This window comes from bacterium (assembly GCA_030685015.1).
Taxonomy (GTDB): Bacteria; CAIWAD01; CAIWAD01; order CAIWAD01; family CAIWAD01; genus CAIWAD01.
On the sequence record JAUXWS010000041.1, the window covers coordinates 1 to 57,124 of the forward strand.

Sequence of the window (57,124 nt, forward strand, 5' to 3'; positions counted from 1 at the left end):
AAGGTGCCCAAAGAAAGCCCTCTCCAAGACATCACCGGCCCTAACTAGCCCGCCTCACGGCGGGCGTCGGACAGAGGGCCGGATGAAATGAGCCGGTTGCCAATGGCAGGTGGTTCAGCCTTCGGCTTCACCATCAAACGGCCCGGGCGAAGCGACATTTCGCAGGGCATATCCCTCTTTTCGGCCTCGTCGCGCGCGCCACGCCGGGACGTCGCGCGCAGCGCGGCGTCGGAGCGTATGCGCGCGCAGAGGCCGAAGAGTCGGCGCCCACAAAGTCATCATACGCGCAACCCCGCGCGTGTCACACACAATGGTGGTTAGGGTCTGCGAGCCTTTTCTTTGCCCCGCTTTCTTTTTGCGAAAAGAAAGCGGGAAGCACCGCGCGTCAGCGCGGAGAAGCCCTGCGCCAGCAGGTTGGCGCGTCAGCGCGGAGAAGCCCTGCGCAGCAGCCTTAGCGCGTCAGCTGCCGGTACTTCAGGCGATGCGGCCCCGTGTCGCCGCCGCGCTCTTTCAGGTTTTTCTCGTAGTCGCTGTAGTTGCCCTCGAAGTAGACGACGCGGCTGTCGCCCTCGAAGGCCAGGATGTGGCTGGCGATGCGGTCCAGGAACCAACGGTCGTGGCTGATGACCACGGCGCAGCCCGGGAAGTTGAGCAGGCCCTCCTCGAGGGCGCGCAGCGTGTTGACGTCCAGGTCGTTGGTGGGCTCGTCGAGCAGGAGGACGTTGGCGCCCTCGCCCAGGGTGCGCGCCAGATGGACGCGTCCGCGCTCGCCGCCCGAGAGGAGACCCACCGGCTTCTGCTGGTCCTGGCCGCTGAAGTTGAAGCGCCCCACCCAGGCGCGGCTGTTGAGTTCGCGTCCACCCACCGTGATCGTGTCCAGGCCGCCGGAGATCACCTTCCAGACGCTGTCCTCCGGGTTCATGGGGCGGCTCTGGTCCACGTAGCCCAGCTTGACGGTCTCCCCCACCTTGATCTCGCCGGCGTCCGGCTTCTCCTGCCCGGTGATGAGGCGGAAAAGGGTGGTCTTGCCCGCCCCGTTGGCGCCGATGACGCCCACGATGCCGCCCGGGGGCAGCGAGAAGGTCAGGCCCTCGAAGAGGACGCGGTCGTCATAACTCTTGCCGATGCCCTTGGCCTCGATCACCGTCCCGCCCAGGCGCTGGGAGACGGGAATGAAGATCTCCAGCTCGTCCTGCACCTTCTCCGTCTGCTGGGCGGCCATCTCCTCATAGCGGGCGATGCGCGCCTTGCTCTTGTCGTGGCGGGCCTTGGGGCTCTGGCGCACCCAATCCAGCTCCCGCTCCAGGGTCTTGCGCCGCTTGGATTCCTGCTTCTCCTCGGCGGCCAAGCGCGCCGACTTCTGCTCCAGCCAACTGCTGTAGTTGCCCTCGAAGGGGATGCCGTGGCCGCGGTCCAGCTCCAGGATCCAGCCCGCCACGTTGTCCAGGAAGTAGCGGTCGTGGGTGACGGCCAGCACCGTGCCCGCATAGCGCGCCAGATACTGCTCCAGCCAGCCCACGGACTCGGCGTCCAGGTGGTTGGTGGGCTCGTCCAGCAGCAGCACGTCGGGGCCGCTGAGGAGCAGGCGGCAGAGCGCCACGCGGCGCCGCTCGCCACCGGAGAGCACGTCCACGGCGGTGTCGCCGTCCGGGCAGCGCAGGGCGTCCATCGCCTGCTCGATGCGGCTGTCCAGATCCCAGGCGCCCAGATGGTCGATCTTCTCCTGCAGCTCCGCCTGGCGGGCGCCCAGCTTCTCGTAGTCCGCCTCCGGGTCGGCGAAGGCCTCGCTGATGGCGTTGTACTCCGCCAGCATCTGCGCGGCCTCGCCCGCCCCTTCGATGACCGCCTCGCGCACCGTCTGGCCGGGCGTCAACTGCGGCTCCTGAGGCAGGTAGCCGAAGCGCAGACCCTTCTGCGCCACGATCTCCCCCACGATGTCCGTGTCCAGGCCGGCGATGATCTTGAGCAGCGTGCTCTTGCCGGCGCCATTCAAGCCCAGCACGCCGATCTTGGCCCCGTAGTAGAAGCCCAGGTAGATGTCGCGCAGGATCTGCCGCTTGGTGTCGCGCAGGACTTTGCCCACGCCGATCATGGAGAAAATGACCTTCTGGTCGCTCATGTGGCCCTCTTGCTTGTCGTGACGCAAGGTACGATCAAGGGAAGAAGAGGCGTCAGGCCCGCTCGCCGGGGCTGCGGGACCTCCGCCACGGCCGCCGCCGATTTTTCGCGGACGCACATTCTGATAGTCTCAACGGAAGAACTTTATCCTCTTGTGCCGTCGCCGGCGAGCGACCCACCCAGCCCAAGGACATACCGGAGTTCATCATGGGACAGAGGCTTTTGATTGCCGCGCAGGCGGCCACCCTGGCCGTGGCGCCGCTGCTGCTGGCGGCGGGCGCGGCCGCGGACCTGACCGCGCCTTTTGAGGTGGACAACGAGGGCTGGACCTCGGTCAGCCATCCCTTTCGCTCCCACTGGCCGAACCCGCCCATGGGCAACCTGCCCTGGGACGGCGCCAACGGCCTGCCGCCCGGCAGCGTGCGCGTGGGGGACTTCTTCGGCGAGACGGGCATCGCGGCGCCGGCGGCCTGGCTGGGGGACCGCTCGTCATCCTATGGCGGCCATCTGGGCTACGACATCCTCCTGCGCAACACGGACGGCGTCGTCTACCCGGCGGCCATCCTCAACGGCGGGACGATGTCCGTCTACTTCGACGCCCCGACACCCCCGCTCAACCAATGGACCGCCATGACGATCCCGCTGACGGAGGCGGGCTGGCGGGTCTCAAGCAACGGCGCCGCCGCCACCGCCGAGCAGTTCCTCTTCGTGCTGGAGCATCTCGCCGGCATCTACCTCTACACGGAGTGGCACACGGGGGCGGACGACACCAACGTGGACAACGTCCTCTTCTCGGCCCCGCCGGCGCTCCCGCCGCCCGTGATCCAGATCGAGCGCATCGAGTCCGGCCTGCTGCGACTCTTCTGGAACCCCGTGACGGATCCGCCGGCGGCCTTCTACGAGGTGCAGCGGGGCGGCCTGGGGCTTGATCCGGGCTGGCAGCCAGTGGCGCAGACCGCGGACACCAGCTGGACGGAAGCGCAGCCGCCGGAGGCGCTCGGCGCCGCCCTTTACCGGGTTCTCAGCCTGGACGCCGAGTAGTTGCCCGCGACGCGGCCGGTGGTCGCGGCCGGGGCACGATCATCAGCCGACGAGCCCGGCCTCATCGCAGGTACGGCGCGCCCTTTGCCATTCGGCCGCGCTTCATCAGCTTGAACCCGACCACGGGCCAGGCCGGGGCGCGACTCCCGGCCTGGGCCGTATTGGATGAGTGCGACCGCCCGCCTCGATCCAAGCGTCCTCCACCAGGGAGAGTCCACCATGGCAAACGAACACGCGTCAAACAGGGCGTCGTCTTTGTGGTGGCGCGCCCGGAGCATCCTGCTGGGCTATGTCCTGCCCGTCCTGCTGCTCGGCGAGGCCCTGCAATGGATCGTGCGCATGGGATTGGCCCTCCGGCTGATGCCTATCCTGCCGCCTGACTGGTGGTTCGCGGGCAGCGCCAAGCTGCTGCGCATTTTCTCGTGGTTGCACGTGAACACCGGACTTGGACTGGTCATCGCGCTGCTGCCCGTGGCCATCGGGCTGGTCGTCTTCGCGCCGCGCCGCGGGCTGAGGCTCGCCCTCATCGTCACGGCCTTGATGATCGTCACCCACCCCATGCTCCAGACCTTTCTGCCCCAGTGGTCGACCCTGGACGCCTTGGGCCGCGCCTCGGTCATGGCCGACCTGGTCAAGCAGGCGTTGACGCTGCCGGCCTTGACCTGGGTCTGCGGGCGTTTGCTGGCGCCCCGGCGTCTGGGCGGGACGGGCAGGGCCCGGTCGCCCATGCCGGTCGAGCGTCGGCCGGAAGGGACCGCCTTGATGGGCTTGGCCGCCCTCCCCGCCGCGGCTGCCCTGCCGCTCTTCATCCTGCTGGGGCTGGAAGGCCAGGACCCGTTGCGCTGGACCCTGTGGGATCTGATGGGGCGGAGTCTCGCCGCCGGCCTGCTGCTGGGGGCGCCGCTGCTGGCGGGCCTGGCCCTGCTCGCCGGAGCGCGCGGACCCGCCCGGCGCCTCGTCCTGGCCACGGCGCCCCTGCTCATCGGATACGGCGTGCTGGTCCTGGCGCTGGAATCCATCAAGCCGATGATTCTGGCGCGGATCAAGGCCCCGCTGCCCGCCCCGCCCCTCTGGAACCCGGAACTCTTCAGCATGGGGAGCTGGGCCCTGCTCGCCGCCTGCGCCGCCCTGCTGCTGGCCTGGGCTCTCGCAATGAAATTGGTGTCAGGCACGGTGCCAGAGCACGGCATCATCGGCTCAGCGACGAGGTCCTGCTCGCCGCCATCCGCGAGATCGACCTGAAGGACGGGAAGCTGGACGGAAGGGTGGCCGTGGGCGCGCAGCTCAAGTGTCCGTCTTGTGCCCGGACGGTGCAGACGTTGGCAGGCACCGGCATCTACTGCGGGCACAAGGTCGACCCCGCACCCATTGAGCTTCGCCGAAGGCCAGAAGTCACAGACACACGTCAGTTCCATCCGACCAGGGGGGCCTTGGATCCATGGCGGGGACCTTCGTCCGAACAAAGGGCAGCGCGGCCTGCCGTGAGCCTAGAACTCTCTTGTTCACGCTGGGCGCCCTGCTGGTGATTGCCGGCCTTGCCCTGCTTCTGTTCACGCCGGTCCGTGATTCAGCCTTGTCTCTGATTGCCTGGTGGAAGGGCAAGCCGCCGGCACCCCATTGGCCATTGAAACTGCACGTCATCGCCGCGGAGTTTATCCTCGGCGGCGCCCTCTGCTTGCTCGTTGCCACCGTGTACAATCGCCTGCGGTCTTGGCTCCCGCCCCGCCCCTTCACCGATGCCCAACTGATCAAGTGCGCCGCGCTGGTCACCCTGTTGCTCTGGCTGCCCGTTGTGTTGTTTGGCCATAGTGCCAGCATCGATGGAGAAAGATTCTGGTGGTTGGGCGATGACGCCATGATCTCCATGAACTATGCCCGCAATCTGGCCCATGGGCATGGCCTGGTTTGGAATACCTTGGGCGAGAGGGTGGAGGGGTACAGCAATTTTTTATGGACCCTTGTCATGGCGGCGGTTCACCTGCTTCATCTGCCGGCCTCGAAGAACGCTCTTGTCATCTCGACGATGAATGTGGTTATAACCATTGCCGCCCTGCATTTATTGGTTAAAGTGGTAGACGCATTGAATGGCGGCATAGCGGCGAAAGTTTTCGTTCTATTGGGGCTAATTCTAAATAGAAACATGATGTGCTGGGCAATAAGCGGTTATGAAACAGCACTTCTGGCTTTCCTGGTCCTGCTATCGTTGAATCGAATTTCTGCAGACGTGGCAAGGGGCCGACCCGCCCTCGCGACCTTCCTGTTCATTTCACTTGTTTCACTGGTCCGTGCCGACGGTGTGATACTCTCTTTTATCCTGTTCCTGATTTTTGCACTTACTTATCGAAGAGATTACGGCAAATTGATTCTATTCATGGCCATTTTTATGCTTTTACCGGCAGCGCACGCCCTGTTTCGCCAAGCCTACTATGGTGACCCATTTCCAAACACCGCCTATCTAAAGGTGATGAATTGGGACGAGCGGGGTGCGGTCGGGGCCTTGTATGTAGTTGGGTTCTTTCGTCAATATGGAATCCTATTTATAGTGTCGGCCGTTGGCTTGGCGTGGTCAAGGAACTTAATGCAGTGGCTTTTAATGCTGGCAATAATCAGTTATTCCTGCTTTGTGGCCTATGTCGGAGGAGATGCCTTTGAGGACTACCGTTTTTTTGTGCCGGTCCTGCCATTGCTGCTCATCCTGGCTGGCTTGGGCATCCAAGAGATCATCAGAGCCGCCGGAAGGAGACGTGCGGCGGCGACATGGTCCGGGCGAGAGCAAGGGGCGTGCGCCATGCGAACCAGAGGGCCGGCCCCCGCCCTGTGCCTGCTTTGCCTGCTGTCCTCACCGCTGATTGTTCCGGGCTACCCCTACTTTCTGAGGCCATTTCCGGGCGACTCCGGCAATGTGCACATCGGCCTGACAATCAAGCAGAACACACCCCCGGGAACCACGGTGGCCGACTTCTGGGCCGGTTCCGTGATCTACTTCTCACAGCGTCAGGGCATCGACCTGCTGGGTAAGTCGGACCGTCACATCGCCCACATGCCAGCGGTCCCCGGCGAGCTGAAGCCCGGGCACAACAAGTTCGACTTCGAATACTCGCTGTGCGGGTTGCGGCCGGACCTTGTCGTGGCCAACTTCAAACTGCCTGACGACGAAGGACGCCTGGGCATGCCGGTGGCTGGCGAACCAGCCTTCACGGCGCGGCTCTACACCAACGACTGTTTCCGGACCCATTGCCTGCCACACCAAGTCAAGGTTGACACGTGGCGAAGCATCTTCCTTTGCGATTGGTCGCCTCAACTGGCGGGCAGGGCCAACTGGCGCGAACCGCCCCGGGCTCCATGAGTCCGACCCTGACGCATTCTCGAATCGAACGAAGTCCCGTTCCATGAACATGCGCCGGAGGCCGATACCCGGAGCACATCGAACATGACGACTTTCACCACTGGCGACGGACCCACCCTGCTGACGGCCTGAGTTCTCGCACAGCGGCAGGCACGGTGCCAGAGCATTGCGCTTGCGCCAACCCCACCTCGACGCGCCGTGCGCCTGCCACTCGATCAGCCCTTGCCCCTGGAGCGGATTGGTCGCTTCGTCGCCTTCCGCGTGACGGAGGATGCCCGGCGGAGGCCGGCCCGACGTCCACCCGCGAGGCCCTGAGCGGCGCGTCGTGCCGGCCTGGTGTGGGGTCTCGCCCTGCGCAACGGGCGGGCCTACGTCGCCAACGGCGAGGCGGGATTGCGCGTGTTCGACGTGGGCGATCCGGCCCATCCCGTGGAACTGGGTGTCTTCAACGCAGGGGACCGGGCCAAGTCCGTCGCCGTGCGGGACAGCCTCGCCTTCGTGGTGGACGATCGGGATGGTCTCCGCGTCCTGGACATCCGGCGCCTGGATCAGATCCAAGAAGCGGGGTACTACAAAACGCCCGGGCGTGCTATCGGCGTCGGCCGGGTCGACGAGGTGGTCCTTGTGGCCGATCTCTGGGCGGGGGTGCTTGCCATCCGCTACAAGGGCAGCACCCCAGTGGCGCCACCGCAGCCGGCGCGGCCCGCGAAACCGGCGTTGAGCGCGGCGCCCAACCCCTTCAACCCCGTCACGACCATTCGCTGCACGATGCCCGCGGCCCAGTGGGCGAGCTTGCGCGTCCACGACCTGGACGGCCGGCTGGTGAAGGCGTTGGCCTCGGGCTGGCACACCCCCGGCGAGCACGGCGACCTGTTTGACGGCGGTGGCCTGGCCAGCGGCGTCTACCGGTTGAACTGAGGACCGCAGAAGAGGCGGTCGCGACGAAACGTCTCCTGCTGAAGTAGGAAGCGACCCGGCGAGAACGGCTTGCCCACATCGGTCCCCGTGAGTTAAACTGCGCCCGGTTGCCGACAGGCCGTGCCCGTGCGCTCCCTGTCGCGGCGACGCCGCAGAACCCCAACCCGCCTCGCGAGGAGGACCTCATGGCCAAGGGCGCCAACCCCCCGAAGAAGGAAACCAAGAAGCCCAAGAAGGACGTCAAGGCGACCAAGGACGCCAAGAAGAAGTAGCGGCGTCCCGGCCGGCCCGCCGGCCCCGCGGCCATCCACCCCCTGACGGCGGAGCCAGTGCCGCCAGCGGCGTGCTGTGCTCTTGGGCGACACCTGGAGTTGTGGTCATGTCGACAAGCGCCCTTCCGGACCCAGGAGGAGGAATGCGTGAGCTGCAATCCCATTGGTTGTCCTGCCCCTGTTGCGGCGAGGAGATCGAGCTGCTGGTGGACGGCAGCGTCCAGCGCCAGCAGTACGTCGAGGATTGCAGCGTCTGCTGCCGTCCGTTGATCGTCTCGGTCACCGTGGCCGACGGGGAGATCCTCCACATCGACGCGCGGCGCGAGGACGAGTGAGTTGGTGGACCACTTCCCGTGATCGGCCGGATGGAGTTGAAATGCACGGCGGGGACCGTCGAGCTGGGGCCGGGTGACGACCTGCTCCTGGCGGACGGCCCGGCGCAGCGGCACCGGGCGCGGCGGCTGTCGGACAAAGTCCTCGTCTTCTACGTGGACGAGGCTTGAGACGAGGCGGCCAGCGCTCAACCTCGTCGCCTGTCGCCGGACATTCCCTCCACTGAACCGGACCACGGAGGATCCATGACCGGCGCGCCCTCCTCGTCACGCCCCGTGCGTGTCCTCATCTTCCTGCTGTCGCCCCTGCTCCTCCTTGGCGCGGAGGCGTCGCCGGCCGCACGGCGGGATGCCCCGACCGCCGCCACGATCACCTTTCAGATCTCCTATCACGGCCAGCCGGCGCCGGAGGAGGGCCTTGTCCTCCTGGAGTGCCGCGGGGACCAGGCCCGCCTGCGGACCGTGCCGCCCGGCGAGCCCCTCGCCGGGGCGCCGCGGGAATGGGGCCACGCCGACTTCAAGGGGCGTCGCACCCTGCAATTGGCCGAAGTGCGGGAGGGCCGCCGGATCGGGGTCGCGGCGGACTTCGCCGGCCTGCCGGACCTGGAGGAGACGGAGGAGCGCGCCGAGATCCTGGGCTTCCCCTGTCGCAAGGCGACCACCGTGCTGCGCTCCAACCGCCTGGAAATCTGGTACACGCGGGACACGCCGCTGCGGGGCGGGCCCTATCTCAGCCTGCTGGTGCCGGACGGCCTGGTGCTGAGGGTGGTGCGCAACGGCGAACACGAGATCACGGCCACCGAGCTGCGGCCCGGGGCGTCCACGGAGGACCTGTGGCCGCGGGACGAGGGCGAGGCCCTCGATCTTGCGACCTATCGCGCCCGGGTGGCCGCCGGCTGGGTGACGACGCTTTCCGTCTTCCAGGGGGAGCGGATCAACTTCGAGCCCGCCGCGCTGGACACGGCGGCCATGGCCGCCGCCCTGCGCGCCGGCCAGGGGGCGGACTCCACCGCCGTGCTGCGCTTCGCCGCCGGCACCCTCATCCTCCGCCGCCTCACCCTGCCGCGTTTGGACGATGCCCTCCTCTTCGCCGAGCTGACCACCCGCAGCCGCGGCGACGCCTACGACCGCACGGGCTCCCTCTTCCTGATTCCCACGGACAGGCCGCGCAGCTTCCTGGATGCCCTGGCCGAGGGCGTGGATGTCCTGCCGGCCTTCACCGGGCGGGACGGCCGCCGCTACCAGGGCATCACGGCCACGGCGGACTACACGCCGCCGCTGGAGCTGGTGCGCTTCATCACGCCCTTCGGGGTGGGGCATTTCAACGATCAAGTGCGGGTGGAGGGCGTCGCCTGGGCGGACTCGGCCGTCTACAAGATGGACCTCGGCGGGCTGGCGCCCCTGCTGCGCGGGCCGGTCTGGATCGGCGCCTTCATCGGCAACTACGACGCCGGCGGGCACGAGCTGAGCCTGCGCCTCAGCTGGCATCCGGGCAGCCGGGTGGCGGAGGCCGACCGCCCCGACCGCAGCTGGATCCTGCCCCTTTTCAACACGGTCAACGTGCTGGAGATGGCCGGCCAGGAGTACGGCCGCCTTTTCGGACAGGACACCCTCAGCGTGGAGTTCGATCTGCCGGAGGGGGTCCGCGACTTGCGCCTGCGCTACCTGGGCACGGGCCACGGCGGCTGGGGCGGCGGCGACGAGTTCAACCCGAAACTCAACACCATCCTGGTGGACGGCCGTCCCGTGGCCGCCCTCATCCCCTGGCGCAGCGATTGCGCCACCTACCGCTCGCTCAACCCCGCCTCGGGCAACTTCTGGAACGGCGTCTCCTCCTCCGACCTCAGCCGCTCGGGCTGGTGTCCCGGCGCGGCGGCAGAGCCAGTGACGATCCCCCTGCCCGGCCTTGCCCCCGGCCGCCATCGCCTGCAGGTGGCCATTCCCCAGGGCGCCCCCGAGGGCGGCGGCTTCAGCGCCTGGAACGTCTCCGGCGTGCTGCTGGCTGAGCGGGAATAGCCCTCCCCACCATCACCCACCAAAGCGGAAGGCCAAAGGCCCGGCACCGCCCTGGCAGCGGGGCGGCGCCCTGCGACCGCAATCCCGGCCATGCCCGCCAAGGTCTTGGCCCGCCTCTGACAGCGGCCCACAGGCTGGGCGGAGCGGTGCTGATCTGAACTCCGAAAACCGAATTCAACTTCAATTTGATTATGGAAACCAATCCATAATAGATGGCAAGAAAATTGTTTTCTATTGAAAAGCGAATTAGCGCAATGCGAAAAACATACTTGCTTATTAGAAAACAATTGGTATCATGTGGTCGCACACCAACGACCCCGCCAATCGAAGACGATGCTTCACAATCGAGCCCGGCGGCTCATAGAAAAACGGCATAAGCATGCCAAAAACATGAGGTCCATCATGATGCCCTACAAGAAAACGTGTTTGGCCGTGGCGCTTTCCGGCGGCTTGGCCGTGGCGGGCCACGCCATCTCGCTGACGGACTACACCTTCCCCAACAGCACCAGCCAGCAGGCCTACGTCAACGGCACCTTCAACGCCAATGGCAACTCCATCGACTCGACCCAGGTCGGCTACATCCTGGGCGGGTCCGGCAACTACTGGCTGGCCCTGCGCTCCCTGCCCTTCAGCTATGACCTGACGACGGGGGCCAGCTTCGCCACAACGCGGGGCACCGCGGACGGGGCGGAGGCGGAGGACGCCTACGACCTCAACCTGGCCACCAATCTGGACAAGTACTTGAGCGACTTCTCGAAAACCTTCATCTACGGTGCGGGCTTCATCGACTACCGCAAGCTGTCCACCCAGGAGGAGGCCGACGATCCCCGCATCGACGTGGAGGCCGGCATCGGCGTGGGGCGCACCATCAACGCCACCGTGCTCAAGCTGGCCGTGCGCATGGATGAGGATTTCATCAAGTACGGCGTGACCACCCGTCCCATGTCGGACGAGGCCCTGCTCCAGCTGGCCGCCATCATCGATCGCGAGGCGGAGTTCCGCAGCGTCCATGGCGCCGTCGAGTACCGCAAGTACTGGTATGAAGCCATGGAGAAGGTGCTCATGTCCGCCGGCGTGTTGGCCCGTGAAGGCCTGTCCGCCATGGGCGTGCTGCGCATCCAGGAAGTGATGGCCGAGCCCACCGCCCAGCGCTGGCACGGCTGGTCGGCCCGCGTCGGCGTGGGGGCCCGCATCTCCGACTATGACGGTGAAAGCGGCGATCCCACCCTGGTGGGGCGGCTGGAGTACCACCGGCCCATCGGCTTCGATCTGCAGGTCAGCAACCGGTCATCGGTCTCGACGATCTTCGCCGACGAGCAGAACTACCACTTCATGAACGCCTTCCGCGTGGACTACGAGATCTCCAACCGCATCGACTGGTACAACGGCCTTACGTTCAACTACGACTTGTTGACCGCCGACGACGCGGAAAACATTCTAGAGGCGCTCTTCAACAGCACCTTCATCTTCTACCTGGAGAACCGTCTCTCCATCAATCCGGAGCTGCAGTTCCGCTATCGGGACAACGGCATCGGTGACGCGGAATGGGACTGGGCCTTCCTGGGCGGCATCACCTACCGGCTGAAGTAGGCGGCCCGCCCGGAGGCAGGGAGTCTGGGGTCCCCGGCCCAAGCGCCGGGATGCGATAGCGACGCGGGAAGCGCAGCACGGGGTCGCCCGATCTTGGGCACGCTCCTCCCGACGTCGCATGGGGTGAACCTGCGCGGCCGCGCCCCCAAGGCGCGGCGAGCGCAGGGCGAAGGCCGGGCGCGCGGGCAGGTGGAGCACCGCGCGCCCTGGCCGACGCCACCGGGCGGAGTTTAGTTGAACAAAGCGGAGGACAAATCGATGAACACCATCAAGACAACCGCCATCGCGCTGATCGTGGTGGGTATTCTGGTCCTGGCCTATGGCGGGTTCAGCTACACCAGGAAGACGCACGAGACCAAACTGGGACCCATCGAGCTGTCCATGAAGGACACGCGCCGGGTCAACATACCCGTCTGGGTGGGCGCCGGGATCATCGTGATCGGCGGCGGGCTGCTGCTGGTGCGCGGCAAGAAGTCCTGACGCACGTCCCGAACAGGGTCCACCCCCGGCCAGGCGTTCGCCGCCGGGGTGGCGCCATATGTGAAACACTTAAAGGAGCTGTGAAATGGAATTCACCACCTACCTCATTTTCATCGTCGTTGGTGCCGCGGCCGGAGCGCTGTTTGCCACGACCATCAAGGACGGGCGATTCGGAATGGCGGGCAACGTCGTTGTCGGCATCATCGGCGGTTTCCTGGGAGGGTTCATCTTTCGCGTGGTGGCCCTGGCGGTCAGCGGCATTATTGGCTCGATCATCACGGCCGCCGCCGGCGCCATCGTCCTGCTCTTCCTGGTGGCGCGCATCAAGAAGTCCGACGACCAGGCGCCCGTGAAGAAGGACACGGCGCCATGAGCATGAAAGAAGCCTATCGACAGAAGATGGAGGCGGAGCTGGAGTGGGCGAAGGCCAAGCTGGCCGAGGCCAAGGACGAGTCGCGCAGCCTCGCCGCCGACGCACGCGTCACCTACGCCACACAAATCGCCGCCGCCGAGCAGAAGTTGGAGCAGATCCGGTCCAAGCTGCTCGACCTGGACGTGGCGGGAGACGACGCGTGGGGGCAGGTGAAGGAAGGGCTGGATCAAGCCTGGACGGGCTTGAGCGCCGCCATCCGCAACGTTGTCGCTTCGTTCAAGAAGTGACGGCGCCACCCCGCTGTCCCGGACCCGTCCACCAGCGGCAAGGGGCGGCAGACAAAGCTCTTGGACGACGGCCACAAGCGAGCAGGAGGCCATCTGGCGAACCCCAAACGAAGTCGTGCGAAGAAGGAAACCACCCCCCCCACGTCCGCCATCGCCGCCGCAGGAGCTGGCGGGGTGGGCGGGGAGGACGGGGTCGGCGATGGGCGGGAAGCGGATTGGGACGAGTCACCCATCTTCCCCGTCGTTGGCATCGGCGCATCCGCCGGGGGTCTGGCCGCCTTCGAGAGCTTTTTCTCCGGCATGCCCGTGGACCGCGAGCCCGGCATGGCCTTCGTCCTGGTTCAGCACTTGGCGCCGGACCATAAGAGCATCCTGACCGACCTCATCCGCCGCTACACGCGCATGCAGGTCTTCGAGGTCGTGGATGGCATGGTGGTCCAGCCCAACTGCGCCTACATCATCCCCCCCAACTGCGACATGGCCTTTCTCAACGGGACCCTTCAACTGATGGAGCCCTCCGCGCCCCGCGGCCAGCGCCTGACCATCGACTACTTCTTCCGCAGCCTGGCGCAGGACCAGCGGGAGCGGGCCATCTGCATCGTGCTGTCGGGAACGGGCAGCGACGGCACGGAAGGCGTGAAGGCCGTCAAGGGCGAGGGCGGCATGGCCATGGCGCAAAGCCCGGCCACCACCGAGTACGACGGCATGCCGCGCAGCGCCATCGCCACCGGCCTGGTGGATTTCGAACTGCCACCGGTCGAGATGCCGGCCCGGCTCATCCTCTATGCCGCCCAGACCTTTGGGCGGCGGCCCGCCGTGGGTGGACACCACACTCCCATCAGCGGGAATGCGGTGCAGAAGATCCTGCAGCTGTTGCGCCAGCGCCGCGGACACGATTTCTCCCAGTACAAGGCCAGCACCATCCACCGCCGCATCGAGCGACGGATGGCCGTCCAGCAAGTCGAGACGATCGATGGATACGTCCACCACCTGAACCAGACGCCGGCGGAGCTGGACGCCCTGCACCGCGATCTGCTCATCGGCGTGACAAGCTTCTTCCGCGATCCGGAGGCCTTCCGCGCCCTGGAGGAGCAGGCCCTGCCCGGCCTCCTCGCCGGCAAGCCCGCCGGAACAACGATCCGGGTCTGGACGCCCGGGTGTTCCACCGGGGAGGAGGCCTATTCATTGGCCATGCTGTTCGCCGAGCACTTGACGGCCGGGAAGCACAATCTCAGGGTGCAAATCTTCGCCACCGACATCGACAGCCAGGCCATCGCCACCGCCCGCAACGGCCTCTACCCGGCCAGCATCGCCGCCGACCTCTCGCCCGAGCGACTGGGACGCTTCTTCTCGCCGGGGGCGGAAGGCGGCGCCTATCGCATCAACAAACACATCCGCGACATGCTGATCTTCTCCGAGCAGAATGTGACCAGGGACCCGCCCTTCTCGCGCCTGGACCTCATCAGCTGCCGGAACTTGCTCATCTACATGGGGGCGGAGCTGCAGAAGAAAGTCGTCGCCCTCTTCCACTACGCCCTGAACCCGGAGGGCGTCCTCTTCCTGGGCACGTCGGAATCCGTGGGGGACAACGCGGCGCTCTTCGCCACGCTGGATCGCAAGGCCAAACTCTTCCGGCGCCTGGGAGATCGGCGCGGCGCGCCCCGCCCCGCCCCGGGCGAGGCCCAGGCGGCGACGGCGACGCGGGGCGGCATGAATCCACTGGAAGGGCACCACAAGGTGGAAGAGCGCAGGACCTCACTGCGGGAACTGACCCAGAAGGCGCTGCTGCAACAGGTGGCGCCCGCCGGGGCCCTGATCAACGAACAGGGGGACATCCTCTACCTGCACGGCCGCACCGGCCAGTTCCTGGAATTGGCCGCGGGCGAATCAGGCCCCAACAACATCCTCAAGATGGCGCGGGACGGCTTGCGCAGCGAACTGTCCGCCACCCTGCAACAAGCCGTGGCGAGCCAGGCGGTCGTGCGCAGTCCGGGCTTGCGGGTGAGGACCAACGGCCATCTGATCACGGTCAATCTCACCGTTCGTCCCGTGACGGCCAGCCGCGCCGCGAGCAGGACTCCGCTCTTCCTGGTCGTGCTGGAGGAGCTTGCCCCCGGCGACAGCGACCGGACGGGCGTGGCGTCGTCCGCCAAACAGGGTGGAGCGACGGATCCCAGCCGGCAGCCCGACGAGGAATCGAGCATCGAAGCGCTTCGGATCGAACTGCAGGCGAAGGAGGAGTACCTCCAGGCGACCACCGTGGAGCTGGAGACCGCCAACGAGGAGCTGCGCTCCGCCAACGAGGAACTGCAGTCGGTGAACGAGGAGCTGCAATCCACCAACGAGGAGCTGGAGACCTCCAAAGAAGAGCTGCAGTCGGTGAACGAGGAGCTGACCACCATCAACTCCGAGCTGCAGACCAAGGTGGCCGACCTCACTCGCGCCAACAATGATCTGAACAACCTGCTGGCCGGCACCGGCATCGCCACCGTCTTCGTCGACCTGGAGCTGCGCATCACGCGCTTCACGCCCACCGCCACCCGCATCATCAAGCTGATCAGTGGCGACGTGGGTCGCCCGCTGGGGGACATCGTCTCCAACCTGACCCGCTATGACCGCATCATGGCCGATGTGCGCCAGGTGCTGGACAGCCTGGTGCCGGTGGAGGTGGAGGTGGAGGCGCAATCCGGCGCGTGGTTCCTGCTGCGCATCCTGCCCTACCGCACGCTTGAGAACGTGATCGAAGGCGCGGTGATCACCTTCGTCGATGTCACCGACATGAAGCGGGCCGAAGAGGCGGCGCAGGAGAGCGAGTCCCACTTCCGCATGTTGGCCGAATCCCTGCCCCACCCGTGCTGGACCTGCCGCCCCGACGGCCGAAGCGATTACCTCAGCCCGCAGTGGGTGGATTACTGCGGCGTGCCCGCGGCCCGCCAGACCGATTACAGCTGGCTGGACCAGATCCACCCGGAGGACCGCCTCGCCCTGCTCGCCTCGTGGAATGCCGCGGCCCAGGCCGGCGGATCCTTCGAGATCGAGTTGCGCATCCGCCAGGCCACGGGCGGTTACCACAGGTTCAGCACCCGCGTGACGGCCCTCCATGACGGATCGGGCCGCCTCGTGAGGTGGTTCGGCCTGCACCTCGACAAGGACACGCATGATCGACGGCACCCGACCCCGGACACATTGGGCGCCGACCCAGAAACAGCGGTCAAGAAAGGACGGGAGACATGACCACCGAAGACCGGTCCGAACTGGCGGCCGATCTGCGCCGGCAAGCCGAGGCGATCATGAAGATGCGGGCGGAACTGCCGGATGTCGCCCCACCCGGATTCCGCCCGAAGGATACGTCCATGGGAGGCGTGGCCATCGACGAGACCCTGCACGAGCTGTGCGCGTGCACCAGATCGAGTTGGAGTTGCAGAACGAGGAGCTGAGGCGCGTGCAGGCGGAACTGGAGGCCTCCCGGGCGAACTACTTCGACCTCTTCGATCAGGCGCCGGTGGGCTACTGCACCCTCTCCGAGCCGGGGCAGATCCTGGGGGCCAACCAGGCGGTGGCCAGCCTCGTGGGCATGGAGAAGGAGGACCTGGCCGGCTGGCCGATCACCCGCTTCATCCTGCCGGAGGATCAGGACATCTACTACTTGATGCGCCGGCGCTTGCTCACGGCTGGTTTGCCTCAATCCTGCGTCCTGCGCATGCTGCGCGCGGACGAGATCCCCTTCTGGGTCTCCCTCGAGGAGTCGGCCGTGGAGGATGTCGACGGCGCCCTGGTCTCGCGCCTCGTGATCAGCGACATCAGCGAGCTGAGGCGCGGCGAGGAGGAGCGGGCGTGCCTGGAGCAGCGCATCGCCGAAGCCCGGAAACTGGAGTCGGTGGGCCGGCTGGCCGGCGGCGTGGCGCACTACATCAACAACATGATGAGCGCGATCATCGGCTACTCGGGCCTGGCGCTCTCCATCCTGTCGTCCGATGATCCGGTCTACAAGGATGTCAGCGAATCGCTGACGGCGGCGCAGAAGTCCGCGGACATGGTGCGCCAGCTGCTGGCCTTCGCCCAGCGGCAGACAGTGGCGCCCAAGGTGTTGGATCTCAACGGGACGGTGGCGGGGATGGTGAAGGATCTTGCCCTGGCGGCCGGCAAGGACATCCAACTCGAGTGGCGGCCGGCAGCGGAGCTGTGGCCGGTCAAGGTGGACCCCGTGCAGTTCGACCAGATCCTGCGCACCCTGTGCGACCATGCCCGGGACACCCTCGGTGGCAGGGGCAGGATTGCGCTCGAGACGGGAACCCTCGTTCTCGACAAGGCCCAGTGCGCCCATCTGGGCGGCCTGGAGCCCGGAGAGTATGTGCGCCTGTGTGTCAGCGACGACGGCCCCGGCCTGGACGCGGAGGCCCTGCACCAGGTCTTCGAGCCCTTCTTCGCGACCAAGGGCGCCGCCCCCGACAGCGGACTGGGCCTGGCCATGGTCTACGGCGCGATCCGGCAAAACAACGGCTTCATCGACGTGAAAAGCAAAGCGGGCGAAGGCACGAGTTTCACCATCTATCTGCCCCGGCATTTGCCAGAGGCCTGACGCGCCATCCGGCACCGGTTCTTGCTGTCAACCCTATCTTCCCGCTTGACAGAAGGAACCCCGTAGCAATGGATGGCACGATGAAACGCAAGGTCTCCACCCCCGCCACGCCTGTCCAGCGCCTGCTGCTGCCCTTTCAGCAGTTCCTCCGGCAGGAGGCCTCCGGCGGATTGCTGCTGCTGGCCTGCACCGTGCTCGCCCTGGCCTGGGCCAACTCGCCCTTCGCCTCCTCCTACACCGCGCTCTGGCAGACGCACGTCACGGTGGGGCTGGGCGGCTTCATCCTGGACAAGCCGCTGCTGCTCTGGATCAACGACGGCCTGATGGCCGTCTTCTTCTTCGTCGTGGGGCTGGAGATCAAGCGCGAGGTGCTGGGCGGGGAGCTGGCCTCGCTCAAGCAGGCCGCCCTGCCCCTGGTGGCGGCGGTGGGCGGCATGGTGGTGCCCGCCCTCTGTTACGTCGCCTTCAACCTGGACGGGCCGGGCGCGGCGGGCTGGGGCATCCCCATGGCCACCGACATCGCCTTCGCCCTGGGCGTGCTGGCCCTGCTGGGGAAGCGGGCGCCCCTCTCCCTCAAGATCTTCCTCACGGCGCTGGCCATCGTGGACGACATCGGCGCCGTGCTGGTCATCGCCCTCTTCTACACGGCGGAGCTCTCCTGGCTCAGCCTGGCCGTGGGCACCGGCTTCCTGGCCGCCCTCATCGCCGTCAACCGCCTGGGCGTGCGTCATCCGCTGGTCTATCTGGCGCTGGGCCTGGGCCTGTGGACGGCCTTCCTCAAGTCCGGCGTCCACGCCACGGTGGCGGGCGTGCTGCTGGCCATGACCATTCCCTCGCGGGCCGGGCTGGGCGGCCGTCAATTCTCCACCGCGGGGCGCGAGCTTATGTCCGAGTTCGACCAGGGGGCCGGTCCTGGTCCAGGCCTGAGCGACCGCCAGCAGGCCGCCGTGCAGGCGCTGGAGGCGGCGTCGCAGCAGGCGGAGTCGCCCCTGCAGAGACTGGAGCACACCCTCCATCCCTGGGTGGCCTTCGCCATCATGCCCGTCTTCGCCCTGGCCAACGCCGGAGTGGGGCTGGGGCGGGAGATGGCCACCGCCGTGGTCCATCCCATCAGCCTGGGCATCCTGGCCGGCCTGGTCCTGGGAAAGCAACTGGGCATCCTGGGCTTTGTCTGGGTGGCGGTGAAAACCCGGCTGGTGGAGCTGCCCGCCGGCATCGGCTGGCGCCAGATCCATGGCGTGGGCTGTCTGGCCGGAATCGGCTTCACCATGTCACTCTTCATCGCGGGCCTGGCCTTCGCCGAGGAGCAGTTCCTGACGGTGGCCAAGATGGGCATCCTGGCCGCCTCGCTGGTGTCGGGCGTGGTGGGCTGGCTCCTTCTGCGCGGCGCCTCCTCCGCCCGGGGGTCGTGACCCGGCGGCGGGGGCGGAGAGGAAAGGCCCGGGTCCGGCCTCCACAACCCGCGGACCGGTGGAAGGAAAAGACGATGAATCCGTCCGCGAGGCGACGCGAGACCGGGGGTGACCGCATCTAATCGCGGGTCGGGACCGGTTTTGTGCTGAGCTGTGGCTTCGGCAGTTCGCGGGACGCTCCGAAGGGTCTTGTGGTACCGCCCGATTACCCACCCCACCTCAGCTTGCTGGCCGAGGACCTTGTGTTCATGGCGCGGGGAGATCCCGGCGTGGACGAGTCCTTCGAGCAGGCGATCGGCGTGCGCACGAATTTCGCCGCCATCGGCGTGGGGGAGGGCACGACCCACGTCGTCGCTCTTTCGCTGAAAGGCGCACAGCGGGAGAAGGAGGTGTTCTTCACGCTCTCCCTCGTCCGCCACATCATCAACCAGAGACTTCAGCAAAGACGCTGGTCCGGCATCATCGACGCGGCCCGGATCCAGCAGGAAGGCATCCTGCCCACCGCGCCACCCGATTTCGGGGACTATGAAATCGCCTCCGCCTTCCGCGCCGCCGCCGTCGTCTCCGGGGACCTCTTCGACTACCTGCCGGTCTCGCCCTGCTGCCTGGGCCTGGCCATCGCCGACGCCTGTGGCCACGGGCTGCCGGCCGCCCTGCTGGCGCGGGACGTCATCACCTCGCTGCGCACGGCAGCGGGTTTGGGCCTGAGCGTGGAAGCCATCGTCGAAGGGGTCAACGCCGTGATCCAGCACACCGCCCTCTCCGGCACCTTCGTGTCGCTTTTCTACGGGCAGTTGTCCCTGGACGGCCGTCTTGACTTTTGCAATGCGGGCCACGAATTCCCGCTCCTTCTGGGACGGGGCGGGTTGCGCAAGCTGGATGCCGGCGGGGCCGTCATTGGCCTCCTGCCTGCGGCGCGCTATGAAAGCGGCAGCGTCGTGCTCGAACCCGGCGACATGCTGCTGCTCTACTCGGACGGCATCTCGGAACGCATGAACGCGGAGGGGGAGGTGCTGGGGTCGGAGCGCATCGAGGACCTGGCGGCGCGCCTCCTGGGGATGCCTGCCCGGGAGGTGGCGGTGCGGGTGATGGCCGAGGCGGATCTCTTCGCCGCCGGCGTGCCCGCCCCGGATGACATGACCGTCGTCGTGGTGCGGCGTCCCGAGGCGCGCGGCGCCTCCTCCGTCCGGGGGTCATGAGCCGGCGCGCAGGACGCCCCGGCTTTCCAGCTCGCGGAAAGTGTCGTGCAGGAAATCCATGTAGATCTCCTCGCGGCGCCGCTCCTCGGGGTGGAAGGGGTAGATGAGGACGAGCAGGGCCTCCACCCACTTGGTCAGGCGGGCCTGGCGCGTGGTGGCGGCCACCAGGCGCCGCTCGCGGTCCAGCACCTCGGCCTTGAGAGTGAAGGTGTGGCTGTCGGCGTGTAGCAGCTGTCCACCGGCCAGCACTCAGCGCCCACCTCGATGAAGAAGAAGGCTCGCGCGGGCGTGCCCGCCAGCGCGGCCAACCAGGCGCCCGCCAGCATGCAGGCCCCCGTTCTCCGGCTCATGGCAACCTCCTGTGGTGATGATGATGGTCCTTGCCGGTGGTCAAGTGGAACGAGGGGGCTGGGGGCGGTGGTGCTCTGCCACCGGTGCGAAGGAAGGAAGGCACTCACGGGGGGGAAAGTCAATGGGAAAGAAGGCCTTGCCCAAGTCGCGGGAGTGATGGCCGATGTGGCGGGCCGCGCGGGGCTGGCCCACCGGAGCGGCTGCCGATGGAGGACCGAGGACGCGGTCTGCATGGATCCATACCCATTAGGCCTGGGCACCATCCATGCCCTGTCCGCCTACTCCCCCTCCACCCGGCGCAGGTACCAGACGTCAGCGCCGAATACCCCCTCGGCGTCCACCAGCACATGGACGAAGTAGAGCAGGCTGCCGTCGCCCACCAGCGAGGCCTCCCCGACGTACCCGGTGATCATCATCTCGGGCAGCCCCCAGGCTGATCCGTTGAAGCGGGACCGATAGATGCTGCTGGGGCCGTCCCGGTCCGACGTGAAGTACATGGTGAGGGGATCGTTGGCCGCAAAGGCCGGCTGCAGGTCCTCGCCCGGCGAATTGATCGGCGCCCCGGGATTGACCGGCTCGCTCCAGGCGCCGCCCTGCCGCGTCGAGATCCAGATGTCGACCCCGCCCAGCCCGCCCGGGCGGGTAGAGCTGAGATAGAGCCGGCCGTCGGGACCCAGCGCATGCTCACCCTCCCGGAACTCCGAGTTGACCGGCCGGCCCAGGTTGGCGGCGGGTCCGGGTTCACCCCCAACCACGGCGGCCACGTAGATGTCCATGGGGTCGTCCACGGGCGGCGACATGAGGTAGCCGAGGTTGGCGGATCGCGTCGAGTGGAAGTAGACGCTGTCGCCCGCCGCCGTGAAACTGGGCTCGCCGTCCACCGAGCCGCCTGGCGCCCCTTTCTGCAAATCGTAGAAGCAAGGCTCGGAAAAGACGCCGGGGTCCGCCCCCGTCCGCTCGGCCCGATAGGTGCCCGTGGTGATGTGCAGCAGATCCGCCGCCGAGCCGTTGACGACCGGGGACCAGAAGAAGTAGAGGGCCGAGCCGTCGGGCGCGATCTCGATGGCGTCCTCCGGGCAGGGGGTGTTGAGCGGCGCGGCCAGCTTGACCGGATCACTCCACCCCGCCACCACCACCACGGGCGCCTCGAACCAGGCGCTGCGGGTGGAGTCGACGGCGACGCGGCAGGGCGGTCGCGGGCTGCCATGGGCGAACTCCGCCGATCCGCTGGAGGCGGGGTCGTCCGCGCAGGCGCTCAGCAGCAGGGCGGCGGCCAGCAGCGACAGAGGCCGGCCGGTCCGGGAAAAGGCTGACACATCCACAGGGCAATCCTCCCGGTGGAGCCGCCGGTCAGGTGGGGGATCGCTCTGGTTCAGCGGCGGCGAGCAGCGCCATCCGCGGCACCGGTTGTTAGGGCGCATTGTAGGGACCCAAGAAACGCGCACCATTGAAGTGAATGAGATGGGACGGCGCGTCAGCTACCCACACCTCGGATTCCCAAGCGATGTCCCCAAGGTAACGGCCCATGAGGGCACGACTCGGAAAAGCTGTGACATAGACCAACCCCGCGGTTGAGTTGGCAAAAAGCTTCGCAAGCTCGGAGTGTCGCTTGCCATCGACTGGCCCATGGCTGGTTACGACTCAATCAACAGCAGCCAGTCCTTCGCCGCGTAGTGCAGAACCACATCTGGCATCTTGCCGTGTGACTCTATGTCGACACCCAGGTCTGCCAGCAGTGGGGCGTCGAAGTATCCCCACTTGTCGCCTGTGTCCCCCGTGTAGACCAACACGCTACCCGGCGCGAAGTCCTCGAGAATGGCCTGGATCAGTTCACTGTGTTCCCCGGGACTGAGGGAAATCTCCTTACCCGGCGCGATCGTCACCGGAATCCGGTTCTGCTCACGAACCCTGGCGTAACGGGCAACCAGCGTCTCGCGCTCGGCGAGGTAGTCCGTGAGTGCGTCATGCCAAGCGGCCGTACCAAAGGTGCGCAGTAAAGCCAGGGCGGCAGGTTCGATCTGATAGACGGCCTTGGGGCTGTTCACCGGGCGATCGGGCTTGTCCGGGTTGTGACGTGCGATGCCTGCGTCACAGAACTGGTGCACGGTCTGGCGGCGGACGGTCACGCGAGTATTCGGGGCATACTCCTTGTCATAGTGTTCACGAGCCCAATCCATGATGGGCGTGATGCCTACGAGAGGATTCTCAGCTTTCGACCACGGCTTCCCGGGCGTGAGGTTAAGCAGTGCCTACAGGCAGAGCGCGGAACGCTCATTCTGTTGTGCACGAGGTAGTCCAAGAGAAACGAGTATCTGATGCGCAGCTTTGATGTGGCGGCTCATCTTGCTCGTCCTCATGCGGCCACGGCTCCAAACATATCGTCGATCATTCCCTGCGTGAGGCTCGCTTGTTGCATGGCCCATTGGCCAAGTTGAGTCAGGACTTCACGGCTGGGGTATTTCATGAGAGTCAAGTCGGTTGCGTTGACCTGCGTATGGCCGTTGAAACGACGAAAAGCCTCGTCAACGGCGGTCGTGTTCAGGAACACGGCCAGCCCATGGGCCAGCGCCTGCGGCAAGCCGGGCCTGTTATCGTGGAAAACGTTCAGGTGGTTTTCGAAGGCCAGCACGGCCACGTCACCGAATGCGCCGGGTTCAACTACGCTCGCCACGATACGGCGTGATTCTTCTTTGGATGAGAAACGTCGCACGACGCAGTAAAAGCCGTTAGGGTAAAGCCACTTTTCAGTGTCGACATTGCGTTTGATGGCGTTCGGCTTCTTGATGCCCTCGATGGGCCATGTGGTGCCTCCGCCGACGAAATGGGCGGGATAGAGCAAGGGCACAGTGCTCGGCCCGGGCATGTCGCGCAGGTGCTCCTTGAGCCTGAAATCGACAACTGGCCCGGTCGATATCTTGATGCCAAGGTCGGCCAGCGCGTACCGGATTGCTGGGATTAACTCTATGGCATTCTTGTCGGGCGATGTGGGCACATGAATAAACCGTTCCAGGTCATTCGGAAACACGATCCGCTCGAAAGGGTGTGTATGATGAACAAGGTCGGAGAAGGTGTCGTCGGCTGAAGTCGAAACTGTCACCGGCCCCTGCTGGCCGTCGCGCTCTAGACGGACAATGATGTTCTCCTGAAGGACGGCATCATCCTTGAAGGCTTTGCTGCGTGACTCGAACAGGTGAATGTGGCGGATGGCGGCACGCTCAAGCATGAAGTCACGGAATGGGCGATAATAGGGACCGTTGCAGAAGCTGCGTGGAATGATCGCCACGAGCTGCCCGCCTGGCGCGGTCTGTGCCAAGGTCAACGCCACAAAGGCCGAATAGAGATTGACCGTCTCGATACCAACGCGACGTAGGGCGAACCGGTGCGCTGAATTGCTGCTTATCTTCTTGTAGGGCGGGTTAAGGATGGCGTGGCTATACCGTGGGAGTTGCTTGGCGAACAGGCCACCGGACAGCGCATCGACCGCGGCGAGGATGAAGTCTTCACCATGCACTCTCGCAGTGAACGCGTCGTTGCGGTACTTCGACAACGTCTGAGCTATCTGGGCGTGCAGAGAGCCGTCGATCTCGAAAGCATCAAGTTCCACGCGCCGGAAGCGAAGACCACCGGAACACCACCGCTCCAGAAAGGCCGCAGCAAGCGAACCAATACCGGCGCCAGCATCAAGTAGGCGGCAGACGCCATCTGCAGGTGGGAAAAGCCCGGCCATGAAGGCCGCAGTCCTTGCTGGCGTCAGGAATTGGCCGAACTGCGATTTTTTCTTCGCGTCCGTATCCTTGGATAGCCGCAACCGGACTTGTTCAACCTCTGACAACAATCGATCGTCTCCTGTTCTGCGCCCTAATGCGCGGAGCGCAACACGACGTGATCCTGCCTGACCCGTTCGCGGAAAGCCGGAGTCAGGCCGAGCCAGTCCGCCACGTCCACCCGGATGGGCAGGTCGGAGCAGGCGAGAGCTTCCCGCAGCTCGCCCAGTGCCACCTCCGGGACCGGCTCGTCCCCGACCAGCACCAGATCCAAATCCGACCAGGGCCGGCTGCGACCCTGGACCCGACTCCCATAAGCCCACACTTCCCAGGTGGCGGCATGGATGGCGAGGATCCGGGCGAGGCTTTCCCGCCAAGCGGGATCCAGGTCCAACTCAACCATGGCGCAGCCTTTCCAACAGGAAGAGTGCTTCCGGGATCATGGCGCGGGCCGCCAACAGGGCCTTGTCCGCATGGACGGGGTTGTAGGTGTGGGCCGAGAGGTGGCGGGCCTCGGCGAAGACGAACCAGTCCGCTGGTTGCCGCAGCAGACCATGTTCGGCGGCAAGACGGAATAGTTCCCGGCGTGTCCATGTGGGAACAGCGGACTCTGGATTGACATTGAGGGCGATCCAGCGCTGCATGAGTTTCCAGGCGAGTTCGTAGACATACTCGAAGCGCTGGATCAGGCCGTCGCGCAGCAGCAAAGCCTCGTCCTCCGGGCCACCGTGCGCATCATAGACCCGGACGGCATCCTGCAAGGTGCCGAGGGCCAATTCCAGGGCGTCCGTGTCCAGCGCGCTCATGATGCCGGCGGCCCCGACCGCGTGATGTCCCAGCGCCCCAGTTTCTCCAGGCGGCCCGGCGTGTCGGCGGCCAGGCTGAAGGGACGGCCGCGCGTGTCGATGACGAGGCCCACCACGCCGCCCTGCACCGTGTGGCGGATCTCCTTGCCGGGGCCGGCGCCCAGATCGAAGCCCCGCTCCGGGTGGAAGAGCAGCTCCGCCTCCTCGCCCGGACCCAGCGGCAGCAGGCGCAGCTCGTCCTGGTTGACGACCAGGTCGAGGGGGCCGGAGGGCAGGGCGCCCTTGATGCGCAGGCCGGGCTTGCCCGGGCTTTTCACCTTGCCCAGGGGCGCCACGCAGGTGCCCAGGTAGATGAGGCAGTCCTTGTCGAAGACCTGGGTGGCGGCCCTCTCGTGGAAACTGGCCAGCACGCCCAACTGCGGCATCATGAAGATGCTGTCCACCGCCAGGCGCGTGAAGCCTTCCGGCAGGAAGCTGTCGATGAGCATCCAGGCGCTCTGGACGCGGGCCGGGGCGTGGGAGAGGACGCCGCCGGAGCCCACCAGGAGGTCCAGCTCCATCATCTTGACCAGGCTGCGGCTGCCCGCGTCCTGGTCGAAGGCGTCGCTGATGGTGCGCTCCTGCTGCACGCCCTTCAGCTCCACGGCGAACTCCTTGTGCTGGACGAAGGAGAGGCGCAGCGCCTCGCGGGCGATGGCCTGCTCGATGATGAGATCCTCCTTCGTCTGCGGAATGGTCGTGGGGCGGATCATCTTGTTGCCGATGCGGTTGCGCAGCTCGCCGGGATCCAGCGGGAAGGGCACCCAGCGCTGGATGTTCTCCAGCCCGGCCTCGGCCAGGACGTTGCTCACGCTGTAGCTCATGCCCAGGTTGGCGCTCACCGTGCGGTTGAAGACGCCGCCGAAGACGGAGAAAACGTCCGTGGTGGCACCGCCGATGTCGACCCCCACCACGTTGATGCCCTGGATGGCCGCCACTCGCTCGATGATCTTCCCCACCGCGCCGGGTGTGGGCATGATCGGCACCTGAACCGGCCCCTCGTCCCAGTAGCGGCAGAAGCTCATCAGCTTGTCGTAGCCGGGCGCCTGCTGCATGACGTGCTCCATGAAGAGGTCATGGATCTTGTCGCGCGCCGGGTTGAGGTTCTCCCGCTCCAGCACGGGGCGCAGGTTGTCCACCTCGGTCAGGGCGCTCACGGGGCTGAGGATCTCGTGGATCTCCGCCTTCAGCGCCTGGTTGCCGGCGTAGATGATGGGCAGATTGAAGCCCTGGCCCAGGCGCGGGCGGGGCTTGGCGGCGGCGATCAGCTCGGCCAGGTCCAGGGGCAGCTTGCTGCCGCCGTCCGTGCCGCCGGCCAGGAGGATCATGTCCGGACGCAGGCGGCGGATGCGGTCGATCTTCTCGTGGGGGAGGCGGCCGTCGTTGCTGGCGATGACGTCCATCACGATCGCTCCGGCGCCCAGGGCGGCGCGCTGGGCGGATTCGCCGGTCATGGCCGCCACCACGCCCGCCACCATCATCTGGAGGCCGCCCCCGGCGCTGGAGGTGGAGATGTAGGCGTCGACCCCCTCGTCACCCTCCTGCGGCACGATGATCTCCCAGCGCGGCGCGCCGTCCTCGCCCGCCACCTGCCGCACGAAACGCCGTTCCGGGGTGGCCTCGCGCACAGTGCCGTCGGACAGGGTGAGGCGCTGGCGGGACAACTCCTCCACCTCGGTGGCGGCGTTGATCACGCCCATCGTCACGTCCTCGAAGGGCGCCTCCACCGTGGTGGGCGCCTCGCCGCGGATGGTTTGACGGTAGGTGTCGCCGATCTTCTCGATGAGAATGCACTTGGTGGTGGTGCTGCCGCAGTCCGTGGCGAGGATGGAGCGGATTTCCTTCATGGGGACTCCTGAAAAGACCGGGGGCACGTCGGCGCCCGCCCCCGCTCGCGTGGCATGTCCGGCGGGATGACCCGCGCCGCCCGCGGCCCCGGCTCAGACCCGGACCTTGCCCTCCAGTCCGGCGCGCAGGACCAGCTTGCGGGCCTCGGCCCGCGCCGTCTTCATGACGTCCTCCGCGTCCAGGCGGCGGGCCTTGCGGTCGCGCACGAGGAACTCGCCCTCGATCATGGTGTGGACCAGATCACGCGAGGAGGCCGACCAGACAAGCTGCTGGGCGGGCGTCCCCGCCACCTGGATGGAGGGGTGGTTGAGGTCGAAGAAGACGAGGTCGGCCTTCTTGCCCACCTCGATGGAGCCGATCTCCTCATCCAGGCCGATGGACTTGGCGGCGTCGATGGTGGCCAGGTCGAGCAGCATCTCGGCGCTGAGCGTGGCGGCGCCGCGGCTCACTTTCTGCAGCAGCCCGGCCAGACGCATCTCCTGGAGGACGCTCAGGTTGTTGTTGCAGGCGGCGCCGTCGGCCCCCAGGCCGACGCGGATGCCCCGCGAGAGCAGGTCGGACAGGGGCATGACGCCGCTGCCCAGCTTCAGGTTGGCGCTGGGGCAGTGGACGAGGACGGCGCCCCGGCGGCCGGCCAGATGGAGTTTTTCCGCCTCCGTCAGGTGGACGGCGTGGACGCCCAGGAATTTGCCTTCCAGGTAGCCCAGGGCCTCGTAAAGCTGGACAGGGTTGCGCCCGAATACCTCCCGCGTCAGCTGCACCTCGTCCCGCGTCTCGGCGATGTGGGTGTGGATCCAGGCGCCGGACTCGCGGGCGAGGGTTCCCACGCCGCGCAGCAGATCGGCGCTGCAGCTGGGGGCGAAGCGCGGGCAGAGGGTGACGCCCAGGCGGCCCTTGCCGTTCCAGTCGGCCAGATGGCGGCGGGCTGTGTCCAGCGAGCGGGCGGTCTCTTCCTTTAGATCGGCGGGCACGCCGCGGCCGGAATCCATCATCGCCTTGCCGCTGAAGGCGCGCAGGCCGCTGGCTGACAGCTCCTGGAAGACCGTCTCCGTGTGCTGCGTGCTCTCCATCGTGAAGACGGTGGTCGTGCCGGAAAGCAGCAGTTCGAGGATGCCCAGGCGGGCCGAGGCGCCCATGGAGGCGGGGTTGTGGGCGGCTTCGAGCGGCCAGATGCGGTTGCGCAGCCAATCGAAGAGGGCCATGTCCTCCGCCATGTGGCGGAACAGGGTCTGACAAAGGTGAACATGTAGCTGGATGAAGCCCGGGAAGATGGTGAGGCCGCGCAGGTCCAGCACCTTCTCGTCCTTGCGGGGCTTGAGCCGCTCCCCCAGGCCGGTGATCCGCCCCTGCTCGATGCGCAGATCCCCGGTCAGCACCTCGCGCACCATGTTCATCGTGACGAAGGTGCCGCCCTGGAGCAGCAGGCTGCCGCCCCCCGGCGCCTGCAACTCCTTGACCTTGGGCGCAACCGCCGGCTTGGCGGCCGGCTTGGGCCGGCTGGCCGAAGTCATGACGGGCTTGGCGGTGATGGCCTTGGGCAGCGAAACCTTCATGGCCGCACCCTTGACCGGCCCCACCCGGGTTGCCGGCTTGCCTTGGACTTTGGCGCTGGTCTTGGACGTGGACTTGGCGGCTGGCTTGGCCATTTGCTTGTTGGACAAGGCCTTCTCCGCCGCCCCCTTGGGGATGGGCCGGGCCGGACCGGGAGTGGCCTTCAGCTTGCCGGCAGCCTTGGTGGTGGCCGCCTTCGTGGCTGGCAGAGCCTTGTCCTTGGCGGGCTTCGCCCCCTTCAGCGGCGCGACGGCGTTGGCCCCGGCGGCCTTCTTGACGCCATTGGCACTCCTGGCTGTCGACTTGGAGCCGGATTTGGCGGGAGCCGGCTTGGGCGCGGCTTTGCTTCTGCGGGTGGAATCAGCCACGGCGCGCCTCCTCAAGCTGTTGGATCGCCTTCAGAATGTATGGGATCGTTGCCCTTTTCTCCAGCATTTCCTGGAATTGGGCAAATTTGGGCTGCTCGCAAACGATTCTGATTACAGGCGAAAAAAATGCCAAGGCCTGACTCAGCACGAAGTTCATGGGGGTGACCCCCTCCAGCAGCAGTCCGGCCGGCACGGCCAAGCCGCGGGCCACCACTTCCCGCGCCAGCGCCTCGGCCAGGGCCCGCTCTTCGGCGGACAGGTCCTGGGCGCCGTCATCGACGGCGCTCATTCCTCCTCCCACCCGCGGGCGCCTTGCCAGTTCTGCCAATCTCTCAACAGGTCAAGCGCTTCGCCATTGGGAGCCGGCACCACGACCAGGCGCCCGCGCCGTGGCTGTGCGATCAGGCGGTCCTCCCGCAGCTGAAGGGTGCCCAGCGCGGACCAGTCGGTGTGACGGGCGCCCGTCAAAGGGTGCGACACCGTGAGTCCCTGTTCATCGATAAGAATGGTGCGGGCAAACAGAAAGTCACGAAGAGAGAAGAAGAAGGCGACGAGGAGCAGGACCGCCTGCCAGGACCAGGCCAGCCAGTAGAAGACAAGGGACGAGACAAGGATCAGAATGGCGATCAAGAGGATCGCCATCAGGGGCCGGCCCTTCAGCGGCCAATGGCTCCAGGTCAGGCTGCGCGGGCGTTCCACCATGCCCAAGTATAGGAAAGGGCGTCAAGGAATTGCCACATTGAATCTACACCACCAACAAATTGCACTGTATGAACGAGCTGACCATTTCCACCAGCCGCAGGGAAGAGTTCATTCGACTGGATGGGCTGCTGGCGCAGACCGCCGCCGAGCAGGGTTGGCGCGCCGGCCTCCTCTTCCTGCATGTGCCCCATACAACGGCCGCGTTGACCATCAATGAGAACGGGGATCCGGACCTGCCGCCGGACCTGATCATGCGCCTGGCCAAACTGGCCCGGGACCCTGATTACCGGCATGCCGAGGGCAATTCCGACGCCCACCTGAAGAGCAGCCTGCTGGGCTGCCAGTTGCACGTGCCGCTGGTCGGCGGCCGCCTGCGGCTCGGCCAGTGGCAGTCCGTATGGTTTTGCGAATTCGACAGACCCCGCCGGCGTCGCCTGTGGGTTGATCTGCTTGGCGGAGAACGCAGTGTATAATTCCAGCAATCCCCTCATCGTCCAGTCCGACCGCACCGTCTTCCTCGAGACGGCCAATCCCCAGTTCGAGGACGCCCGCGACGATCTGGGCCGTTTCGCCGAGCTGGACAAGTCGCCGGAGCATCTGCACACCTACCGGATCACGCCGCTGTCGTTGTGGAATGCCGCCTCCAGCGGCATGGGCGCGGTGGAGATCATCAACATCCTCAACCGCTACTCCAAGTACGAGGTCCCCACCAACGTGGTGGAGGACATCCGCGAGGTGGTGGGGCGCTACGGCCGGGTCCGCCTCATGCGGGAGGACGGCGATCAGCTGGTCCTGGAATCGGATGATGAGCTGCTCATGGTGGAGTTGTCGCGGCACAAGACCGTGGTCCCCTACCTGGGGCACCCGCTGGATACCCGCCGCATCCAGGTCCGACCGGAGAATCGTGGGCACCTGAAGCAGGCCCTCATCAAGATCGGCTTCCCGGTCGAGGATCTGGCGGGCTATACGGCGGGAGCGCCCTTGTCCCTCGACTGGCGGGCGACATCCTTGTCCGGCAAGGAAATCGCCCTTCGGCGCTACCAGCGGGACGCGGTGGCGGTCTTCTGGGCGGGCGGGGACCGGCGGGGCGGCAGCGGGGTCCTGGTCTTGCCTTGCGGCGCAGGCAAGACGGTGATCGGCATCGGGGTCATGGAAAAGGTCCGCATGCAGACCCTCGTGCTGACCACCAACGTGACCGCCCTGCGCCAATGGAAGCACGAGCTGCTGGACAAGACCGATCTGCGGGATGACCAGATCGGCGAGTACAGCGGCGAGCTGAAGGAGATCCGGCCCGTCACCCTGGCCACCTACCAGATCCTGACCTGGCGCAAGAACAAGCAGAGCCCCTTCGCCCACTTCCGCCTCTTCAATGATCAGGATTGGGGGCTCATCATCTATGACGAGGTGCATCTCCTGCCCGCCCCCGTCTTCCGCGCCGTGGCCGAGATCCAAAGCCGGCGCCGCCTGGGACTGACCGCCACCCTGGTGCGGGAGGACGGCAAGGAGGACGATGTCTTCTCCTTGATCGGGCCGAAGAAGATGGACGTGCCCTGGAAGGAGCTGGAGCGGCAGGGATGGATCGCCCAGGCCACTTGCATCGAATACCGCCTCCCCATGGACCAGGATCTGCGCCTGGAGTACGCCCTGGCCGAAACACGGCGCAAGTACACGGTGGCCTCCTGCAATCCGGCCAAGCTGGAGCTGATCGAGGAGTTGCTGGAGCGCCACCACGGCGACCGCGTGCTGATCATCGGCCAGTTCCTGGACCAGTTGCGCACCATCGCCGCCCTCATCCAGGCGCCCCTCATCACGGGCAGCGTGCGCAACACCCTGCGGGAGGAGCTTTACGAGAAGTTCCGCACCGGCGAGGTGAAGGTGCTGGTGGTCTCCAAGGTGGCCAATTTCGCCGTCGACCTGCCGGAGGCCAACGTCGCCATCCAGGTCTCGGGGACCTTCGGCAGCCGGCAGGAGGAGGCCCAGCGCCTGGGACGCGTCCTGCGACCCAAGAGCGGAGAAAACCACGCCTGGTTCTATACTCTGGTGACACGGGACACCATCGACCAGGAGTTCTCCATGAACCGGCAGCTCTTCTTGACGGAGCAGGGTTATCGTTACGAGATCCGCACTTACGCCTGACATGGGGACTGTCTTCCGCCGCGGCACGGCCGGCCTCGCCCTCGTCCTGGCCGGATGGCTGGCGGCGCACCCGCTCGGCGCGGCCGTCACCATCTCCGCCTCGCCGCACCTGGACCAGCAACGGCAGCCGGACGGGGGCGTGTTGCTGCGCCTGACCGCGTCAGCCGACCCCACCGTGACGGCCTGGCCGCTCGTCGTCGACCACGACCGGCCCCTGCTCCGCGCCGACCTGCCCAGCGGAGGACGGAGCGGCCTCTCCTTCATCGAGCTTGAAGCGACGGGGACGCGCCATCGCGGCGGCGCGCTGGCGCCCGCCACCCTCCTGGCCACCGGACTTCTCCTGCGCGACGAGGGCGAGCGCGAGGCGCGGCGCCCCCTGCGGGCCCTGGCACCGGTCGACCCCTGGGCGCCCCACCACTTCGCCCGGCTGGAGGTGCAGGAGCGCGGCGTGGTGCAAGTGACGGCGGAGTGGCTGGCCGCCCGGGTACCGGGGCCCTGGCCCGATCCCCGCACCTGGAGCCTGATCCACAATGGCCGCGTGGAACCCTTGCTGGCCGAGGGCTGCGAGGATGGAAGCTTCGATGAGGGCGACCGCCTGGTCTTCTGGGCGGAACCCACCCTGCCCACGGTGCCCGAGCTGGGCCCCGACACCCGCCGCGACCCTTGGAACGCCCGCGAGGTCTACTTCCTGGCCAGCGACGGATCGCCCGGCGTCCGCCTGGTGCAGGAGACGGGGGAGATCGTGGAGACCGACCCGGATGTCTACCACACGCCCCTCAGTTTCCCGGCGACGGTCTTGATGGAAGAGGACAACCACTTCAGCCGCTTGACCTACGTGCTGGATGAAGCACACCCCGACCACCAGTTCTGGACCACGGGCATCTACGGCGGCGTGTTGCGCAGCGTCAGCTTCCTGGCGCCCGGCCTTGACCGCTTCAACCTGCGGCCGGCGCGGATGAAGGTCTGCCTGCGCGGCCTCACCGCCCCGACGGAGGAGAACGATCCGGACGTTTTTCAGCGCATGCGCCTCTTTGTCAACAACCAGGGCGGCGCCGCCCTCGAGGTGGGGGCTGCCGGCGACTGGCGCAACCAGGACCTGCGCATTGTCGAGTTCGGAACGGAGGCCTTTCCCGACCACAGCGCCTTCCTGCCCGGCCTCAACACCCTCTTCCTGGCCGGCGTGGACGAGCCACCCGCCGGCGCGTACTCGGCCGCCATGCTCAACTGGGTGGAGCTGAGCTATCAACGCCTTTTTCGGGCCGAGGAGGACTGGCTGGAGTTCACGGCCGATCCTGCGCTGGACGGCCGCATCGTCAACTTCGAGATCACTGGCTTCGACGATCCCGACATCCTTGTGATCAAGCCGGGGCAGTCCCACTTGCGCAGCGTGATCGTGCGACCCCAGAGCGGGGGCTGGCGCCTCCGCTTCCAGGACGAGTTCCGCGCCGGCACACGCTATGTGGCGGTCGGCCGGCCGGCCCTGCGCGAACCGCTGGCTGCCGAGCCGGTGACCTGGCACAATCTGGGCGGTCACGGTGCGGGGGCGGGGATCCTGGTCGTCGTGGCGGACAGCCTGATGCGGGCCGGGGCCGCCGCCACGCTGGCGCCCGTGCTGGAACGGGCACGCGACCTGGGCGGCGAGGCCCTGGTGGTCAGCGACCGCTGGGTCTACGACGAGTTCAGCCATGGCCGCACCCTGCCCCACGGCATCCGCGACCTGGTCCTGAGGGCCTGGGCCGCCTGGGACACGCCGCCGCGCTGGCTGCTGCTGGTCGGTGACGGCATTCTGACTCCGCGTAGCGTCGTGCCGGGCCGGGAACCGGTGCTGCCCCTCATGTACGAGCAGGTCTACAAATGGGGCGCCGCCTCCAGCGACGACTGGTACGTGCGCGACAACCAGGGGACGACGCTGCCCGTGCTTGTCTCCCGCTGGCCGGTGGCCACGGCGGCGGAACTGCACAACCTGGCGGAGAAGGAGCTGGCCTACCGCGGATCCGCACCGGGACCCTGGCGCAACAGCCTGCTCTTCACCTCGGGCGCACGCGCCCAGGACGACGGCGTCTTCATGGCGCAAAGCGAGCAGCTGATCCGTTTCCGCATCCCGTCGCACTTCTTCGTCCGCCGCATCAACGCGGGCGAGCAGGGTGGCGCCTACATCGGATCCCGGCCCGAGCTGCTCCGCCTCATAAATCAGGGGCAGCTCCTGGTCAATTACTCCGGCCACGGCGGAGGCGCCGTGTGGGAGGACAACGGCCTCTTCCGCAGCGAGGACGTGCCGCTGCTGGACAACGCGGCGCGCCTGCCCTTCGTCACCAACGCCACCTGTTTCATCGCCAGCCTGGACTACCAGGGCGCGATGGGGCGCGCCCTGCTCAACAGCGGGCCGATGGGCGCCATCGGCGTGCTGGGCTCCACCGGCCTGGGCTTCCGCGACACAGGCATGGAGCTGGTGACGGAGTTCATCAGCCTCCAGTGCGCCAATCCCGATCTGACCGTGGCCGCAGTATTGCGCGAAGCCAAGCAGCGGCTCTGGCTGCGCCACGTGCTGGGGCGCGAGGGCTCGGTCGAGGCGCGGCAGGCGCGGGCCGTGATCGTCATGAACACCATCCTGGGCCTGCCCTGGCAACAACTGCACACACCTGGCGGCACGTCCCTGGGACTCGAGAATCCACTGGCCGTGGCCGGCGATACCTTGAGGTTGCACGGCCAGGCGGAGCTGCCTGGCGCCCAGGGCCGGATCGAGGTCTACTCCGCCACGGTGCGGCCGGCCCAGGTCGGTCCGGATTTCGTGGACGGCGTGGTTCGCCAGGATTTCACGGCGGACGCCACGGGCCGCTGGGAGGCTCGGGTCCCCGTGCCGGCCAGCCTGCCGGGCGGCGGCGCCGTGGCCTCGCTGCGGGCCTGGTTGGCGGGCGCCACCACCGGCGGCCAGGCCGGCGTCACCTGGTTCTATCGCGCCGACAGCCTGGAGCAGACGCTCATCTGGCGGGCCGGCCTGGTGCCGGACCCACCGCGCCCCGGGCAGCTGCTGGGCGTCGAGGTCCATGTAGCCGGCCCCGATCCGCCGGACAGCGTGGCCGCCCTGCTGCGGGCCTGGCCCCCCGGCCAGGACAGCTTGGATCTGCGCCTGCCCCTGACCCCCCGGCCCGGAGATCCCCAGCGCCTGGTCAGCGCGGCCAGCGCCGGCCCATGGCCGGACAGCACCCTTGTCCGCCTCCAATTCGCCCTCTATCACGGCGCGGAGCGGGACAGCACGACCTGGTCCTGGTACCTCCTGACATCGCCACGGCCGCGGCTGGAGTGGCAGACCACGGAGGGGACGGACGAGCGGGGGCGGCGGCTTCTCGCCCTGGCCAATGCGGGCGACGCCGACTCCGACACGCTACTGGTGCGCCTGCGCCGCCGGGATGGAACCCTCTCCGGCTGGTCGCTGCTGCCGCCGGTTCCGGCCCACGGGACAGGGCGGGCCGCCCTGGAGTTGCCGCCCGTGTCGCTGGGCGACACCCTGATCGTGGAGGCGGCCTGGGATCCGCATGTGGGCGGCATCCATCCCACCCCGCTGACCCTTGTGGCCGACCCCTTGCCCCTGGCCGGGCGGGATTGGCGCCGCGTGGCCCCCGGTCTGGATTTGCGCCTGCCCGCCGAGGCCGGCAACCGCGTGCTGTTGATCACGGCGCTGGACCTGCCCGATGCGCAGGCCCGGCAGGAGGCGCTGCGGCCGTCGGGTCCGGGCTGGCGTCTCCAATGGCTGGACGGCCTGGCCCCCGCCCCGGTCGAGGGACGCCTCGCCCTCGCCGCCCCGGACAGCCTGATGCGGGAGCGGTCCGGCCTGCTCGTTTACCACGAGGGATCCCGCCTCGTGCTGAGCGGCCCGGTGGGACAGGTTGAGATGGGCCGGGCGGACAGCCTGCTTGCCCTGTTCCGCCTGGACGAGGGGGACGGGCTGCTCATGGGCTGGCTGGACGACCAGACGCCACCCACCGTTCGCATGGAGGTGGAAGGGCAGGTTTTCGCCAGTGGCGGCTATCTGCCACCCGGCGGCGTCATCAGCTGGATGCTGGAGGACCCGGCCGGGGTGGACCCCCGTCCCGGCCGGCTTGCCCTGCAGGTGGGCAACCAGCCCGTGGCCCCCGCCGATCTGGCCCTGCAGGCCGATCACGCGACGGGACGGCTGGCCGTCCAGTTGCAGCTGGATCCTGGCTTGCCCCGCGAGGAGGTCATTCCCCTGCGCCTGTCCTGCACAGATGCCGCCGGCAACACGACCCAGTGGGTAGGGGAATGCCGGATCGGGGAGAGGCTGGCCCTGCGCTACGCGGGCACTTATCCCAACCCCTTCCAGCGGGAGACCCGCTTCGTCTTCAGCCTGACGGGCGTGGCGGAGGGCGCCACCATCGACATCTTCACCGTGGCGGGCCGGCGCATCCGGCGCCTGGAGATTCCCGGCCCGCTCATCAACTACGTGGAGGTCTTGTGGGATGGCCGCGATCGGGTGGGCGACGTGGTGGCCAACGGCGTCTACTACTACCGATTGCAGGCCCGCGGCGCCGAGGGCGCCATCGACCACAGCGGCAAGGTGGCGAGGTTGAAATGAGCGGAAGACGGCGGCACGACGCCCTGGCTGCGGCGATGCTCCTGGGCCTGGCGGCCGGGCCGGCCTGGGCCGGCCGGTACGCGGGGGAGTTCCTGGCCCTGGGTGGTGGGGCCCGCGGGCTGGCGATGGGCCAGGCCACCGTGGCCTGGAGCGATGATCCCTTCTCCTGCTTCTGGAATCCGGCCGGCCTGGCCCTGGTCAACCGGCGCAGCGTGTCGGGCATGGCCACCGCGCACTTCGGGGATCTGGGCGATCCCCTGGGCACCCTGGGCCACCTGGGCCTGACCTGGCCCATCGGCGGCGGCAATCTCGCCATCAACTACGTGCGCTTCCAGGTCTCGGACATCCCCCGCTTCCCCGAGTACGGGGACCAGGACTACACCTTCGAGGAGCGGCGGCGCCTGATCGACGAGGCCGGCGGCGCCCCGTTCGGCTGGTTTGCCAGCGTCGACCAGGCCGTCCTCCTCAGCTTCGCCAAGCGCAACGAGCCCGTGCTCGAGTTCGGCTGGCTCTATCACGAAATCCCACTCCAAGTCCCCTTTGGGCTGAATGTGAAGATGATCCACAGCGAGTTGGACGACCAGGCGGGGCGGGGCATCGGCTTGGACGCCGGCATCCAGGTCCGGGCCGCCGTGCAGGACCTGACCGGTCTCAAGCGGCTGGGCACCATCTCCCTGGGCGCGCGGGCGGACAACTTCACCAACACCGGGCTGAAATGGAGTGGGGGCGAGGACGCCATCCACTACTACCATGTGCTGGGCCTGGCCTGGACCTGCGCGGCGGGGCCGCTGGAGTGGACCCTCACCCGCGACCACGACCACCATTACGACACGCAGAGCCGCAGCGGGCTGGAACTGCGCTACCGGCAGCGCTTCGCCCTGCGGGTGGGTCATCAGGGGCGGGACGGATCCTTCACCTATGGCGCGGGTTTCCGTCTGGCAACCATCGACGTGGATTACGCCGGGCTGGACCACGACCTGGGCCGCCTCCACCGCATGAGTTTTGTCTATGCCTTCTAAGAAATGCGTCACCACCCGCCGGCGGTTTATGCTGGCCCTTCCGCCCTTGATCCTGCTGCTGGCCCAATCCTGCGGAGAGGACTCGGGCGACGAGGATCGCACGCCGCCGCCCGCACCAGGCATGCGCCTCAAGAACTGCTCCACCCAGGGGGCCGTCTGGCCGGAGACGGGCGTGGACGCCGAGGCCGCCGGCGGCCAGGGGATACGCCTGGAATGGGAGATGGCGGAGGAGCCGGACGATCTGGCCGGCTTCCTGGTCTTTCGCGCGCTGGACCCGCGCCAGGACTTCGAGCAGCTTGACCTGGACGCCGAGCGCTTCCTCGAGGGCCGGCCGGCCTATTTCCACCACGTGGACCAGGATCCCGTCCTGCGGCCCGTGGCCCACTGGGGTCCACGGGCCTGGTACTTCGTGAAGGCCCTGGACCGCGACGGCAACACCAGCGCGCCCTCGGACACCGTGACCTACCGCTTGTGGGCGGCCCCCCGCGTGTTCCAGGAACAAGTCCAGGCGGTGGACGACACGCTGCGCGCGGCGTGGCAGTACGAGTTCGTGCATTTGTTCAATCTTGGGTTCGGGGGCTTCCGGTTGCTGGCCGTGGACGCCGTGGGCACGCTGGCCTGGAGCGAGGACGTCCTGCTCGGCCTTGAGCCGCAGATGAGCGCTTTCTGGTCGAGGACGCGCATGGGTCTTGCCCCGGGCAGCTACCAGCTGCGCATCGACACCATCATCGGCCAGGTGGCCCAAATTGATTCCCTATTGGTCCCGGTGCGCTCCAATCCGGAGAATTGCCCCTTGGCCGGCTCGGAATCCGTTTGGATTTCCTTTACTTTTTGACGTTCGGTCTTCAGGTGGCGGGAGGCGTCTTGGGCAAGTTGATGCGGTTGGCCCGTGCTCTGATCCTGCTCAGCGCCTTGTTGCTGCCTGTCCATGGCGTCGCGCAGGACGTCGGCACCTCCCCCGTGCCGGACCCGGTGGCCGAGAGCGGCCGGGCGGCACAGTACTTTCTTGGCGACCGCAATGCCATCTACATCACAATCAATGTCTGGGGCAAGGTGAACAAGCCGGGGCAGTACAACATCCCCAGCGGCACCAATCTTCTGACCTTGTTGTCCGCCGCCGGAGGGCCTTCCTCCTACTCGCGGCTGGACAACGTGCGCATCGTGAGGCTGGCCAACCAGCGGGAGGAGATCCTGGAGATCGATGTGCGGCGCTATCTGAAGACGGGGGATTTCAGCCTGATCCCGGAACTCAAGCCGGGGGACACGGTCGTCGTCTCGGGCAGCAGCTACAACTGGATCTCGAACGCGGTGGACGTCATCGCCAAGGTGGGCATCCTGTTGAACGCCGTTGTCCTCATGCAGCGCTTGGACTGAAACGTGTCGATAAGAACCTGACGGACAGGTGAGGAGGCCGCATGAAGAAGAGCATCATCATGTTCCTGGGCGTGGCCCTGGCGGTCCAAAGCGGGACGGCGGCCACCCAGTTCCTGGGCGGTCGATCCCTCTTCCACACGTGGACGACAAGCAACCTGGAGCCAGGCCAACTGGCGGTGCAAATGCACACCAGGTTCTGGAGCAGCAGCACGGATCTGGGGGACATCTCCAACGTGACCCAGGCCGTGGCCCTGACCTTCGGCTTCAGCCCCCATGTGGAGATTGAGATCACGCCCATGCTCTACCAGGATCTGAACTTCAGCTCCCGTGGCTTCGTCACCTACAACGCCCCCGACGACGTCTACATGCGCCTCCGGGTCAGCGACTACCAGGTGAATGTTGGGGAGATCCCCATCAATTGGGGGCTGATGGGCAGCGTGCGCACGAACTCCTCCAAGTATTCCAACGTCTACCTTGAGCCATACAACACGGTCGCGAATGAGCTGTCCCTGGGTGCCGCCCTTAGTTGGCACGCCAACCAGCTCTATCCCGGCGAGGGTCGCAGTGCCCATCTGAACGTGGGCTGGCTCAACCACAACGACGGCGGCAACACGGCGCTCAACATCTTCTCGGATGTGACCAGCAGCCTGGAGTACGCGCTTGCTTTCCGCAGCCCGGGCATGCGCTGGGAGTGGTTCGCCGAGGTGCATGGCAGCACCTTCCTCGCGGAGCCCCCTCCCAGCGCCTTCACAAGGGCTGACGTGCTGTGGTTCCAGCCGGGAGTCACTTGGCGCATGTTCCGCGGTGTCTCACTCACGGGCGGTCTTGATCTCCGCCTGATGGAGAGTGGCCCCGAGTTGCACTATCTGACGGATGGGCCGCTTCCGGCCGGCATGCGCAAAGAGCAGGCGCGCCGCAGTCGGGACTTCCCGGACTACTACCCCGCATGGCGTTTCGCCCTCAAGCTCGCCTTCCTGCCGTCCACGCCCTTCCGCCACACGGAGACTTTCGGCAAGGTGACACTGGACAGCCAGCGGGACTGGGAGATGCGCGAGAAACTGGGCGTCACCGAGCGCGAGATGTTCGACTGGCTGGGCGCCGAGGACCAGAGCGCCGAGTTCCTGGATCTCGAGCTGGAGAAGATCCGCGCCGAACGGCGAAACGCGGAAAAGGAACTCGAGCGCTTGCGCGAGAAGCTCAAGGACAGCAAGAGCAAGTAACAGGATTCAAGGCCCCCGGCTTGTCCACGGGGCCTTTTTCCGGCCATGGAAGTTAGCCCGACAGAACTTTCAACGGAGCTTCGCGAGGCGGTGCGGGCCTGGTTCCGTGGCGTGGCCCGCGACCTGCCCTGGCGGCGGGAGCGGACGGCCTACCGGATCTGGATCAGCGAGATCATGCTGCAACAGACCCAGGTGGAGACGGTGCGGCCTTATTTCGAACGCTTCCTGGCCTCCTTCCCGGATCCGGTTGCCCTGGCCGCGGCCCCGGAGGACGAGGTGATGGCCCATTGGGCGGGCCTGGGCTACTACTCGCGGGCCCGCAACGTGATTGCCTGCGCCCGGGAGTTGACCCGCAATTATGGCGGACAACTGCCGGACGATGCGGTCCTGCTGCGTCGTCTGCCAGGATTTGGGCCATACACCGCGGCCGCGGTGGGAAGCCTGGCCTTCGGCTTGCCGCTGGCGGCGGTGGACGGCAACGTGGCGCGCGTGCTCAGCCGTCTGTTGGAGCTTGAAGAGGATCCGGCCCGCCCCGCCGTGAAGGCGCGCCTCCAGCAGACCGCCGACCTTCTGCTGGACCGACGGGCGCCCGGCGAGTGGAACGAGGCCCTCATGGAGCTGGGGGCGACGCTTTGCCTGCCGCGTCGTCCCCGTTGCGGCCAATGCCCGCTGGCCTTGCGTTGCCGTTCCCGGGCCGCAGGGCGGCAGGAGGAACTGCCCCGGTCCAGGCGTCGGGGACCCCTGGCGCAGCGCGCCGTGCTGGTCTGGGCCGTGCGTGACGAGGCCGGCCGGTGGCTGGCCCGCCGCCGGGGGGACCGCGGCATGCTGCGCGGCATGTGGGAGCTGCCCAACGAGGAGAGCCCGCTGTCGGCGCAAGCCTCGGATCAAGAGGTCACCGTGGCCTGGGGACGTCTAGACGCCTCGGTGGAGAGCCTGCTGGCGAATGGTCGGGGCCGCCCCCTCCCGGACGGTCGGGAGCTGCGCTTCCGACACAGCTACAGCCACTTCCAGGCAAGAGTCCTGGCCCGCCTGATGCACATGGCGGATGAACCCGGACCCGCCGGCTGCCAAGCCGGGGCGGGGGACGATCTACGCTGGCTGAAAACGGAGGAGGCTGAGGCCCTTGCCTTTTCGGCCAGGGATCGTCGCATCCTGGAGGAGTTGGCACGATGAAATGGAATCTGTCGACCTGTGGGCTGGCACTGGCGACCTGCCTGCTCTTCGCCGCCTGTGAAGACGACCCGGCGCCACGGCGGGTGGAGTTCCAGGTGGATGGCAGCGTGGACCGCGCCGCGCTGGTTTGGCGGGATGGCCGGGGCCTGCATCAGGAGCTGCAGGCGGAGCTGCCCTGGATCCATGCATTCAACGCCGCCGAAGGGACGCGCGTCTCCGTGACAGTTAGTTCGGGCAACACGGCGGCCCGCCTCTGGATTCGCGTGCTGGAGGACGGGGCGGAGGTGCGCGTCGTGCCGGGTTGCCTCTGCAACGGAAGCAGTGTCGGCGTCCAGGCGGACGGCGTGGTGGGGGATTGGGGACGCTGACCGCCTGTCGGCCCCGTCATCTCGCGGTCCTCTTCGCCCGCGGGTGCCGCGCCGGGAAGGAGCGGCCGTTGTGCTGCCTATATTGACGCCATGAGACGCTTCATCCATACCCCCACCGCCAGGTCCGCATCCCTGCTCTTGCTCGTCTTGTGGGCCGGCCACCTTGCGGCCCAGACCATGTCCACCTATCGCCAACCGCCCGACCCCATCCCCGCCATTCTGGACGCGCCTCCTCCTCCGGTGCTCTCGCTTTCCGGCGACCAGGCCCGGGCGGTGGAGATGACAAGGCGCGGCCTTCCTTCCGTGGCCGAGCTGGCCGCCCCGGCCGTGGAGACGGCCGGGCTGCGCATCAATCCGGCCACCGGCGCGCGCATGGACCAGGTTTTCGTGAACCGCATGGCGCTCATCGAACTGGCCAGCCTGGAATGGCGGGATCTGGAGTTGCCGGAGGATCTGCGCGCCTTCGGCTTGCGCTGGTCGCCGGACAGCCGTCGCCTGGCCTGGTGTCGAGCCACGGACGAGGGCACGGAGCTATGGGTGACGGACACGGCCGACGGCCGCAGCCGCCTCCTGGGAGACCTGCGGGTGAATGCGGCCATGGCCCAGCCCGTCGTCTGGCGGCCCGACGGGGCTGGTCTTGTCTGTCTGCGCATCCCGCCCGGACGAGGGGCGCCGCCCGCGCCGATGCCGCCCGAAGGTCCCGAGATCCTGGCGAACGAGGGTCGGGCCGCACCATCCCGCACCTTCCCCTATCTGATCCGCAGCGCCCACGACGAGCGCCTCTTCGAGTACCACGCCGCAGCCGAACTGGTGGAGGTTGATCTGGCGGGTCGCGTTCAGCTATTGATGGACGCCGCCATCATGACGGACTTCGACCTGTCGCCGGACGGCCGCTTCCTCCTGGTCGAGCGCCTGCACGGCCCCTGGTCGCGCAGCCAGCCTTGGTGGGACTTTCCCCAGGAGACGCTGATCCTGGACCACGGCGGACATCCCCTTCATGTCGTGGCGCGCCTGCCCTTGGCCGACGAGGTTCCCATCCGCTTCGGCTCCGTCCGCCCCGGACCCCGCGGCGTGCATTGGCGCGCCGACGAGCCGGCCACGCTCTGCTGGGTAGAGGCGCTGGACGGCGGCGACGCGCGGCGCGATGCCGCGGTGCGAGACGCGCTCTATCTGCTGGAGGCGCCCTTCGAGGGCGCTCCCCGGGAGCTGTGCCGCCTCAAGGACCGCTTCGCCGGCCTGGCCTGGGGGCGTGCCGACATGGCCCTGATGTGGGAATCCTGGTACCAGGACCGGCGGGAGCGGGTCTGGCGGCTGGATCCCCGTTCCGGCCGCCGCACACTTCTGCTGGAGCGCAACAGCGAGGACGCCTGGACGGAGCCGGGCCGGCCGCAAATGGTGCGCAGCAGCCAGGGGCGAAGCGTGCTGCGCTTTTCACCGGATGGTCGCCACATCTATTGGAGCGGACGGGGAGTCGGCCCCGAGGGGGTGCGACCATACCTGGATCGCATGACCTTGCGCGATGGTGCGCGGGAGCGGATCTGGCAATGCCGCGATCCATGGTACGAGTCCCTTCAAGCCATGCTCGACGACAAGGGGGACCGCCTGCTGGTCAGCCGCGAGTCGCGGGACACACCGGAAAACACCTGGCTGCTGGAGCGGCCCGCCCGGGGCGCGAAGCGACCACGCGAATCGGGCGATTACCAGGCGCGGCAACTGACCCGCCACGAGGATCCGGCGCCCGTCCTGGCCGGCCTGCAGAAGGAGATCCTGCGCTACCAGCGGAGCGACGGGGTGGACCTGTCGGCCACGCTTTACCTGCCGCCGGGCTACCGTCGCGGGGTGGACCCACCGCTGCCCGCGTTGTTCTGGGTCTATCCGCGGGAGTTCAAGTCGCGGGAGGCGGCCGGGCGGGTCACATCGTCGGAGTTCACCTTCAGCCGGCCCGCCGGCATCTCGGTGCTCTTCCTGTTGACGCAGGGATATGCCGTGGTGGCGGATCCCACCCTGCCCATCCTGGGGGAAGAGGGGGCCAAGGCCAACGACACCTATCTGGAACAACTGGCGGCCGGCGCCCGCGCCGCCGTGGAGCATGTGGCCAGCCTGGGCGTGATCGACACCTCGCGCCTGGCCATCGGCGGCCACAGTTATGGCGCATTCACGGCGGCCAATCTGCTGGCGCACACCGGGTTGTTCCGCACGGCCCTCTGCCGCAGTGGAGCCTACAACCGCACCTTGACGCCCTTCGGCTTCCAGGGCGAGGATCGCAATCTGTGGGAGGCGCCCGAGACCTACCTGGCCATGTCCCCCTTTCTCGCCGCGGATCGCATCACGAGGCCCATTCTGCTGGTGCACGGCATGGAGGATCCCAATTCGGGGACCTATCCCATGCAGAGCGACCGCTTCTACGATGCGCTGAAGGGACTGGGGGCCACCGTGCGGCTGGTCCGCCTGCCGGCCGAGGGGCATGACTACCGCGCCAGGGAGACGGTGGGGCACGTGCATTGGGAAACGATCGCCTGGTGCGACCGTTATCTCAAGGGCGTGATTGACGCGGGCGACGGCGACGCCTCCGCGGCCCGCCCAGGGGATTGATGGTCCGCGCCGCGGACCGGCTCAGGCTCAGGTGAAGCCGCCCCCGCCGCCACAGGAGGAGGTGACGACCCCGCCCCGCAGGGGTGAACCGTGGACGGCGCTGGCGAAGGAGGCGCCGCTGCGGACGACGCGATCGTGGCCGCACTGCTCACAGCGGAGCGCATCGTCCCGCTGCGAGACGGGGCGGAGAAGTTCCAGTTCGCGCCCGCAATCCGGGCAGTGGTAGACATAGAGAGGCATTGCGGTCTCCTGCCAATTGGCTGCTGCACGGCCTAAGAATAATAAACACCATGAAATATTTCCAAGCGAAAGGGACTTAGATGGAGTGGATCCTGCACGTGGCCGGCTTGATGCTGTGGCTGGGCGGGCTGATGGCCGCCGGCCTGCTGCGAGGGCCCGAGCAACCCGGCCAGTCCTCCACCCAGCGACGACTGTTGGTGGCCCTGGCCTGGCCCGGATTCGCCCTGGTCCTGTTGACGGGCCTGGGGCTCCTCTTCCGTTCGGGTGGCGCCATGGCATCCGACGGCTGGTTTCATGTCAAGATGACCCTTGTGCTCATCCTCCTGGCCCTGCAGATCCTGATGGCCGGCGGTCGACTGCGAGGCGCTTGGGTGACACCCGTGGTGGGGGCCGTGGCCCTGGGGGCGATCTTCCTGGCTCGAACCAAGCCCTTCTAGGAGTTTTTCGGGCTTGGACCCTCGAGGGGATCCGCTCCCATGGGCGTCGACGCCAGGGGTCTGATCCAATGCCGCCCGCCGTCCACCGTCAGAATCTCGCCCGTGACGAAACGGGCTCCCAGCAGGTAGTCCAGGGCGCGGATCAATTCCGACGGCGAACCAACCCCGGCCGTCAGGCGCAAGGCCTCGACCCGCCGGTATGCCTCCGGGGCATTCTCGGGCGGAAGGATGAAGCCCGGCGCGATCCCGTTCACCCGCACATCAGGAGCCAGCTCCCTGGCCAAGGCCACCGTCGCATGGCCCAGCGCCTGCTTGCTGAGCGCGTATGGCAGATAGCCCGGCCAGTGCAGCTCCGCTCCGGCGTCCAGCATGGTGACCACCAATCCCCCCGCCTTGGCCAGGGCGGGGGCCAGATCCCTTGTCAACAGAAGCGGAGTCTTGACGTGCAGGGCGAAGAGGCCGTCAAACAGCGCGTCGTCCAAGTCGGCCAATCGGGCGTGGGGGAAGATAGACGCGTTGTGGATGAGCAAGTCCAGGGGGCGGTCGGCCAGAAGGGTCCACGCCTGTCGCGTCAGTGACTGGCGTCCGGTGCTTGTGCCCAGGTCGGCCTGCAGCAAGGTGACGCGGGCCGGCGCCAGGTCCCGGGCCAGAGCCTCGGCATCCTCCCGCGAGCGGCTCCAGTGCAGCAGCACGTCCCATCCGGCGGTGGCCAGATGGCGCGAGTAGGCGGCGCCCACACGGCGGGCGCCGCCGGTGATGAGGGCGATGGGCGCGTTGTCCATGCGGGATCCTTTCCGTCGATTGGACATGAGGCGGCCAAGTGGTCTGGGCGGCGACGACGGCGACAAGCTAGTGAGACGCAGGGGCGCACGGGCCGATGGAGGCCAAGAGGAATGGTGGCGATCCGGATGGAAGGAGGGCATATTGAGCAAGCGACCCGCCCAGGGTTGGCCCTTCGTTCTCACGCAGACCCTTGGACTGGAGACAACCCTGGGACAGAGAGACATCCCGTACCGGGATGTCCACCCCTCAGGGGTGGTTGCTTGGTGCCAGGGTCGGCCGCAGGCCCACCCTGGCGCACATGCAAGGAGACGAGATGCCTCAATCGCTTGCCGCCACCTATCTGCACTTGCTCTTTTCCACCAAGTGTTGCCAGCCCTTTCTCCAGGACGTGGAAACCCGCCAGGCCACCCATCGTTTCCTGCGCGGCATGTCCCGGCGGCTGGGATGCCCCGTTCTTGCCGTGGGCGGCGCGGCTGACCACGTCCATCTGCTGTCCCGCTTCAGCCGCGTCATCAGCCAGGCGGATTGGGTCAAGGAGTTGAAGCGCTGCTCCCATCTTTGGCTGGTGGACCGCCAATTGGTGCAGCGCGGATTCGCTTGGCAGAACGGCTACCTCAGCTTCTCCGTCAGCCACTCCCGGCTTGAGGATGTCCGCGCCTTCCTTCGCGGACAGGAGGCCCGCCACCGCAATCAGGGCTTCCAGGAGGAGGCACGCCGCTTGTTGATCCTGCACGACATGCGCTGGGACGAGCGCTTCCTCTGGGATTGATCAGAACGCCCCCCTCCGCTCCCCTCCCGCCGGCCCCTTTCCTACCTTGATCGCGCCGACCATCAAGCTGAGCAAGAGGATCCCATGGATCGTGATCTGGCCTCCATCCAGGAAGTCCGGGAGATGTTGACGGCAGCCCGTGCCGCCGCCGACCAGTTCAAGCACTTCAGCCAGGACCAGGTGGACCGCGTCGTCCAGGCGATGGCGACGGCCGCGCTGAACAACGCCAAGCGCCTGGCCCGCATGGCCCACGAGGAAACGGGCTTCGGCCGCATCGAGGACAAGACGACCAAGAACGTCTTCTGCTCGAAGAACCTGATGGACTACGTGGGGCCGCTGAGAACCTGTGGCGTCATCGCCCACGACGAGCGGCGGCGCATCCACGAGATCGCCGTGCCCATGGGCATCGTGGCGGCACTCATTCCCTGCACCAATCCCACCTCGACGGCCATCTTCAAGTCGATCATCTCGCTGAAGAGCCGCAACGCCATTGTGATGAGTCCGCACCCCAAGGCCCGGGGCTGCATCCTGGAGACCACCCGCCTGCTGCACGACGCCGCCAGCGCCGTGGGCGCGCCGCGCAGCCTGGTCCAATGCATGACCCTGCCCACCCTGGATGGTACCCAGGAGCTGATGCGCCACAAGCTCACCAGCGTCATCCTGGCCACCGGCGGCAGCGACATGGTGCGGGCCGCCTACAGCGCCGGCAAGCCCGCCTACGGCGTGGGTCCGGGCAACGTGCCGGCCTATGTGGATCGCACGGCGGACGTGGGCAAGGCGGCGCGCGACATCGTGGCCGGCAAGAGCTTCGATTGGGGCACCGTCTGCGCCAGCGAGCAGAGTGTGGTGGCGGACCGGCCCATTGCCGGCAAGCTGATGGAGGAGATGCGCCGGGCGGGCGCCCACTTCTGCACAGCCGAGGAGAAGGCCAAACTGCAGGCCGTGATGGTGGACAAACGCGGCAAGATCAACGCCGAGATCGTGGGGCGCAGCCCGCAACACATCGGCGGCCTGGCCGGGATCAAGGTGCCGCCCGCCGTGCGCGCCCTGGTCGTCCTGCTGGACGAGGTGGGCGTGAAGGATCCCCTCTCCTGCGAGAAGCTCAGCCCCGTGCTTGGCTTCTACGTGGTGGACGGCTGGAAGTCCGGCTGCGACCTCAGCGTGCGCATCCTCGAGTACGGCGGCGTGGGGCACACCTTCGCCATCCACTGCCTGGATCCCGACATCGTGATGGAGTTCGGACTGCACAAGCCGGCCTTCCGCATCATCGTCAACTCGCCGGCCACCCACGGCGCCATCGGCTACACGACCGGCCTGACACCCAGCATGACCCTGGGTCCGGGCACCTGGGGCGGCAGCATCACCAGCGACAACGTGGGGCCGCTCAACCTCGTCAACATCAAGCGCGTCGCCTGGGAGACCAATCCCCTGGAGGGCGCCACCCCGGGCGCCGCCACCAAGTGGGGTTACGACGAGCAATACCGCTACCGGCCCAGGGAGGAGGTCGCCCGGGCCAACGCCGAGAAGGCCGCCGGTGCAACGACAACCACCGCTTCGCGCACCGAAGCGCCCCAGTACGGCAAAAGCGGGATGAGCGACGAGGAGATCGACCGCATCGTCAAGGAATTCAAGGGCTGATCAGCCGGTGAGCCTCCACCCCCGCATCCGCGTCATCGGCCCGCGGGCCTTTCTTGGCCGGGAGCACGTCGTCCGGCTCTTCGGAGAGGACGCCCGGCTGGAGTTCGCAGCGTCGCTGGGTTTGCAGGCGGGCTTCCTGGCGCGGCAGGAAGTGGCCGCCGCCACGGCGCTGGGTCGCCTGTCCGGCATTCCCGTGGTGGGACCTCCCCAGGAGCCGGCCCGCCTGGAGTGCCCGCTGGGACTGGCGCGCCAGCTTGGCCTGGAACCGCCGGTGCGCCACAGCGGGGACGTGGAGGGCGCGCCCCGTGTCACCCTCATCGGACCGTGCGGCCACCTGGAGCTGGCGCAAGGCGTGATCAGCCTGACGCGCCGTCTGGAGTGCTCAGCGGACAACGCCCGGCGTCTGGGCCTGCTGGATGGCGATCGCGTGGTTTGCGCCGTGCGCAGCCACCAGCGGACGGATCTGCGGGAGGCCGTGCGCGATGGCATCCTGGGCGAAGTCTTCGTGCGCGTCTCCGCCGACTACGATCTGGAACTCCATCTGGATACGGACGATGCCACAGCCCTTCGCATACAGGATGGCGACATGGCCCGCTTGCTGACAGCCGGGCGCAGCGGCCAGGGACCCGGCCATCTGCCGGTGGGGCGCCTGGTGGGCGAGGCCGAGGTGCGCGCCGCCCGGGAACAGGGCCTGCGCATCCGGGTCGTCCGCGGCATGCTGCTCACCCCCTCCGCCCGCGACCTGGGCCGTGCCTGGGACCTGCTGGACCTGGAGGAGTGAGAGCCCGCGGCCCGTCCCACCGCACGTCCAGCCGTCGCCGCCATCCCTTGACATGTTGCGAGGGAGAAGATACTCTTGGGGCTTCGTGACCCGAGGTGAGGCAAATGAAGAGCGACATGCCCTTCGGCAGGACCAATTACCTGCTGTTCCTGGCGGGCTGCGCACTGCTGGCCGTTGGCTTCATCTGTGCCGCCCAGGGTCCCCATGACGGGTTCGTCTCTTTGACCCTGTCGCCCCTGCTGCTGATGCTGGCCTACCTGGTCGTGCTGCCGGCATCCATTCTTGTCCGGAGCAAGGGCGATTAGCTCAGTTGGTCAGAGCACCTGCTTTACACGCAGGGGGTCACTGGTTCGAGCCCAGTATCGCCCATTGTCGGACCGGTAGTTCAATCGGTTAGAGCGCCAGCCTGTCACGCTGGAAGTTGCGAGTTCGAGTCTCGTCCGGTCCGTTCCTCCAGCCCCCGCCCGTCGGGGGCTTTTTCACAATGGTCAGGAATCTTCGTCTCCAGCTCAATGCATTTGATTAGTCGACCGCGGGCCCGTTGACGCTCGGATGAAGTCATAGCCATCAAGTGCGGGCGGACACATGAATCACAGACAGGCAAGGGCCGCGGAGACCAGTGGCTTCCATTAACTGCACAGTTGATGGAGGCCGACATGACCGTCTACTTCCGCAACCCGCGCACTCACCGTGAACGGGCCACCTGTTTCGGCTCGATCTGGAACGACGCGGGAGTCCGTGTCCGCACCCGGGGCCGGCGGCGGCCCGGGCGCCTGCCCAACGACTACGACGACATCTGGAAGTTGACCAGCAAGTGCTGGAAGAATTACCGCCAGCATCAGTACCGCCAGCAGCGCTAACCGGTGATGCGGTCCCGGCCCAGGACCGCGCGCGTTCCGTCAGCTTCCCGGCCCGGTCGCCATGGCCGGGGACCGCATGCCTGTGGGTGATCGGGCTTGTGCGTGACCCTGCCTGGATAGATGTTGTCCCCGCAAGGTCGACGAGGCGATGCTCAAGCCGCCCGGGCGTCCGGACATCGACCAGCTGGAGCTCGTCGTCTTCACTGGACAATTCCACGAAGTGGGGCCGTTCCTGGAGAAGGCCTTCGCCATAGGCAAAGAGCTTTGAGCCGGTCCGATGCAGCAGGGGGAGGCACCATGAGCCGCGCCGATCACGCCGTGCAGCTGTTCCAGGGCGGGCATGCCTGTTCCCAGGCCGTCCTGCTTGCCTGGGCGGTAGAGCAGGGACTGGATCCGGCCCTGGCCGCGCGGCTGGCCGCCGGGCTGGGCGGCGGTATGCACCAGGGCGGCCTCTGCGGCGCGGCCAGCGGCGCTGTCCTGGTGCTGGGGCTGGTCCTGGGCGGCGAGGCCTGTGTCACAAAGGAAGGCCGTGAGCCGGTCTTCGCGGCGGTGGAAGAGTTCATGCGCCGGTTTCGTGAACGGGCGGGGTCCTTGGATTGCCCGGAGATCCTTGGTTGCGACCTGTGCTCGCCGGATGGCTTGGCGAAGGCCCGCGCGGAGGACCGCTTCGCCAGCATCTGCGAACCGGTGGTGCGGATCGCGGTGGAAATCCTGGAGGACGAACTCGCCCAGGGGTGACCCGCGCGTCCGTCGCTGCCACGTCCTCCGTCCACCGGCTCCGCCGGTTTTCCTTCCATCGGGTTCGGCCATGGGACATGTGGCGGACGCTTGGTATGCTCTGCCGTCCCCCGACACGGCCGTCACCACCAGAATCAGCAACACAATTCACAAGGAGACATCACGATGAAAGCGCTCGAGCGTTACGCCGACCATGCCTACGCCCTGCTCCGCATCGTGGCCGCCTTCATGTTCCTCTTCCACGGCGTGCAGAAGGTGCTCGGCCTGCTCAGCGAACTCCAGCCGCCCATGGGCAGCCAGTTGTGGCTGGGCGGCTTCATCGAGCTGGTGGCCGGCCTGGCCATCCTCATCGGCTGGCAGACCCGTTGGGCGGCCTTCCTCGCCAGCGGCACCATGGCCGTGGCCTACATCCAGTTCCACTGGCAGTTCCAGTTCGGCGAGGCCTTCCTGCCGGTGATCAACAAAGGCGAGCTGGCGGCTCTCTACAGCTTCGTCTTTCTTTACATCGCCTGTCGTGGCGCCGTGAAATGGGGCGTGGACAAGGCCTGAGGCCGGCGCCCCCGCCGCCGCTCGATCGCCATCGGGCACGAGAGTATGACAGGAGGTACCCGGCATGACTCGCCGCCACATCGGCATCCTGCATCCCGGCGCCATGGGAATCTCGCTGGCCGCCGCCGCCCGGAGGAACGGGCATGTTGTCCACTGGGTGTCGGCGGGACGCGGCCCACGTACACGGGAACGGGCGGAGGCCCACGGCCTGGTCGAACATGGGAGCCTGGAGCAGCTCGGCGCGGCCTGCCAGCTGATCATCAGTGGTTGCCCGCCCCACGCCGCCGCAGAAGTGGCGGAGGCGGTGCGCGCCACGTCCTTCCGCGGCCTCTACGCGGATTGCAATGCCATCTCGCCCGAGCGGGCCAGACAGATCGGGCGACGGATGGCAGAGGCGGGCATCGCCTTCGTGGATGGCGGCATCATCGGTGGTCCCGCCTGGGAGCCCGGCGCCACGTGGCTCTACCTGTCCGGGGCGGCCGCTGCGGACGTGGCGGACTGCTTCGCCGCCGGACCCCTGGAGTGCGAGGTGATCGGACCGGAGCCCGGCCGCGCCTCCGCCCTCAAGATGTGCTACGCCGCCAATACCAAAGGCGGGACAGCCCTGCTTTGCGCCGTGGTCGCGGCGGCCGAGGCGCTGGGTGTGCGGCGCGAGCTGGAGGCGCAATGGACGCGGGAGCAGCCGGACAGCCCGACGCGCATCCACCAGCGACTCCGGCGTGTCACGGGCAAGGCCTGGCGCTTCGCGGGGGAGATGGAGGAGATCGCCGCCACCTTCACGGCGGCCGGATTGCCCGGCGGTTTCCACGAGGCCGCCGCCGAGCTCTACCAACGTCTCGCCCCCTTCAAGGAGGCCGCCGAGCCGCCCGCCCTGGAGGCCGTGTTGCATGTCCTGAAAGGATGTGGGACTGAGGAGGCGGGGCGTTGCGGCGGGGTTCTGCGCGTGGTCCGCGGCGACATCACGACCCTGGCGGTGGACGCCATCGTCAACGCCGCCAACATCCTGCTGCTGGGCGGCGGCGGCGTGGACGGGGCGATCCATCGCGCCGCCGGACCGCAGCTGCTGGAGGAGTGCCGTCTGCTGGGCGGATGCGAGACGGGCGAGGCGAGGGTCACTTACGGCTACAACCTGCCCTGCCACTTGGTGATCCACACGGTGGGCCCTGTCTGGCAGGGCGGCGACGCCGGCGAGGCGGCCTTGCTCTCTGCCTGCTACCGCAACAGCATCGAAGTGGCCGCTCTCACCGGGGTGCGCCGCCTGGCCTTCCCATGCATCAGCACGGGGGTCTTCAGCTATCCGCACGAACCGGCGGCCCGCATCGCCGTGGAGAGTGCGCGCCGGTCGCAGCGGGAGTTCCCCGCCGTGAGCGAGATCATCTTCTGCTGTTACTCGGACGAAGACGAAGAGATCTACCGCCGCCTGCTCGAATGAACAAGCGGCGGCTGTCAGACGGGAGGGGCTTGGGATGACACACAAGCGATGGCGGAGTGGAGAACGGGGCTGGTTGACGGCCATGCTGGCCCTCCTGCTTGCCGCGGGCAGCGCGGCGGCCGGGATTTCGGGGCACTACGCGGCCACGGCCAATGGCAGGAATCTGCTCCTGGAGTTGACCGAAGCCACCGACGGCACCCTGGCCGGCAGCCTGGGCGGCTATCTGGATGGGCCGCTGCAGCTGGACGGCGTGGTCGAGGAAGAGGTGGGGATGGGGGTCTGTCTCACGCCGGATCTGGTCGGCTACTTCCAGGCGGAGGTAGGGGCGGAAGGACTTCTGCTGACCTTGATCGCCGCTGATCCCAATGGCGTGCCCCTGCCCGACCAGATGGACGAGATCTCGTTCCGGCGGAGCCAGATATCCCGTGCGGCGCCGGCCAACCCGCCTCCCGTGGCGGCAGTCCCCACCACCGGGATGCAGGCGGGCGGCGTGGCCGGAGGCGCCAGCGGCCAGGGCCTGCTCGGGATCTGGGAGCACCAAGGTCCCGAGGCCATTTCCATCGCCGTCTTCCTCAGTGATGATCAGCTGGTCTTCGACGGGGAGCGGGCCGCATATCGCCGCGAGGGCAATCGTCTGCTGGTCCAGACAAGCGAGGGCGCGCTTGACCTGCCCTTCCAGCTCGACGGCGCGGCGCTTCTGCTTCAGCACAACGGCCGGGAAACCCGCTTCACACGACTGGTCGAGGCGGAGACCGGGTTGCTCCAGGGACGCTTCTGCTCCTGGTCGGGATCCTCCAGCTCCAGTGGATCCTACAGCACGACGCGCCGCGTCTGGTTCGACGGGCAGGGCGGCTTCTGCACCCGCAGCGAAAGCTCCTTCTCCGTGACCACGGCGGATGTGTCCGGCCTGGGGGCGACCAGCGGCGACCCGGACGCGGGGCGCTACCGGTTGGCCGGCGACAAGGTCTTCCTCTTCTTCGGCGACGGCAGCGTGGACTGGGCGAGCATCCACAACCGAGGCGATGGCGGCCGCATCACGGAGCTGATGTACAACGCGAAAGTCTTTGCCGGAGCCTTGTGCGACTGAGGCGTGGCCCGACCCGCAGGCCGCGTCGCGCCCCGGCAACCCCTTGAACAGGACAGGAGGATCCCATGCGCCATCAAATCATGATCTCCCTGATGCTCGCCCTCGTTCTGCCCGGCTGGGGCCGGCTCTTTGTCGGCTTGGAGGATGAGACCCTTCCCGTGAAATCCAGCGACCTGGCCGGCTTTCCCGCGGTCACCTGGACCAGCCATCCCGCCTTCGAGGTGAATGGCCTCGCCGCCGCGCCCGATGGCACCATCTACGCGTGTCGCGGCCCCTTCACAACGCAGATCCATCGCTTCCGGCCAGACGGACCCGCCGAATACCTGTGCAACGCCGGGGTGGACCTGCACGGGCTGGGCTACGGCAACGGCACCCTCTACGGCTTCGCCAACTTCGCCAGCCCCATGGGGATCTACACCATCGACCCGGCCACCGGCCAGGCCGCCCTCGCCGTCGATCTCAGCAGCCCGGGCTACCGCTATTTCGCGCTGGATTTCAACCCCGCCGATGGCCTGCTTTACGGTTACACCGAGTACGGCTCGCCCAGCGGCCTTCATTCCATTGATCCCACCAGCGGCGCCATCACGCCCATCGCCGGACCCATTCCCGCGGTGAACAGCCAGGGCCGGGCGCTGGCCGTGGGCAACGGCGTGGTCTACCTGGCCGCCACGCGCGGGGACGACGGCGTGCCGCTATATGCCTGGGATCTTGTGGCGGGAGGACCGTGGACAGCCTTCACCCAGCCCTTTCCCGACCATCACAACACGGGCGGTGCCGCCTGGTTGCCCGCGCCGGCTCCCCGCTGCGAAGTGGAGCCGGGCCTGATCGACCTGGGCGTGCTGCTGGCCGGCGGTTTGCGCAGCGGCAGCTTCACGGTGACGAACGCGGGGAGCGGCATGTTGACGGGCGCCGCCACGGCCGACTGCCCCGGGCTGGAGCTGGACAACAATGCCTACAGCCTGGGGCCGGGGGAATCGCAGACGGTGGTGGCAAGCTACACCGGGACGGCGGCGGGCGATCTCGAGTGTCTCATCGACGTGGGCGCGGAGTGTGATCCGGTCATCTGCCGAGCCGCCGTCGTCTGGGTGGCGCCCCTGACCGGCGAAGCCTCCCCCTGCGGCACGGTGGACGACCTGGGCCACCTGCCGGGAGCGGTCACCGGTTTCATGGTGGACTGGAACGCGGGCGATGTGGGCTGCAACTATTCAACGGCGAAGGGCACCCCCTCGGCGTATCCTTGCGGGTCAATGGGCAGGAGGTGTGGAACGGGACCGTCTCCACCGCCATCTGGCCTGCGGCCGCGTCGGGAATCGATCCTGCCGCCCTGGCGGAGGACATCGTCCTGCATCTTGAAGTCACGGACGGCACGGACGTCTGGAACGATGGAGGCGGGGAGTGCGCCTGGGACCTGGCCTTCGCGGACCTGTCCCACACCACGCGACCGGCGGCCTTCCGGCTGGAGGCTCCCGTCCCCAATCCCTTCAATCCTGGCACCACCATTCGCCTTGTGATGCCCACCCCCCAGGCGGCGAGGCTGCGTGTGGTTGATCTGGCCGGGCGCACCATGGCCCAACTTCATGACGGCGCCCTGCCGGCAGGGGAGCACGTCTTTGTCTGGCGGCCTGGAAGCCAGGGCGGCGGGCTTTACTTCGCGGTGGCGGAGAGCGGGGGCGTGACCAGGACGCGGCGCTTGCTCTACATCCGGTGATGGGAGGTGACGGCTCGACGGAAACGGCGTGAAGGGGTGCCCGTGGAGCCTGAGATGCGCCGACGATTGGAGACACAGGCCGGCGAGCCCTGTCTGGCGGCGGCGCGGGCGAAGGATGCGCCCGCAGTGGCTGGGCCGCCGCGGAGTGGTTGCTGGCGCAGTGGGAGGAGAAGAGCCATTGAAAGGAGCCAAGACATGACCTTCTGGTTGAAGGTCTACGGAGGCGCCTTCGCCGCCTTCCTTGCCTTGGACCTGCTCTGGCTGGGCGTGGTGGCCAAGGGCTTCCACCACCGCCAGATCGGCTTCCTCATGGCCGACAGCCCCAACTGGACCGCGGCCCTCCTCTTCTACCTGCTCTTCGTGGCCGGCATCCTCGTCTTCGTCATCCAGCCGGGGCTGGCCGCCGGCACCTTGAAGTCGACCATTTTGCGTGGCGCCTTCTTTGGCGTGGTCACCTACGCAGCCTTCGATCTCACCCGCCAGGCCGTGCTGAAGAACTGGCCGGTGGCGCTCACCGAGGTGGACCTCTGCTGGGGCATGATCCTGACGGGCTCCGCCAGCGCGGTCGGCCACCTCTTTGGATCCCGCGTGGCATGGGGCAAGGACTGGTTCCCTGGCTGTCGGGGTGGTGGTGGGATCCCATTCATGACGAAGCCGACCGCAGTCGTGAGGCCAGCATTCCGGTTGGCGGTTTGGGGCGGACGGCTCCGCCGGGAGCTGGATGTCTGGATCCTGGTTTCTCGGCATCCCGGCACGCCGCGGGCGCCCAGGTTGGTGCTGATCCTGACCCTGGCCTATGCGGCAAGCCCCATTGATCTCGTTCCCGACGTCATCCCCGTGCTGGGGCATCTGGACGATTTGCTGTTGGTGCCCTTAGGCCTGTGGCTGGCTTCCCGCATGGTGCCACCGTGGGTGTTGGTCGAGTGCCGGGCGCGCGCGGGCGCCGGAGAGCCGACCTTGGCCCGGGGCGGCCGCTGGGTGGCGGCCGGAGTGGTCCTGCTGTGGCTGCTGGCCATCATCCTGCTGGCCAGGCGGTGGGTGCGGGCAGGCACGTAGAGGGGAGGGAGGACATGGCCTGGACCATGCTGTTACTGGCGGGACTGTTCGAGATTGTCTGGGCCATCCGCCTGAAGGACACGGACGGATTCTCCCGTTTGCGGCCAACGGTGGCGACCCTGGTGGCGATGATCCTCAGCATGGGCCTGATCGGCTTGGCCGTGCGCTCGCTTCCCGTGGACACGGCCGATGCCGCGTGGACCGGCATCGGCGCGGCGGGCACGGTCATCCTGGGCATCCTGTTGCTGCGGGAATCAGCCCACCCTGGTCGTCTGGCGTGTGTGGGACTCATCCTGGCGGGCATCGTCGGCCTCAAGCTGCTGACCCCCTCCTGAGCACACGATGATCCATCAGGCCCAGGGTGGACGCCACCAGACTCGGCGCGAGGGGAGCCTCCCGCGGCGTCGACCCTGGGACAAGGCGGACATCCCCGTCGGGGATGTCCGGCCGACGATCACAGACAACGAAGGAGAGCCCCATCGTGCGAGTGATCCTCTTCGGCGCCTCCGGCATGGTGGGCATGGGTGTCCTGCTGGAATGCCTGGACGACCCGCGGGTGGAATCCGTGCTGGCGGTGGGCCGGCGCCCCTGCGGCCTGACCCACGGCAAGCTGCGGGAATGGCTGCGGGAGGACTTCTTCGACTGGTCCGACGCCGGGGACAGGCTGGCCGACCTCGACGCCTGCTTCTTCTGCCTGGGCGTCTCCGCGGCCGGACTGGACGAGGCGGCCTACACGCGCCTCACCCATGATCTCACCCTGGCGGTGGCCGAAGCCCTCCTGGTCGCCAACCCCGGCCTTGTCTTCTGCTATGTGTCGGGCCAGGGCACGGACTCCAGTGAGCGGGGCCGGATGATGTGGGCGCGGGTCAAGGGCCGCACCGAGAATCGGCTGCTGGCCATGCCCTTCCCCTCAGCCTTCATGTTCCGAGCGGGTCTCATCCAGCCGCTGCGCGGGGTGCGTTCGCGTACCCGGCTCTACCAGGCCCTCATCACCATGATGATGCCCCTTTTCCCGCTCCTGCGGCGGCTGTTTCCAAACCAGATCTGCACCAGCGCCAGCCTGGGGCGCGCCATGATCAAGGTGGCCGGCAAGGGCTGGCCCGGCCCGGTGCTGGAAGCCCGCGACATCCAGGCGGCGGGGGGACAATGAAGGAGACGGACTCCCCGACGGGTTGCAGCTG

The 57,124-nt window shown here is 67.4% G+C and carries 53 protein-coding genes, 2 tRNA genes and 2 pseudogenes; 44 read left to right on the top strand and 13 right to left on the bottom strand.

Annotated features, from left to right (window positions below):
- Positions 1–451: 451 nt before the first annotated feature.
- Positions 452–2,119, bottom strand: a complete 1,668-nt coding sequence (gene ettA, locus Q8O14_04695; GenBank protein MDP2360037.1) for an energy-dependent translational throttle protein EttA — start codon at positions 2,117–2,119, stop codon at positions 452–454.
- Between the two features lie 206 nt (positions 2,120–2,325).
- On the opposite strand from ettA, the gene Q8O14_04700 reads away from it, so the two are divergent.
- The 16 genes from Q8O14_04700 to Q8O14_04775 all read left to right on the top strand — a co-directional run bounded on the left by Q8O14_04700 (position 2,326) and on the right by Q8O14_04775 (position 19,963).
- The gene (locus Q8O14_04700) at positions 2,326–3,159 is read left to right on the top strand and encodes a laminin B domain-containing protein (GenBank protein ID MDP2360038.1); all 834 of its coding nucleotides are present in this window, start codon (positions 2,326–2,328) and stop codon (positions 3,157–3,159) included.
- A 219-nt stretch (positions 3,160–3,378) separates the two neighbouring features.
- Positions 3,379–4,401: a hypothetical protein gene (locus Q8O14_04705; GenBank protein ID MDP2360039.1), complete on the top strand. Its 1,023-nt coding sequence runs from the start codon at positions 3,379–3,381 to the stop codon at positions 4,399–4,401.
- A gap of 256 nt (positions 4,402–4,657) precedes the next feature.
- A complete protein-coding gene (locus tag Q8O14_04710) occupies positions 4,658–6,505 on the top strand; it encodes a hypothetical protein (GenBank protein ID MDP2360040.1) in 1,848 nt (615 codons plus the stop codon).
- 336 nt (positions 6,506–6,841) lie between these two features.
- Positions 6,842–7,423, top strand: a complete 582-nt coding sequence (locus Q8O14_04715) for a hypothetical protein (GenBank protein MDP2360041.1) — start codon at positions 6,842–6,844, stop codon at positions 7,421–7,423.
- Positions 7,424–7,838: 415 nt separating this feature from the next.
- Positions 7,839–8,030: a CPXCG motif-containing cysteine-rich protein gene (locus tag Q8O14_04720; GenBank protein ID MDP2360042.1), complete on the top strand. Its 192-nt coding sequence runs from the start codon at positions 7,839–7,841 to the stop codon at positions 8,028–8,030.
- An 18-nt stretch (positions 8,031–8,048) separates the two neighbouring features.
- Positions 8,049–8,198, top strand: a complete 150-nt coding sequence (locus Q8O14_04725) for a hypothetical protein (protein ID MDP2360043.1) — start codon at positions 8,049–8,051, stop codon at positions 8,196–8,198.
- Between the two features lie 75 nt (positions 8,199–8,273).
- On the top strand, positions 8,274–10,043 hold the full coding sequence (locus Q8O14_04730) for a PNGase F N-terminal domain-containing protein (GenBank protein ID MDP2360044.1): 1,770 nt from the start codon (positions 8,274–8,276) through the stop codon (positions 10,041–10,043).
- A gap of 402 nt (positions 10,044–10,445) precedes the next feature.
- On the top strand, positions 10,446–11,633 hold the full coding sequence (locus tag Q8O14_04735; protein ID MDP2360045.1) for a hypothetical protein: 1,188 nt from the start codon (positions 10,446–10,448) through the stop codon (positions 11,631–11,633).
- 258 nt (positions 11,634–11,891) lie between these two features.
- Positions 11,892–12,113 (top strand): hypothetical protein, encoded by a 222-nt coding sequence (locus tag Q8O14_04740; protein MDP2360046.1) that lies wholly within the window; start codon positions 11,892–11,894, stop codon positions 12,111–12,113.
- Positions 12,114–12,198: 85 nt separating this feature from the next.
- Entirely contained in the window at positions 12,199–12,486 is a 288-nt protein-coding gene (locus Q8O14_04745; GenBank protein ID MDP2360047.1) for a GlsB/YeaQ/YmgE family stress response membrane protein, read from the top strand.
- The gene (locus Q8O14_04750; protein ID MDP2360048.1) at positions 12,483–12,773 is read left to right on the top strand and encodes a hypothetical protein; all 291 of its coding nucleotides are present in this window, start codon (positions 12,483–12,485) and stop codon (positions 12,771–12,773) included. Before Q8O14_04745 ends, Q8O14_04750 begins: the two co-directional genes overlap by 4 nt.
- A gap of 174 nt (positions 12,774–12,947) precedes the next feature.
- Positions 12,948–16,007 carry a chemotaxis protein CheB gene (locus Q8O14_04755; protein MDP2360049.1) on the top strand — a complete coding sequence of 1,020 codons (3,060 nt, stop codon included), beginning with the start codon at positions 12,948–12,950 and terminating at the stop codon, positions 16,005–16,007.
- A complete protein-coding gene (locus Q8O14_04760; GenBank protein ID MDP2360050.1) occupies positions 16,004–16,210 on the top strand; it encodes a hypothetical protein in 207 nt (68 codons plus the stop codon). The genes Q8O14_04755 and Q8O14_04760 overlap by 4 nt, the downstream gene beginning before the upstream one ends.
- Positions 16,171–17,352: an ATP-binding protein gene (locus Q8O14_04765; GenBank protein ID MDP2360051.1), complete on the top strand. Its 1,182-nt coding sequence runs from the start codon at positions 16,171–16,173 to the stop codon at positions 17,350–17,352. The genes Q8O14_04760 and Q8O14_04765 overlap by 40 nt, the downstream gene beginning before the upstream one ends.
- Before the next feature lie 80 nt (positions 17,353–17,432).
- Positions 17,433–18,764 (top strand): Na+/H+ antiporter NhaA, encoded by a 1,332-nt coding sequence (gene nhaA / locus Q8O14_04770; GenBank protein MDP2360052.1) that lies wholly within the window; start codon positions 17,433–17,435, stop codon positions 18,762–18,764.
- A gap of 191 nt (positions 18,765–18,955) precedes the next feature.
- Positions 18,956–19,963: a PP2C family protein-serine/threonine phosphatase gene (locus Q8O14_04775; protein MDP2360053.1), complete on the top strand. Its 1,008-nt coding sequence runs from the start codon at positions 18,956–18,958 to the stop codon at positions 19,961–19,963.
- Here the strand turns inward: Q8O14_04775 and Q8O14_04780 are convergent.
- The 10 genes and pseudogenes from Q8O14_04780 to Q8O14_04825 all read right to left on the bottom strand — a co-directional run bounded on the left by Q8O14_04780 (position 19,958) and on the right by Q8O14_04825 (position 29,332).
- A complete protein-coding gene (locus tag Q8O14_04780) occupies positions 19,958–20,212 on the bottom strand; it encodes a hypothetical protein (protein MDP2360054.1) in 255 nt (84 codons plus the stop codon). The two genes, Q8O14_04775 and Q8O14_04780, sit on opposite strands and share 6 nt — an antisense overlap.
- Positions 20,213–20,592: 380 nt before the next feature.
- Entirely contained in the window at positions 20,593–21,630 is a 1,038-nt protein-coding gene (locus tag Q8O14_04785) for a hypothetical protein (protein MDP2360055.1), read from the bottom strand.
- Positions 21,631–21,724: 94 nt separating this feature from the next.
- Positions 21,725–22,656, bottom strand: a pseudogene (locus Q8O14_04790) (BsuBI/PstI family type II restriction endonuclease).
- Positions 22,657–22,667: 11 nt separating this feature from the next.
- Entirely contained in the window at positions 22,668–24,149 is a 1,482-nt protein-coding gene (locus Q8O14_04795; GenBank protein ID MDP2360056.1) for an Eco57I restriction-modification methylase domain-containing protein, read from the bottom strand.
- A 23-nt stretch (positions 24,150–24,172) separates the two neighbouring features.
- Positions 24,173–24,481, bottom strand: coding sequence for a nucleotidyltransferase domain-containing protein (locus Q8O14_04800; GenBank protein MDP2360057.1), 309 nt, complete (start codon positions 24,479–24,481; stop codon positions 24,173–24,175).
- Positions 24,474–24,884 (bottom strand): HI0074 family nucleotidyltransferase substrate-binding subunit, encoded by a 411-nt coding sequence (locus Q8O14_04805; GenBank protein MDP2360058.1) that lies wholly within the window; start codon positions 24,882–24,884, stop codon positions 24,474–24,476. The genes Q8O14_04800 and Q8O14_04805 overlap by 8 nt, the downstream gene beginning before the upstream one ends.
- Entirely contained in the window at positions 24,881–26,770 is a 1,890-nt protein-coding gene (locus tag Q8O14_04810) for a glutamate mutase L (GenBank protein ID MDP2360059.1), read from the bottom strand. The genes Q8O14_04805 and Q8O14_04810 overlap by 4 nt, the downstream gene beginning before the upstream one ends.
- A 93-nt stretch (positions 26,771–26,863) precedes the next feature.
- Positions 26,864–28,690: an amidohydrolase family protein gene (locus tag Q8O14_04815; protein MDP2360060.1), complete on the bottom strand. Its 1,827-nt coding sequence runs from the start codon at positions 28,688–28,690 to the stop codon at positions 26,864–26,866.
- Positions 28,683–28,979, bottom strand: a complete 297-nt coding sequence (locus Q8O14_04820; protein ID MDP2360061.1) for a hypothetical protein — start codon at positions 28,977–28,979, stop codon at positions 28,683–28,685. Before Q8O14_04820 ends, Q8O14_04815 begins: the two co-directional genes overlap by 8 nt.
- A complete protein-coding gene (locus Q8O14_04825; GenBank protein ID MDP2360062.1) occupies positions 28,976–29,332 on the bottom strand; it encodes a hypothetical protein in 357 nt (118 codons plus the stop codon). Before Q8O14_04825 ends, Q8O14_04820 begins: the two co-directional genes overlap by 4 nt.
- 128 nt (positions 29,333–29,460) lie before the next feature.
- Here Q8O14_04825 and Q8O14_04830 point away from each other — a divergent pair, with 128 nt between their 5' ends.
- From Q8O14_04830 to Q8O14_04875, 10 genes are all read left to right on the top strand, one after another.
- Entirely contained in the window at positions 29,461–29,865 is a 405-nt protein-coding gene (locus tag Q8O14_04830) for a secondary thiamine-phosphate synthase enzyme YjbQ (protein MDP2360063.1), read from the top strand.
- Entirely contained in the window at positions 29,858–31,528 is a 1,671-nt protein-coding gene (locus Q8O14_04835) for a helicase-associated domain-containing protein (protein MDP2360064.1), read from the top strand. Before Q8O14_04830 ends, Q8O14_04835 begins: the two co-directional genes overlap by 8 nt.
- A 1-nt stretch (position 31,529) precedes the next feature.
- A complete protein-coding gene (locus Q8O14_04840; GenBank protein ID MDP2360065.1) occupies positions 31,530–36,119 on the top strand; it encodes a C25 family cysteine peptidase in 4,590 nt (1,529 codons plus the stop codon).
- On the top strand, positions 36,116–37,138 hold the full coding sequence (locus Q8O14_04845; GenBank protein ID MDP2360066.1) for a hypothetical protein: 1,023 nt from the start codon (positions 36,116–36,118) through the stop codon (positions 37,136–37,138). The genes Q8O14_04840 and Q8O14_04845 overlap by 4 nt, the downstream gene beginning before the upstream one ends.
- Before the next feature lie 28 nt (positions 37,139–37,166).
- Positions 37,167–37,973, top strand: a complete 807-nt coding sequence (locus tag Q8O14_04850; GenBank protein ID MDP2360067.1) for a hypothetical protein — start codon at positions 37,167–37,169, stop codon at positions 37,971–37,973.
- 29 nt (positions 37,974–38,002) lie between these two features.
- On the top strand, positions 38,003–38,512 hold the full coding sequence (locus Q8O14_04855; GenBank protein MDP2360068.1) for an SLBB domain-containing protein: 510 nt from the start codon (positions 38,003–38,005) through the stop codon (positions 38,510–38,512).
- Positions 38,513–38,553: 41 nt separating this feature from the next.
- A complete protein-coding gene (locus Q8O14_04860) occupies positions 38,554–39,732 on the top strand; it encodes a hypothetical protein (GenBank protein MDP2360069.1) in 1,179 nt (392 codons plus the stop codon).
- Positions 39,733–39,777: 45 nt separating this feature from the next.
- Positions 39,778–40,905, top strand: coding sequence for an A/G-specific adenine glycosylase (gene mutY, locus Q8O14_04865; GenBank protein ID MDP2360070.1), 1,128 nt, complete (start codon positions 39,778–39,780; stop codon positions 40,903–40,905).
- Positions 40,902–41,273: a hypothetical protein gene (locus Q8O14_04870; protein MDP2360071.1), complete on the top strand. Its 372-nt coding sequence runs from the start codon at positions 40,902–40,904 to the stop codon at positions 41,271–41,273. Before mutY ends, Q8O14_04870 begins: the two co-directional genes overlap by 4 nt.
- Before the next feature lie 90 nt (positions 41,274–41,363).
- The gene (locus tag Q8O14_04875) at positions 41,364–43,865 is read left to right on the top strand and encodes a prolyl oligopeptidase family serine peptidase (GenBank protein MDP2360072.1); all 2,502 of its coding nucleotides are present in this window, start codon (positions 41,364–41,366) and stop codon (positions 43,863–43,865) included.
- Positions 43,866–43,892: 27 nt separating this feature from the next.
- On the opposite strand, the gene Q8O14_04880 is transcribed toward Q8O14_04875, so the two are convergent.
- Positions 43,893–44,105: a zinc ribbon domain-containing protein gene (locus Q8O14_04880; protein ID MDP2360073.1), complete on the bottom strand. Its 213-nt coding sequence runs from the start codon at positions 44,103–44,105 to the stop codon at positions 43,893–43,895.
- A gap of 80 nt (positions 44,106–44,185) precedes the next feature.
- On the opposite strand from Q8O14_04880, the gene Q8O14_04885 reads away from it, so the two are divergent.
- Complete coding sequence (locus Q8O14_04885) at positions 44,186–44,542, top strand: hypothetical protein (protein MDP2360074.1); 357 nt, start codon at positions 44,186–44,188, stop codon at positions 44,540–44,542.
- Here the strand turns inward: Q8O14_04885 and Q8O14_04890 are convergent.
- The gene (locus Q8O14_04890) at positions 44,539–45,324 is read right to left on the bottom strand and encodes an SDR family oxidoreductase (protein ID MDP2360075.1); all 786 of its coding nucleotides are present in this window, start codon (positions 45,322–45,324) and stop codon (positions 44,539–44,541) included. The two genes, Q8O14_04885 and Q8O14_04890, sit on opposite strands and share 4 nt — an antisense overlap.
- Positions 45,325–45,638: 314 nt before the next feature.
- Here Q8O14_04890 and Q8O14_04895 point away from each other — a divergent pair, with 314 nt between their 5' ends.
- The 17 genes and pseudogenes from Q8O14_04895 to Q8O14_04975 all read left to right on the top strand — a co-directional run bounded on the left by Q8O14_04895 (position 45,639) and on the right by Q8O14_04975 (position 57,093).
- Positions 45,639–46,094, top strand: a complete 456-nt coding sequence (locus tag Q8O14_04895) for a transposase (protein ID MDP2360076.1) — start codon at positions 45,639–45,641, stop codon at positions 46,092–46,094.
- Between the two features lie 84 nt (positions 46,095–46,178).
- Entirely contained in the window at positions 46,179–47,732 is a 1,554-nt protein-coding gene (locus tag Q8O14_04900) for an aldehyde dehydrogenase family protein (protein ID MDP2360077.1), read from the top strand.
- Between the two features lie 7 nt (positions 47,733–47,739).
- On the top strand, positions 47,740–48,513 hold the full coding sequence (locus Q8O14_04905; protein MDP2360078.1) for a hypothetical protein: 774 nt from the start codon (positions 47,740–47,742) through the stop codon (positions 48,511–48,513).
- A 104-nt stretch (positions 48,514–48,617) separates the two neighbouring features.
- Positions 48,618–48,818, top strand: coding sequence for a DUF3098 domain-containing protein (locus Q8O14_04910; GenBank protein MDP2360079.1), 201 nt, complete (start codon positions 48,618–48,620; stop codon positions 48,816–48,818).
- A tRNA-Val gene (locus Q8O14_04915) sits at positions 48,809–48,882 on the top strand. The genes Q8O14_04910 and Q8O14_04915 overlap by 10 nt, the downstream gene beginning before the upstream one ends.
- 5 nt (positions 48,883–48,887) lie before the next feature.
- Positions 48,888–48,961 (top strand) — tRNA-Asp (locus tag Q8O14_04920).
- A 208-nt stretch (positions 48,962–49,169) separates the two neighbouring features.
- Entirely contained in the window at positions 49,170–49,373 is a 204-nt protein-coding gene (locus tag Q8O14_04925) for a hypothetical protein (GenBank protein ID MDP2360080.1), read from the top strand.
- Between the two features lie 297 nt (positions 49,374–49,670).
- On the top strand, positions 49,671–50,111 hold the full coding sequence (locus Q8O14_04930; GenBank protein MDP2360081.1) for a C-GCAxxG-C-C family protein: 441 nt from the start codon (positions 49,671–49,673) through the stop codon (positions 50,109–50,111).
- Positions 50,112–50,276: 165 nt separating this feature from the next.
- Positions 50,277–50,660 (top strand): DoxX family protein, encoded by a 384-nt coding sequence (locus tag Q8O14_04935; GenBank protein ID MDP2360082.1) that lies wholly within the window; start codon positions 50,277–50,279, stop codon positions 50,658–50,660.
- A gap of 64 nt (positions 50,661–50,724) precedes the next feature.
- Positions 50,725–51,486: pseudogene (locus Q8O14_04940) on the top strand (DUF1932 domain-containing protein).
- A gap of 111 nt (positions 51,487–51,597) precedes the next feature.
- Positions 51,598–52,092 (top strand): O-acetyl-ADP-ribose deacetylase, encoded by a 495-nt coding sequence (locus Q8O14_04945; protein ID MDP2360083.1) that lies wholly within the window; start codon positions 51,598–51,600, stop codon positions 52,090–52,092.
- Positions 52,093–52,126: 34 nt separating this feature from the next.
- Positions 52,127–53,179 (top strand): hypothetical protein, encoded by a 1,053-nt coding sequence (locus Q8O14_04950; GenBank protein MDP2360084.1) that lies wholly within the window; start codon positions 52,127–52,129, stop codon positions 53,177–53,179.
- Positions 53,180–53,244: 65 nt separating this feature from the next.
- Positions 53,245–54,690 (top strand): hypothetical protein, encoded by a 1,446-nt coding sequence (locus tag Q8O14_04955; GenBank protein ID MDP2360085.1) that lies wholly within the window; start codon positions 53,245–53,247, stop codon positions 54,688–54,690.
- Between the two features lie 53 nt (positions 54,691–54,743).
- A complete protein-coding gene (locus tag Q8O14_04960) occupies positions 54,744–54,887 on the top strand; it encodes a hypothetical protein (GenBank protein MDP2360086.1) in 144 nt (47 codons plus the stop codon).
- 195 nt (positions 54,888–55,082) lie between these two features.
- The gene (locus Q8O14_04965; protein MDP2360087.1) at positions 55,083–55,943 is read left to right on the top strand and encodes a DUF2177 family protein; all 861 of its coding nucleotides are present in this window, start codon (positions 55,083–55,085) and stop codon (positions 55,941–55,943) included.
- Between the two features lie 14 nt (positions 55,944–55,957).
- Entirely contained in the window at positions 55,958–56,278 is a 321-nt protein-coding gene (sugE, locus tag Q8O14_04970) for a quaternary ammonium compound efflux SMR transporter SugE (protein MDP2360088.1), read from the top strand.
- A gap of 146 nt (positions 56,279–56,424) precedes the next feature.
- Positions 56,425–57,093: an epimerase gene (locus Q8O14_04975; GenBank protein MDP2360089.1), complete on the top strand. Its 669-nt coding sequence runs from the start codon at positions 56,425–56,427 to the stop codon at positions 57,091–57,093.
- Positions 57,094–57,124: the final 31 nt, after the last annotated feature.

Coding starts and splice junctions, on each gene's coding strand:
- Q8O14_04880 (MDP2360073.1), bottom strand. CDS start 44,105: ATGCCTCTCTATGTCTACCACTGCCCGGATTGCGGGCGCGAACTGGAA.
- nhaA (MDP2360052.1), top strand. CDS start 17,433: ATGAAACGCAAGGTCTCCACCCCCGCCACGCCTGTCCAGCGCCTGCTG.
- Q8O14_04925 (MDP2360080.1), top strand. CDS start 49,170: ATGACCGTCTACTTCCGCAACCCGCGCACTCACCGTGAACGGGCCACC.
- Q8O14_04960 (MDP2360086.1), top strand. CDS start 54,744: ATGGCCCAACTTCATGACGGCGCCCTGCCGGCAGGGGAGCACGTCTTT.
- Q8O14_04930 (MDP2360081.1), top strand. CDS start 49,671: ATGAGCCGCGCCGATCACGCCGTGCAGCTGTTCCAGGGCGGGCATGCC.
- Q8O14_04705 (MDP2360039.1), top strand. CDS start 3,379: ATGGCAAACGAACACGCGTCAAACAGGGCGTCGTCTTTGTGGTGGCGC.
- Q8O14_04760 (MDP2360050.1), top strand. CDS start 16,004: ATGACCACCGAAGACCGGTCCGAACTGGCGGCCGATCTGCGCCGGCAA.
- Q8O14_04820 (MDP2360061.1), bottom strand. CDS start 28,979: ATGAGCGCCGTCGATGACGGCGCCCAGGACCTGTCCGCCGAAGAGCGG.
- Q8O14_04730 (MDP2360044.1), top strand. CDS start 8,274: ATGACCGGCGCGCCCTCCTCGTCACGCCCCGTGCGTGTCCTCATCTTC.
- Q8O14_04805 (MDP2360058.1), bottom strand. CDS start 24,884: ATGAGCGCGCTGGACACGGACGCCCTGGAATTGGCCCTCGGCACCTTG.
- Q8O14_04840 (MDP2360065.1), top strand. CDS start 31,530: ATGGGGACTGTCTTCCGCCGCGGCACGGCCGGCCTCGCCCTCGTCCTG.
- Q8O14_04745 (MDP2360047.1), top strand. CDS start 12,199: ATGGAATTCACCACCTACCTCATTTTCATCGTCGTTGGTGCCGCGGCC.
- Q8O14_04830 (MDP2360063.1), top strand. CDS start 29,461: ATGAACGAGCTGACCATTTCCACCAGCCGCAGGGAAGAGTTCATTCGA.
- Q8O14_04910 (MDP2360079.1), top strand. CDS start 48,618: ATGAAGAGCGACATGCCCTTCGGCAGGACCAATTACCTGCTGTTCCTG.
- mutY (MDP2360070.1), top strand. CDS start 39,778: ATGGAAGTTAGCCCGACAGAACTTTCAACGGAGCTTCGCGAGGCGGTG.
- Q8O14_04955 (MDP2360085.1), top strand. CDS start 53,245: ATGCGCCATCAAATCATGATCTCCCTGATGCTCGCCCTCGTTCTGCCC.
- Q8O14_04750 (MDP2360048.1), top strand. CDS start 12,483: ATGAGCATGAAAGAAGCCTATCGACAGAAGATGGAGGCGGAGCTGGAG.
- Q8O14_04700 (MDP2360038.1), top strand. CDS start 2,326: ATGGGACAGAGGCTTTTGATTGCCGCGCAGGCGGCCACCCTGGCCGTG.
- Q8O14_04890 (MDP2360075.1), bottom strand. CDS start 45,324: ATGGACAACGCGCCCATCGCCCTCATCACCGGCGGCGCCCGCCGTGTG.
- Q8O14_04825 (MDP2360062.1), bottom strand. CDS start 29,332: ATGGCGATCCTCTTGATCGCCATTCTGATCCTTGTCTCGTCCCTTGTC.
- Q8O14_04935 (MDP2360082.1), top strand. CDS start 50,277: ATGAAAGCGCTCGAGCGTTACGCCGACCATGCCTACGCCCTGCTCCGC.
- ettA (MDP2360037.1), bottom strand. CDS start 2,119: ATGAGCGACCAGAAGGTCATTTTCTCCATGATCGGCGTGGGCAAAGTC.
- Q8O14_04845 (MDP2360066.1), top strand. CDS start 36,116: ATGAGCGGAAGACGGCGGCACGACGCCCTGGCTGCGGCGATGCTCCTG.
- Q8O14_04885 (MDP2360074.1), top strand. CDS start 44,186: ATGGAGTGGATCCTGCACGTGGCCGGCTTGATGCTGTGGCTGGGCGGG.
- Q8O14_04810 (MDP2360059.1), bottom strand. CDS start 26,770: ATGAAGGAAATCCGCTCCATCCTCGCCACGGACTGCGGCAGCACCACC.
- Q8O14_04870 (MDP2360071.1), top strand. CDS start 40,902: ATGAAATGGAATCTGTCGACCTGTGGGCTGGCACTGGCGACCTGCCTG.
- Q8O14_04895 (MDP2360076.1), top strand. CDS start 45,639: ATGCCTCAATCGCTTGCCGCCACCTATCTGCACTTGCTCTTTTCCACC.
- Q8O14_04740 (MDP2360046.1), top strand. CDS start 11,892: ATGAACACCATCAAGACAACCGCCATCGCGCTGATCGTGGTGGGTATT.
- Q8O14_04800 (MDP2360057.1), bottom strand. CDS start 24,481: ATGGTTGAGTTGGACCTGGATCCCGCTTGGCGGGAAAGCCTCGCCCGG.
- Q8O14_04860 (MDP2360069.1), top strand. CDS start 38,554: ATGAAGAAGAGCATCATCATGTTCCTGGGCGTGGCCCTGGCGGTCCAA.
- Q8O14_04950 (MDP2360084.1), top strand. CDS start 52,127: ATGACACACAAGCGATGGCGGAGTGGAGAACGGGGCTGGTTGACGGCC.
- sugE (MDP2360088.1), top strand. CDS start 55,958: ATGGCCTGGACCATGCTGTTACTGGCGGGACTGTTCGAGATTGTCTGG.
- Q8O14_04735 (MDP2360045.1), top strand. CDS start 10,446: ATGATGCCCTACAAGAAAACGTGTTTGGCCGTGGCGCTTTCCGGCGGC.
- Q8O14_04875 (MDP2360072.1), top strand. CDS start 41,364: ATGAGACGCTTCATCCATACCCCCACCGCCAGGTCCGCATCCCTGCTC.
- Q8O14_04720 (MDP2360042.1), top strand. CDS start 7,839: ATGCGTGAGCTGCAATCCCATTGGTTGTCCTGCCCCTGTTGCGGCGAG.
- Q8O14_04850 (MDP2360067.1), top strand. CDS start 37,167: ATGCTGGCCCTTCCGCCCTTGATCCTGCTGCTGGCCCAATCCTGCGGA.
- Q8O14_04965 (MDP2360087.1), top strand. CDS start 55,083: ATGACCTTCTGGTTGAAGGTCTACGGAGGCGCCTTCGCCGCCTTCCTT.
- Q8O14_04900 (MDP2360077.1), top strand. CDS start 46,179: ATGGATCGTGATCTGGCCTCCATCCAGGAAGTCCGGGAGATGTTGACG.